Annotated in this window: 53 protein-coding genes (1 of these 53 running past the window's edge); 34 read left to right on the top strand and 19 right to left on the bottom strand. The window is 59.7% G+C overall.

Annotated elements, in window-relative coordinates; genetic code table 11:
- The 18 genes from yidC to glmS form a co-directional block, all read left to right on the top strand.
- Positions 1–158: the end of a membrane protein insertase YidC gene (gene yidC / locus ACCD00_RS06465; RefSeq protein ID WP_413422951.1), read on the top strand. 1,522 nt of this gene lie to the left of the window's left edge; the window shows 158 of its 1,680 coding nt (coding positions 1,523–1,680); its start codon lies off the left edge, out of view; it ends in the stop codon at positions 156–158.
- 79 nt (positions 159–237) lie between these two features.
- On the top strand, positions 238–1,608 hold the full coding sequence (mnmE, locus tag ACCD00_RS06460) for a tRNA uridine-5-carboxymethylaminomethyl(34) synthesis GTPase MnmE (protein ID WP_413422949.1): 1,371 nt from the start codon (positions 238–240) through the stop codon (positions 1,606–1,608).
- A 550-nt stretch (positions 1,609–2,158) separates the two neighbouring features.
- Positions 2,159–4,057, top strand: coding sequence for a tRNA uridine-5-carboxymethylaminomethyl(34) synthesis enzyme MnmG (gene mnmG / locus ACCD00_RS06455; protein ID WP_413422947.1), 1,899 nt, complete (start codon positions 2,159–2,161; stop codon positions 4,055–4,057).
- Positions 4,054–4,698, top strand: a complete 645-nt coding sequence (rsmG, locus tag ACCD00_RS06450) for a 16S rRNA (guanine(527)-N(7))-methyltransferase RsmG (protein WP_413422945.1) — start codon at positions 4,054–4,056, stop codon at positions 4,696–4,698. The genes mnmG and rsmG overlap by 4 nt, the downstream gene beginning before the upstream one ends.
- An 18-nt stretch (positions 4,699–4,716) precedes the next feature.
- Positions 4,717–5,514, top strand: coding sequence for a ParA family protein (locus ACCD00_RS06445; protein WP_007969897.1), 798 nt, complete (start codon positions 4,717–4,719; stop codon positions 5,512–5,514).
- A 9-nt stretch (positions 5,515–5,523) separates the two neighbouring features.
- Entirely contained in the window at positions 5,524–6,396 is an 873-nt protein-coding gene (locus ACCD00_RS06440) for a ParB/RepB/Spo0J family partition protein (RefSeq protein WP_057397318.1), read from the top strand.
- Positions 6,397–6,544: 148 nt separating this feature from the next.
- Positions 6,545–6,952, top strand: a complete 408-nt coding sequence (locus tag ACCD00_RS06435; protein WP_007985054.1) for a F0F1 ATP synthase subunit I — start codon at positions 6,545–6,547, stop codon at positions 6,950–6,952.
- A 16-nt stretch (positions 6,953–6,968) separates the two neighbouring features.
- Complete coding sequence (atpB, locus tag ACCD00_RS06430; protein ID WP_008018368.1) at positions 6,969–7,838, top strand: F0F1 ATP synthase subunit A; 870 nt, start codon at positions 6,969–6,971, stop codon at positions 7,836–7,838.
- 134 nt (positions 7,839–7,972) lie between these two features.
- Positions 7,973–8,230, top strand: coding sequence for a F0F1 ATP synthase subunit C (gene atpE / locus ACCD00_RS06425; protein ID WP_003097235.1), 258 nt, complete (start codon positions 7,973–7,975; stop codon positions 8,228–8,230).
- Positions 8,231–8,288: 58 nt separating this feature from the next.
- The gene (locus ACCD00_RS06420; protein WP_007969903.1) at positions 8,289–8,759 is read left to right on the top strand and encodes a F0F1 ATP synthase subunit B; all 471 of its coding nucleotides are present in this window, start codon (positions 8,289–8,291) and stop codon (positions 8,757–8,759) included.
- A 12-nt stretch (positions 8,760–8,771) separates the two neighbouring features.
- A complete protein-coding gene (locus tag ACCD00_RS06415; protein ID WP_008018367.1) occupies positions 8,772–9,308 on the top strand; it encodes a F0F1 ATP synthase subunit delta in 537 nt (178 codons plus the stop codon).
- Positions 9,309–9,329: 21 nt separating this feature from the next.
- The gene (atpA, locus tag ACCD00_RS06410; RefSeq protein WP_413422942.1) at positions 9,330–10,874 is read left to right on the top strand and encodes a F0F1 ATP synthase subunit alpha; all 1,545 of its coding nucleotides are present in this window, start codon (positions 9,330–9,332) and stop codon (positions 10,872–10,874) included.
- A gap of 50 nt (positions 10,875–10,924) precedes the next feature.
- Positions 10,925–11,785, top strand: a complete 861-nt coding sequence (gene atpG / locus ACCD00_RS06405; RefSeq protein WP_007934344.1) for a F0F1 ATP synthase subunit gamma — start codon at positions 10,925–10,927, stop codon at positions 11,783–11,785.
- 27 nt (positions 11,786–11,812) lie between these two features.
- Complete coding sequence (gene atpD, locus ACCD00_RS06400; protein ID WP_008018365.1) at positions 11,813–13,189, top strand: F0F1 ATP synthase subunit beta; 1,377 nt, start codon at positions 11,813–11,815, stop codon at positions 13,187–13,189.
- A 45-nt stretch (positions 13,190–13,234) separates the two neighbouring features.
- A complete protein-coding gene (locus ACCD00_RS06395; protein WP_007985046.1) occupies positions 13,235–13,660 on the top strand; it encodes a F0F1 ATP synthase subunit epsilon in 426 nt (141 codons plus the stop codon).
- Between the two features lie 113 nt (positions 13,661–13,773).
- Positions 13,774–15,141 carry a bifunctional UDP-N-acetylglucosamine diphosphorylase/glucosamine-1-phosphate N-acetyltransferase GlmU gene (gene glmU, locus ACCD00_RS06390; RefSeq protein WP_413422940.1) on the top strand — a complete coding sequence of 456 codons (1,368 nt, stop codon included), beginning with the start codon at positions 13,774–13,776 and terminating at the stop codon, positions 15,139–15,141.
- A 220-nt stretch (positions 15,142–15,361) separates the two neighbouring features.
- Positions 15,362–16,138, top strand: coding sequence for a DeoR family transcriptional regulator (locus tag ACCD00_RS06385; protein ID WP_413422938.1), 777 nt, complete (start codon positions 15,362–15,364; stop codon positions 16,136–16,138).
- A gap of 1 nt (position 16,139) precedes the next feature.
- A complete protein-coding gene (glmS, locus tag ACCD00_RS06380) occupies positions 16,140–17,972 on the top strand; it encodes a glutamine--fructose-6-phosphate transaminase (isomerizing) (RefSeq protein ID WP_413422936.1) in 1,833 nt (610 codons plus the stop codon).
- 45 nt (positions 17,973–18,017) lie between these two features.
- Here glmS and ACCD00_RS06375 read toward each other — a convergent pair whose 3' ends face one another.
- The 4 genes from ACCD00_RS06375 to ACCD00_RS06360 are packed head-to-tail and all read right to left on the bottom strand — an operon-like array spanning position 18,018 to position 22,797.
- The gene (locus tag ACCD00_RS06375) at positions 18,018–19,043 is read right to left on the bottom strand and encodes a DUF2955 domain-containing protein (protein WP_413422934.1); all 1,026 of its coding nucleotides are present in this window, start codon (positions 19,041–19,043) and stop codon (positions 18,018–18,020) included.
- Complete coding sequence (locus ACCD00_RS06370) at positions 19,033–20,148, bottom strand: HlyD family secretion protein (RefSeq protein ID WP_413422932.1); 1,116 nt, start codon at positions 20,146–20,148, stop codon at positions 19,033–19,035. Before ACCD00_RS06370 ends, ACCD00_RS06375 begins: the two co-directional genes overlap by 11 nt.
- The gene (locus ACCD00_RS06365; RefSeq protein WP_413422930.1) at positions 20,141–21,652 is read right to left on the bottom strand and encodes an efflux transporter outer membrane subunit; all 1,512 of its coding nucleotides are present in this window, start codon (positions 21,650–21,652) and stop codon (positions 20,141–20,143) included. Before ACCD00_RS06365 ends, ACCD00_RS06370 begins: the two co-directional genes overlap by 8 nt.
- Before the next feature lie 14 nt (positions 21,653–21,666).
- Positions 21,667–22,797 (bottom strand): AI-2E family transporter, encoded by a 1,131-nt coding sequence (locus ACCD00_RS06360; protein ID WP_413422928.1) that lies wholly within the window; start codon positions 22,795–22,797, stop codon positions 21,667–21,669.
- A gap of 577 nt (positions 22,798–23,374) precedes the next feature.
- On the opposite strand from ACCD00_RS06360, the gene ACCD00_RS06355 reads away from it, so the two are divergent.
- The 5 genes from ACCD00_RS06355 to ACCD00_RS06335 all read left to right on the top strand — a co-directional run bounded on the left by ACCD00_RS06355 (position 23,375) and on the right by ACCD00_RS06335 (position 30,524).
- Positions 23,375–24,277 carry a LysR family transcriptional regulator gene (locus ACCD00_RS06355; protein WP_413422926.1) on the top strand — a complete coding sequence of 301 codons (903 nt, stop codon included), beginning with the start codon at positions 23,375–23,377 and terminating at the stop codon, positions 24,275–24,277.
- 119 nt (positions 24,278–24,396) lie between these two features.
- Positions 24,397–25,023, top strand: a complete 627-nt coding sequence (locus ACCD00_RS06350; RefSeq protein ID WP_413422924.1) for a glutathione S-transferase family protein — start codon at positions 24,397–24,399, stop codon at positions 25,021–25,023.
- Between the two features lie 63 nt (positions 25,024–25,086).
- Positions 25,087–27,117, top strand: a complete 2,031-nt coding sequence (locus ACCD00_RS06345) for a pyridoxamine 5'-phosphate oxidase family protein (RefSeq protein WP_413422922.1) — start codon at positions 25,087–25,089, stop codon at positions 27,115–27,117.
- A 109-nt stretch (positions 27,118–27,226) separates the two neighbouring features.
- Positions 27,227–28,423: a DUF3142 domain-containing protein gene (locus ACCD00_RS06340; RefSeq protein ID WP_413422920.1), complete on the top strand. Its 1,197-nt coding sequence runs from the start codon at positions 27,227–27,229 to the stop codon at positions 28,421–28,423.
- A complete protein-coding gene (locus tag ACCD00_RS06335; protein WP_413422918.1) occupies positions 28,410–30,524 on the top strand; it encodes a hypothetical protein in 2,115 nt (704 codons plus the stop codon). Before ACCD00_RS06340 ends, ACCD00_RS06335 begins: the two co-directional genes overlap by 14 nt.
- Positions 30,525–30,527: 3 nt before the next feature.
- On the opposite strand, the gene ACCD00_RS06330 is transcribed toward ACCD00_RS06335, so the two are convergent.
- Positions 30,528–31,157 (bottom strand): LysE family translocator, encoded by a 630-nt coding sequence (locus ACCD00_RS06330; RefSeq protein WP_413422916.1) that lies wholly within the window; start codon positions 31,155–31,157, stop codon positions 30,528–30,530.
- Between the two features lie 145 nt (positions 31,158–31,302).
- Between ACCD00_RS06330 and ACCD00_RS06325 the strand changes: the two genes are divergently transcribed.
- A complete protein-coding gene (locus ACCD00_RS06325; protein WP_007969928.1) occupies positions 31,303–31,776 on the top strand; it encodes an Lrp/AsnC family transcriptional regulator in 474 nt (157 codons plus the stop codon).
- A 112-nt stretch (positions 31,777–31,888) separates the two neighbouring features.
- Here the strand turns inward: ACCD00_RS06325 and lpdA are convergent, their stop codons facing one another.
- Positions 31,889–33,289, bottom strand: coding sequence for a dihydrolipoyl dehydrogenase (lpdA, locus tag ACCD00_RS06320; RefSeq protein WP_413422913.1), 1,401 nt, complete (start codon positions 33,287–33,289; stop codon positions 31,889–31,891).
- 214 nt (positions 33,290–33,503) lie between these two features.
- Here lpdA and ACCD00_RS06315 point away from each other — a divergent pair, with 214 nt between their 5' ends.
- The 5 genes from ACCD00_RS06315 to cfaB all read left to right on the top strand — a co-directional run bounded on the left by ACCD00_RS06315 (position 33,504) and on the right by cfaB (position 40,868).
- Positions 33,504–35,462 (top strand): SPFH domain-containing protein, encoded by a 1,959-nt coding sequence (locus ACCD00_RS06315; protein ID WP_413422911.1) that lies wholly within the window; start codon positions 33,504–33,506, stop codon positions 35,460–35,462.
- Positions 35,459–36,502: a protease modulator HflC gene (gene hflC, locus ACCD00_RS06310; protein WP_413422909.1), complete on the top strand. Its 1,044-nt coding sequence runs from the start codon at positions 35,459–35,461 to the stop codon at positions 36,500–36,502. The genes ACCD00_RS06315 and hflC overlap by 4 nt, the downstream gene beginning before the upstream one ends.
- A complete protein-coding gene (gene hflK / locus ACCD00_RS06305) occupies positions 36,499–37,557 on the top strand; it encodes a protease modulator HflK (RefSeq protein WP_413422907.1) in 1,059 nt (352 codons plus the stop codon). The genes hflC and hflK overlap by 4 nt, the downstream gene beginning before the upstream one ends.
- On the top strand, positions 37,554–39,464 hold the full coding sequence (locus ACCD00_RS06300; RefSeq protein ID WP_413422905.1) for a cation-translocating P-type ATPase: 1,911 nt from the start codon (positions 37,554–37,556) through the stop codon (positions 39,462–39,464). The genes hflK and ACCD00_RS06300 overlap by 4 nt, the downstream gene beginning before the upstream one ends.
- Before the next feature lie 219 nt (positions 39,465–39,683).
- Positions 39,684–40,868 (top strand): C17 cyclopropane fatty acid synthase CfaB, encoded by a 1,185-nt coding sequence (gene cfaB, locus ACCD00_RS06295; protein ID WP_413422903.1) that lies wholly within the window; start codon positions 39,684–39,686, stop codon positions 40,866–40,868.
- On the opposite strand, the gene cls is transcribed toward cfaB, so the two are convergent.
- Positions 40,865–42,304 carry a cardiolipin synthase gene (gene cls, locus ACCD00_RS06290; RefSeq protein WP_413422901.1) on the bottom strand — a complete coding sequence of 480 codons (1,440 nt, stop codon included), beginning with the start codon at positions 42,302–42,304 and terminating at the stop codon, positions 40,865–40,867. The genes cfaB and cls overlap by 4 nt on opposite strands.
- A gap of 132 nt (positions 42,305–42,436) precedes the next feature.
- On the opposite strand from cls, the gene ACCD00_RS06285 reads away from it, so the two are divergent.
- Positions 42,437–42,958 (top strand): DUF3617 domain-containing protein, encoded by a 522-nt coding sequence (locus ACCD00_RS06285; RefSeq protein ID WP_413422899.1) that lies wholly within the window; start codon positions 42,437–42,439, stop codon positions 42,956–42,958.
- A gap of 121 nt (positions 42,959–43,079) precedes the next feature.
- Here ACCD00_RS06285 and ACCD00_RS06280 read toward each other — a convergent pair whose 3' ends face one another.
- The 7 genes from ACCD00_RS06280 to ACCD00_RS06250 form a co-directional block, all read right to left on the bottom strand.
- A complete protein-coding gene (locus ACCD00_RS06280) occupies positions 43,080–43,958 on the bottom strand; it encodes a His/Gly/Thr/Pro-type tRNA ligase C-terminal domain-containing protein (RefSeq protein ID WP_413422897.1) in 879 nt (292 codons plus the stop codon).
- A 195-nt stretch (positions 43,959–44,153) separates the two neighbouring features.
- Positions 44,154–44,714, bottom strand: a complete 561-nt coding sequence (locus tag ACCD00_RS06275) for a carbonate dehydratase (RefSeq protein ID WP_008018335.1) — start codon at positions 44,712–44,714, stop codon at positions 44,154–44,156.
- On the bottom strand, positions 44,711–45,586 hold the full coding sequence (locus tag ACCD00_RS06270) for a metal ABC transporter substrate-binding protein (RefSeq protein WP_413422894.1): 876 nt from the start codon (positions 45,584–45,586) through the stop codon (positions 44,711–44,713). Before ACCD00_RS06270 ends, ACCD00_RS06275 begins: the two co-directional genes overlap by 4 nt.
- Positions 45,587–45,597: 11 nt before the next feature.
- Complete coding sequence (locus tag ACCD00_RS06265) at positions 45,598–46,464, bottom strand: metal ABC transporter permease (RefSeq protein ID WP_413422892.1); 867 nt, start codon at positions 46,462–46,464, stop codon at positions 45,598–45,600.
- Positions 46,464–47,132, bottom strand: a complete 669-nt coding sequence (locus ACCD00_RS06260) for a metal ABC transporter ATP-binding protein (RefSeq protein ID WP_413422890.1) — start codon at positions 47,130–47,132, stop codon at positions 46,464–46,466. Before ACCD00_RS06260 ends, ACCD00_RS06265 begins: the two co-directional genes overlap by 1 nt.
- On the bottom strand, positions 47,129–48,025 hold the full coding sequence (folE2, locus tag ACCD00_RS06255) for a GTP cyclohydrolase FolE2 (protein ID WP_413422888.1): 897 nt from the start codon (positions 48,023–48,025) through the stop codon (positions 47,129–47,131). Before folE2 ends, ACCD00_RS06260 begins: the two co-directional genes overlap by 4 nt.
- 202 nt (positions 48,026–48,227) lie before the next feature.
- Positions 48,228–48,605: a glutamine synthetase gene (locus ACCD00_RS06250; RefSeq protein ID WP_413422886.1), complete on the bottom strand. Its 378-nt coding sequence runs from the start codon at positions 48,603–48,605 to the stop codon at positions 48,228–48,230.
- 142 nt (positions 48,606–48,747) lie between these two features.
- Between ACCD00_RS06250 and zigA the strand changes: the two genes are divergently transcribed.
- A complete protein-coding gene (zigA, locus tag ACCD00_RS06245) occupies positions 48,748–49,953 on the top strand; it encodes a zinc metallochaperone GTPase ZigA (RefSeq protein WP_413422884.1) in 1,206 nt (401 codons plus the stop codon).
- Positions 49,954–49,968: 15 nt separating this feature from the next.
- Here zigA and ACCD00_RS06240 read toward each other — a convergent pair whose 3' ends face one another.
- Entirely contained in the window at positions 49,969–50,325 is a 357-nt protein-coding gene (locus ACCD00_RS06240; protein ID WP_413422882.1) for an NADH:ubiquinone oxidoreductase, read from the bottom strand.
- Between the two features lie 27 nt (positions 50,326–50,352).
- Here ACCD00_RS06240 and ACCD00_RS06235 point away from each other — a divergent pair, with 27 nt between their 5' ends.
- Positions 50,353–51,324, top strand: coding sequence for a CobW family GTP-binding protein (locus ACCD00_RS06235; protein ID WP_413422880.1), 972 nt, complete (start codon positions 50,353–50,355; stop codon positions 51,322–51,324).
- Positions 51,325–51,328: 4 nt separating this feature from the next.
- Here ACCD00_RS06235 and ACCD00_RS06230 read toward each other — a convergent pair whose 3' ends face one another.
- The gene (locus ACCD00_RS06230; protein ID WP_085716156.1) at positions 51,329–51,742 is read right to left on the bottom strand and encodes a DUF3301 domain-containing protein; all 414 of its coding nucleotides are present in this window, start codon (positions 51,740–51,742) and stop codon (positions 51,329–51,331) included.
- Positions 51,743–51,861: 119 nt separating this feature from the next.
- On the opposite strand from ACCD00_RS06230, the gene pdxY reads away from it, so the two are divergent.
- Positions 51,862–52,734, top strand: a complete 873-nt coding sequence (gene pdxY, locus ACCD00_RS06225) for a pyridoxal kinase PdxY (RefSeq protein WP_413422878.1) — start codon at positions 51,862–51,864, stop codon at positions 52,732–52,734.
- Positions 52,735–52,858: 124 nt separating this feature from the next.
- On the opposite strand, the gene ACCD00_RS06220 is transcribed toward pdxY, so the two are convergent.
- A complete protein-coding gene (locus ACCD00_RS06220) occupies positions 52,859–53,341 on the bottom strand; it encodes an acyl-CoA thioesterase (RefSeq protein ID WP_007934430.1) in 483 nt (160 codons plus the stop codon).
- 287 nt (positions 53,342–53,628) lie between these two features.
- On the opposite strand from ACCD00_RS06220, the gene ACCD00_RS06215 reads away from it, so the two are divergent.
- A complete protein-coding gene (locus tag ACCD00_RS06215; RefSeq protein ID WP_413422876.1) occupies positions 53,629–55,392 on the top strand; it encodes a cation:proton antiporter in 1,764 nt (587 codons plus the stop codon).
- A 22-nt stretch (positions 55,393–55,414) separates the two neighbouring features.
- On the opposite strand, the gene ACCD00_RS06210 is transcribed toward ACCD00_RS06215, so the two are convergent.
- On the bottom strand, positions 55,415–55,822 hold the full coding sequence (locus ACCD00_RS06210; RefSeq protein ID WP_057396553.1) for an SMI1/KNR4 family protein: 408 nt from the start codon (positions 55,820–55,822) through the stop codon (positions 55,415–55,417).
- 138 nt (positions 55,823–55,960) lie between these two features.
- Positions 55,961–56,618: Tim44 domain-containing protein (locus ACCD00_RS06205; protein ID WP_413422873.1), on the bottom strand; the 658-nt coding region annotated here is incomplete at its 5' end.

Here is a 56,618-nt window from a genome sequence, read left to right as displayed (position 1 = left end):
CCAAGGTCATGAAGCTGATGCCAATCATCTTCACCTTCTTCTTCCTGTGGTTCCCGGCGGGTCTGGTGCTGTACTGGGTAGTGAACAACTGCCTGTCGATCGCCCAACAGTGGTACATCACTCGTAAGATCGAAGCGGCTACCAAAGCAGCTGCCTGATTTACACTGTGGATAACCACTCAAAACGCCCCCTAGTGGGGCGTTTTGCTATCTGTCACTTTTGTCTGGATACCGGTTTATGAGCGTTCCTCGTGAAACCATCGCCGCCGTCGCCACCGCTCAAGGTCGCGGTGGTGTAGGCATCGTGCGTATTTCCGGGCCGTTGGCCAGCGTTGCAGCCAAGGCCTTCAGTGGTCGCGAGCTCAAGCCGCGATTTGCCCACTATGGCCCGTTTCTCAGTGAAAACGACGAGGTGCTGGACCAGGGCATCGCCCTGTATTTTCCAGGGCCAAACTCGTTCACCGGCGAAGATGTGCTGGAACTCCAGGGTCATGGCGGCCCGATCGTTCTGGATATGTTGCTCAAGCGCTGCCTGGAACTGGGTTGCCGTCTCGCCCGACCGGGGGAATTCAGTGAGCGCGCCTTCCTCAATGACAAACTGGACCTTGCTCAGGCCGAGGCGATTGCCGACCTGATTGAAGCCAGTTCCACCCAGGCTGCGCGAAACGCATTGCGCTCCCTGCAGGGGGCTTTTTCATCACGTGTGCATAACCTCACCGAGCAACTGATCGGCCTTCGAATCTATGTCGAAGCGGCCATCGACTTCCCGGAAGAGGAAATCGACTTCCTCGCCGATGGCCACGTCCTGAGCATGCTCGACAAAGTGCGCGACGAGTTATCCACCGTCATGCGCGAAGCCGGGCAGGGCGCCTTGCTGCGAGACGGTATGACCGTGGTCATTGCCGGTCGTCCGAATGCCGGTAAATCCAGCCTGCTCAATGCACTGGCCGGGCGTGAGGCGGCGATCGTGACCGAAATCGCCGGCACCACCCGGGATGTGCTTCGGGAACATATCCACATCGATGGCATGCCGCTGCACGTGGTGGATACCGCCGGTCTGCGCGATACCGATGACCATGTGGAAAAAATCGGCGTCGAGCGAGCCTTGAAAGCCATCGGCGAAGCGGATCGGGTGCTGCTGGTGGTCGACGCCACGGCACCGGAAGCCCTCGATCCGTTCGCACTCTGGCCGGAATTTCTCGAAATCCGTCCAGATCCCGCGAAAGTGACCCTGATCCGCAATAAGGCCGACCTTACGGGCGAAGCCATTGCCCTGGAGGTCAGCGACGATGGCCACGTCACCATCAGCCTGAGCGCCAAGTCCGGTGGTGTCGGCCTGGAGCTGCTGCGCGATCACCTGAAGGCCTGCATGGGCTACGAACAAACGTCCGAAAGCAGTTTCAGTGCTCGCCGGCGACACTTGGAGGCGCTAGGTCATGCCAGTGCCGCTCTCGAACATGGTCGCGCCCAATTGACCCTGGCTGGTGCTGGCGAATTGTTGGCCGAGGATTTGCGCCAGGCTCAGCAATCCCTGGGAGAAATCACCGGCGCCTTCAGCTCTGACGATCTGTTGGGGCGGATTTTCTCCAGCTTCTGCATCGGCAAGTAGCCCTCCAGTTGTTCACAGACAGGCCATTCGCGCCTGTCTGCTCCCTCCTTTTCTGAATAAACCTTCCAGTGCTGGGCGGACTTTGTCTGCCTGAGCGGAATTCCTGCACCTGAATTTCGCGCAAATGGGGCTTTTCTGTGGATTAAGCCCTGTGAATAACCACCGCTAAGGTCAGTTGATAACAGGGCCCGAAAACTGAACATAACCGCCTCTGTGGATAACAGCCCCTTTCATCCACAGGCTTACACCGGTTATCCAAGGGCCTCATTGGCACATGAACACAGGGTTTTGAATCTCTGTACACATTGAAAATAAAGGGCTGTGTTAATCTATCCACAGAAAGGCATGTGCATAGAAATAAACATAAAAACAAAGATTTAATAAATTTCTCTCTTTTTAATTTCTATAACTCCGACTTTTCCACAGCTGGTTAAATTTTGTGCAAAGGGTTCTTTAGGAAGGGCGAAGTCCCTATACTTGTCGACCAGGTCCGAAAACCTGAGCTCAAACTATTCCTGAATTACCTACTTAAGCAGGCACGAGGTGCGTGGTGGATTTCCCTTCCCGTTTTGAAGTGATCGTCATCGGCGGCGGTCATGCCGGTACCGAGGCAGCACTGGCCTCAGCACGTATGGGGGTTAAAACCCTGTTGCTGACGCATAACGTGGAAACCCTCGGTGCCATGAGTTGCAACCCGGCCATTGGCGGGATCGGCAAAAGCCACCTGGTCAAGGAAATCGACGCCCTCGGTGGCGCGATGGCCATCGCTACCGATAAAGGCGGTATCCAGTTTCGCGTGTTGAACAGCCGTAAAGGCCCCGCTGTGCGAGCAACCCGCGCACAGGCAGACCGGGTTCTGTACAAGGCCGCTGTCCGCGAAATCCTGGAAAACCAGCCGAACCTGTGGATATTTCAACAGGCTGCAGACGATCTGATCGTCGAGCAGGAACAAGTCCGTGGTGTTGTCACCCAAATGGGCCTGCGGTTCCTCGCGGATTCGGTGGTGTTGACCACCGGCACGTTCCTCGGTGGACTTATCCACATCGGTTTGCAGAATTTTTCTGGCGGTCGCGCCGGTGATCCACCATCGATAGCTCTGGCTCACCGTCTGCGTGAGCTGCCATTGCGTGTGGGTCGTTTGAAAACCGGTACTCCGCCGCGTATCGACAGCCGGTCTGTGGATTTCTCGGTGATGACCGAACAACCGGGCGATACGCCGATCCCGGTGATGTCGTTCATGGGCAACAAGGAACAGCATCCACAGCAGGTCAGTTGCTGGATTACCCACACGAATGCGCGCACCCACGAAATCATCGCCGCGAACCTCGACCGTTCGCCGATGTATTCCGCTGCCGGTGAGATCGAAGGCATCGGCCCGCGTTACTGCCCGTCAATCGAAGACAAGATCCATCGCTTTGCCGACAAGCAAAGCCACCAGGTCTTCATCGAACCGGAAGGCCTGACGACAAACGAGCTGTATCCGAACGGGATATCCACATCCCTGCCGTTCGACGTGCAACTGCAGATCGTGCAATCGATTCGCGGCATGGAAAACGCACACATCGTGCGACCGGGCTACGCCATCGAGTACGACTACTTCGACCCGCGTGACCTGAAGTACAGTCTGGAAACCAAAGTCATCGGCGGCCTGTTCTTCGCCGGGCAAATCAACGGCACCACCGGTTACGAAGAAGCCGGTGCCCAGGGTCTGCTGGCCGGAACCAACGCTGCACTGCGTGCACAGGGCAAAGAAGCCTGGTGCCCGCGTCGCGACGAGGCCTACATCGGCGTATTGGTCGACGACCTGATTACCCTCGGTACCCAAGAGCCGTACCGGATGTTCACGTCCCGTGCCGAATACCGTCTGATCCTGCGTGAAGACAACGCCGACCTGCGCCTGACCGAAAAAGGCCGCGAACTGGGCCTGGTGGATGACGTGCGCTGGGCGGCTTTCTGCAAAAAACGCGAAAGCATCGAACTGGAAGAGCAGCGTCTGAAAAGCACCTGGGTTCGCCCAGGTACAGAACAAGGCGATGCCATCTCCGAAAAATTCGGCACGCCGCTGACTCACGAATACAACCTGCTCAATCTCTTGAGCCGTCCGGAAATCGACTACGCTGGTCTGATCGAAGTGACCGGTGGCGGGGCAGAAGATCCACAGGTTGCCGAGCAGGTCGAGATCAAGACCAAGTACGCCGGTTACATCGATCGTCAACAGGACGAAATCGCCCGCTTGCGAGCCAGCGAGGACACCAAACTGCCTGTGGATATCGATTACACGAATATTTCCGGTCTCTCCAAAGAGATCCAGAGCAAGCTCGGTGCGACCCGTCCAGAGACTTTGGGCCAGGCCTCGCGTATCCCGGGCGTAACGCCGGCAGCCATTTCGCTGTTGATGATTCATTTGAAAAAACGCGGCGCGGGCCGTCAGTTGGAGCAAAGCGCTTGAGTTCGTTGGTCACTTCGCAACATGCAGAAGAGTTATCCACAGGTGCCCGCCAGCTTGGCGTCACGCTGACAGAAGCCCAGCACGCGCAATTGCTGGGTTATCTGGCCCTGTTGATCAAATGGAACAAGGCTTACAACCTCACCGCCGTGCGTGATCCGGACGAAATGGTGTCCCGTCATCTGCTCGACAGTCTGAGCGTGATGTCATTCATCGAAAACGGACGCTGGCTCGACGTCGGCAGCGGCGGCGGCATGCCTGGCATCCCGCTGGCCATCCTGTTTCCAGATTCCCAGGTGACATGCCTGGATAGCAACGGCAAGAAAACCCGCTTTCTGACTCAGGTCAAACTCGAACTCAAACTGGATAACCTGCAAGTTATCCACAGTCGCGTCGAAGCGTTCCAGCCTGCCCAGCCATTCAACGGGATCATTTCCCGTGCGTTCAGCAGCATGGAAAACTTCAGCAACTGGACTCGCCACCTCGGCGATAACGAAACACGCTGGCTGGCAATGAAGGGCGTTCATCCGGCCGATGAGCTGGTAGCATTGCCGGCAGACTACCACCTCGATAGCGAACACGCCCTGGCCGTACCTGGTTGCCAAGGCCAACGCCATCTGCTGATACTGCGCCGCACGGCATGATTGGGAACACAAGCAAGAATGGCTAAGGTATTCGCGATAGCGAACCAAAAGGGTGGCGTGGGTAAAACCACCACCTGCATCAACCTCGCAGCATCCCTGGTCGCGACCAAGCGCCGGGTGCTGTTGATCGACCTTGATCCACAGGGCAACGCCACCATGGGTAGCGGTGTGGATAAACATGGCCTGGAAAACTCGGTCTACGACCTGCTGATCGGCGAATGTGATCTGGCCCAGGCCATGCACTTCTCTGAACACGGTGGTTACCAGTTGTTGCCGGCCAACCGCGACCTCACCGCGGCCGAAGTGGTGCTGCTGGAAATGCAGATGAAGGAAAGCCGTCTGCGCAGCGCGCTGGCGCCGATCCGGGAAAACTACGATTACATCCTGATCGACTGCCCGCCGTCGCTGTCGATGCTGACCCTCAATGCACTGGTTGCCGCCGACGGGGTAATTATCCCCATGCAGTGCGAGTACTTCGCACTCGAAGGCTTGAGCGACCTTGTGGATAACATCAAGCGTATCGCTGAACTGCTGAACCCGAACCTCAAGGTCGAAGGCCTGTTGCGTACGATGTACGACCCGCGCCTGAGCCTGATGAACGATGTCTCGGCGCAGCTCAAGGAACACTTCGGCGAGCAGCTCTACGACACCGTCATTCCGCGCAACATCCGTCTGGCCGAAGCACCAAGCTACGGCATGCCGGCGCTGGCGTACGACAAAGCATCGCGAGGCGCCGTTGCCTATCTGGCATTGGCGGGCGAAATGGTTCGTCGTCAACGAAAAAACTCACGCATCGCCGCAGCTCAGGCAACTTAAGGAATCCCCATGGCCGTCAAGAAACGAGGTCTCGGACGTGGACTGGATGCTCTGTTGAGTGGTCCGACTGTCAGCTCGCTGGAAGAACAAGCGGCGCAAGCCGATCAGCGTGAGCTGCAACACCTTCCCCTGGATCTGCTCCAGCGCGGCAAATACCAGCCGCGACGTGACATGGACCCACAGGCGCTCGAGGAGCTGGCGCAGTCGATCAAGGCCCAGGGCGTCATGCAGCCCATCGTGGTTCGCCCGATCGGCAGCGGCCGTTTTGAAATCATTGCCGGTGAACGCCGCTGGCGCGCCAGCCAGCAAGCCGGGAAGGAAACCATCCCGGCGATGGTGCGCGACGTACCCGATGAAACCGCGATCGCCATCGCCCTGATCGAGAACATCCAGCGCGAAGACCTGAATCCGATTGAAGAAGCGGTAGCCCTGCAGCGCTTGCAGCAGGAATTCCAGCTGACCCAGCAACAGGTTGCAGAAGCCGTGGGCAAGTCCCGGGTGACCGTGGCCAACCTGCTGCGCCTGATTTCCTTGCCGGAAGTCATCAAGACCATGTTGTCCCACGGCGACCTGGAAATGGGTCATGCCCGTGCTTTGCTCGGTTTGCCGGACAATCAACAGGTTGAAGGGGCGCGACATGTTGTCGCACGCGGGCTGACCGTGCGCCAAACCGAGGCACTCGTCCGCCAGTGGTTGAGTGGCAAACCGGAGCCTGTCGAACCGGCAAAACCAGACCCGGATATCGCCCGTCTCGAACAGCGCCTGGCCGAGCGCCTAGGCTCTGCGGTGCAGATTCGCCACGGTAAGAAGGGTAAAGGGCAGTTAGTGATTGGATATAACTCCCTGGATGAACTACAAGGTGTACTCGCACATATTCGCTGAAACATTTCCTCATGTAGCGCGCAATCGGAAATCACTACCTGACAGTTGAATAGGGGCCGAACCGCCCCTATACTCTGCGCGCATTTTGTCGGCACAAATTATGCCAAGTTATTGAATTTCGGCAGCCGGCCATTGGAGAGTAAAAGTGATGGAAACCCGCACGCCAAACCGCTTGCCATTCCATCGCCTGGCAGTTTTTCCGGTGTTAATGGCTCAATTTGTCGTTCTGCTCATTGCCGCTTTGGCGCTCTGGCAACGGTATGGAGTCGTTGCCGGGTACTCGGGACTTTGCGGAGGCCTGATAGCCTTGCTTCCCAATGTTTATTTCGCTCACAGGGCATTTCGGTTTTCCGGCGCCCGGGCAGCTCAAGCCATCGTCCGGTCATTTTATGCCGGCGAGGCGGGCAAACTGATTTTGACGGCGGTGCTTTTTGCATTGACGTTCGCAGGTGTGAAGCCATTGGCGCCGCTAGCTGTATTCGGCGTCTTCGTGCTGACCCAACTGGTCAGCTGGTTCGCTCCCCTGCTGATGAGAACAAGACTTTCGAGACCTTAGGGCGTTTGAGGCAACCATGGCAGAAACAACCGCTTCGGGCTATATCCAGCACCACTTGCAGAACCTGACCTTCGGTCAGCACCCTACCGGCGGCTGGGGCTTTGCCCACACCGCAGCAGAAGCCAAGGAAATGGGCTTCTGGGCTTTCCACGTCGATACTCTCGGCTGGTCGATCGCATTGGGTCTGATCTTCGTTCTTCTTTTCCGCATGGCGGCCAAGAAAGCGACTTCCGGTCAGCCAGGTGCTTTGCAGAACTTCGTTGAAGTTTTGGTCGAATTCGTCGATGGCAGCGTGAAAGACAGCTTCCATGGCCGTAGCCCGGTGATTGCACCGCTGGCACTGACCATCTTCGTCTGGGTGTTCCTGATGAACGCCGTCGACCTGGTACCGGTCGACTGGATTCCTCAGCTGGCCATCCTGATCTCCGGCGACCACCACATCCCGTTCCGCGCCGTGTCGACCACCGACCCGAACGCTACCCTGGCCATGGCCTTCACGGTGTTCGCGCTGATCATTTTCTACAGCATCAAGATCAAGGGCCTCGGCGGCTTCATCGGCGAGCTGACCCTGCACCCGTTCGGCAGCAAGAACATCTTCGTTCAAGCCCTGCTGATCCCGGTGAACTTCCTGCTGGAATTCGTGACCCTGATCGCCAAGCCGATCTCCCTGGCTCTGCGTCTGTTCGGCAACATGTATGCCGGTGAGCTGGTCTTCATTCTGATTGCTGTGATGTTCGGCAGCGGTCTGCTCTGGCTCAGCGGCCTGGGCGTTGTTCTGCAGTGGGCGTGGGCTGTGTTCCACATCCTGATCATCACCCTGCAGGCGTTCATCTTCATGATGCTGACCATCGTCTACCTGTCGATGGCACACGAAGAAAACCATTAAGACCAGTTTCGACTAGTCTGATGTCCCTCCCCGTTAAACGGGAGGGGGCTCTTAACGGGGCCTCTGAAACGATTTGTTTTACCGCTTTAAATTAAAAAAACCTAAACCATACGACGTAAAAGTCGGGAGGAAAGATGGAAACTGTAGTTGGTCTAACCGCTATCGCTGTTGCACTGTTGATCGGCCTGGGCGCACTGGGTACCGCAATTGGTTTCGGCCTGCTGGGCGGCAAGTTCCTGGAAGGCGCAGCGCGTCAGCCAGAAATGGTTCCAATGCTGCAAGTTAAAATGTTCATCGTTGCCGGTCTGCTCGACGCCGTAACCATGATCGGTGTTGGTATCGCTCTGTTCTTCACCTTTGCGAACCCGTTCGTTGGTCAAATCGCTGGCTAATTACTCGGATCTTCCGGGTAATTTGGTGTGATGGACAACGTAACTGCGAGGTGTTGGCGTGAACATTAATGCGACCCTGATTGGCCAGTCCGTTGCGTTCCTGATTTTTGTACTGTTCTGCATGAAGTTCGTATGGCCTCCGGTCATCACGGCACTGCACGAACGTCAAAAGAAGATCGCTGATGGTCTGGACGCTGCCAGCCGAGCAGCTCGCGACCTGGAGTTGGCCCAAGAGAAAGCGGGTCAGCAACTGCGCGAAGCGAAAGCTCAGGCAGCTGAAATCATCGAGCAAGCCAAGAAACGCGGTACCCAGATTGTCGACGAAGCCCGTGAACAGGCTCGCGTCGAAGCTGACCGTGTGAAGGCTCAGGCTCAGGCCGAGATCGAACAGGAACTGAACAGCGTCAAAGACGCGCTGCGCGCCCAAGTGGGTAGCCTGGCCGTTGGCGGTGCTTCGAAGATCCTGGGCAAGGCAATCGATCAAAACGCGCACGCAGAGCTGGTTAACCAACTGGCTGCTGAAATCTAAGCGAGGGCGATCATGGCAGAACTGACCACGTTGGCCCGACCTTACGCTAAGGCGGCCTTCGAGCACGCTCAGGCCCACCAGCAACTGGCCAATTGGTCAGCCATGCTCGGCCTGGCTGCAGCGGTGTCGGAAGACGACACCATGCAGAGCGTGCTCAAGGCCCCGCGACTGACGAGCGCAGAAAAGGCCGCCACGTTCATTGACGTGTGCGGCGACAAGTTCGATGCCAAGGCACAGAATTTCATCCACGTTGTTGCCGAAAACGAGCGCCTCCTGCTTCTGCCGGAGATCGCCGCTCTGTTCGACCTGTACAAGGCCGAGCAAGAGAAATCGGTAGACGTAGAAGTGACCAGTGCTTTCGCATTGAACCAAGAACAGCAAGACAAACTCGCCAAGGTTCTCAGTGCACGACTCAACCGGGAAGTGCGCCTGCAAGTCGAGGAAGATTCATCCCTTATTGGGGGTGTTGTCATCCGCGCCGGCGACCTGGTTATCGATGGCTCGATTCGCGGCAAAATCGCGAAACTTGCCGAAGCATTGAAATCTTGAGTTTGAAGGGGCAGCAGAGCAATGCAGCAACTCAATCCTTCCGAAATAAGTGAAATTATCAAGGGCCGCATCGACAATCTCGATGTGACCTCCCAAGCCCGTAACGAAGGCACTGTCGTCAGCGTATCTGACGGCATCGTGCGGATTCACGGTCTGGCCGACGTTATGTCCGGCGAGATGATCGAGTTTCCGGGCGGCGTCTACGGTATGGCCCTCAACCTGGAGCAAGACTCCGTAGGTGCCGTTATTTTGGGCGCATACCAGTCTCTGGCTGAAGGCATGAGCGCCAAGTGCACCGGCCGTATCCTGGAAGTTCCGGTTGGTAAGGAACTGCTGGGTCGCGTAGTCGATGCACTGGGTAACCCGGTTGACGGCAAAGGTCCGCTGAACAACACCCAGACCGACGCGGTCGAGAAAGTTGCTCCAGGCGTGATCTGGCGTAAGTCGGTAGACCAGCCTGTACAGACTGGCTACAAGGCTGTCGATGCCATGATCCCTGTCGGCCGTGGCCAGCGTGAGCTGATCATCGGTGACCGTCAGATCGGTAAAACCGCTCTGGCGATCGACGCGATCATCAACCAGAAAGACAGCGGCATTTTCTGCGTCTACGTAGCCATCGGTCAGAAGCAATCGACCATCGCCAACGTGGTTCGCAAGCTGGAAGAAAACGGCGCACTGAAAAACACGATCATCGTGGCTGCCAGTGCTTCGGAATCTCCTGCGCTGCAATACCTGGCACCGTACGCCGGTTGCACCATGGGTGAATTCTTCCGCGACCGCGGTGAAGACGCGCTGATCGTTTATGACGATCTGTCCAAGCAGGCAGTGGCTTACCGCCAGATCTCCCTGCTGCTGCGCCGTCCACCAGGCCGTGAAGCTTACCCAGGCGACGTGTTCTATCTCCACTCCCGCCTGCTGGAGCGCGCATCCCGCGTTTCGGAAGAGTACGTAGAGAAGTTCACCAACGGCGCAGTGACCGGCAAAACCGGTTCCCTGACCGCACTGCCGATCATCGAAACCCAGGCTGGCGACGTTTCCGCGTTCGTTCCGACCAACGTGATTTCCATCACCGACGGTCAGATCTTCCTGGAATCGGCCATGTTCAACTCGGGCATCCGTCCTGCTGTGAACGCCGGTGTTTCGGTATCCCGTGTGGGTGGTGCCGCTCAGACCAAGATCATCAAGAAGCTGTCCGGTGGTATCCGTACCGCTCTGGCTCAGTACCGTGAACTGGCGGCATTCGCCCAGTTCGCTTCTGACCTGGACGAAGCGACCCGTAAGCAACTTGAGCATGGTCAGCGCGTTACCGAGCTGATGAAGCAGAAGCAATACGCGCCAATGTCGATCGCCGACATGTCGCTGTCGCTGTATGCCGCTGAGCGTGGGTTCCTGACTGACGTTGAAATCACCAAAGTCGGCAGCTTCGAGCAAGCGCTGATTGCTTACTTCAACCGCGATCACGCCGAATTGATGGCGAAGATCAACGTGAAGGGTGACTTCAATGACGAAATCGATGGCGGCCTGAAAGCCGGTATCGAGAAGTTCAAGGCCACCCAAACCTGGTAAGCCGCAGCGGGAGTCGCAAGGCTCCCGCTTGCTAACCTGATAGGTGTTACATGGCAGGCGCAAAAGAGATTCGCAGTAAGATTGCGAGCATCAAAAGCACGCAAAAGATTACCAGCGCCATGGAAAAAGTGGCGGTCAGCAAAATGCGCAAGGCACAAATGCGCATGGCTGCTAGCCGTCCTTATGCGGAGCGCATCCGCCAGGTTATTGGCCATCTGGCCAACGCTAACCCGGAATATCGCCACCCGTTCATGATCGACCGTGAAGTAAAGCGCGTCGGTTATGTCGTAGTGAGCAGTGACCGTGGTCTGTGTGGTGGCTTGAACACCAACCTGTTCAAGGCTTTGGTCAAGGACATGGCGGTAAACCGCGAAAACGGCGTCGAGATCGATCTGTGTGTAGTTGGTAGCAAGGGTGCGGCTTTCTTCCGCAACTTCGGCGGTAACGTCGTTGCAGCTATCAGCCACCTGGGTGAAGAGCCGTCGATCAATGATCTGATCGGCAGCGTCAAGGTGATGCTGGATGCCTACCTGGACGGCCGTATTGACCGCCTGTCCGTGGTGTCCAACAAGTTCATCAACACCATGACACAACAGCCTACCGTGGAGCAGTTGATTCCACTGGTGGCAACCCCGGATCAAGAACTCAAGCACCACTGGGACTATCTCTACGAACCGGATGCCAAGGAGCTGCTCGACGGCTTGATGGTCCGTTACGTGGAGTCGCAGGTCTACCAGGCGGTGGTCGAGAACAACGCGGCTGAGCAAGCTGCGCGGATGATCGCGATGAAGAACGCTACCGACAACGCCGGTGATTTGATCAGCGATTTGCAGCTGGTCTACAACAAGGCGCGTCAGGCTGCGATCACCCAAGAGATCTCGGAAATCGTCGGCGGCGCTGCCGCGGTTTAACGGTTCAAATATTCAGAGGATCCAGCTATGAGTAGCGGACGTATCGTTCAAATCATCGGCGCCGTTATCGACGTGGAATTTCCACGCGACAGCGTACCGAGCATCTACAACGCGCTGAAAGTACAAGGCGCGGACACTACCCTGGAAGTTCAGCAACAGCTGGGCGACGGCGTAGTTCGTACCATTGCGATGGGTTCCACCGAAGGCTTGAAGCGCGGTCTGGACGTTGTCGACTCTGGCGCTGCCATCTCCGTACCGGTCGGTAAAGCGACCCTGGGCCGGATCATGGACGTACTGGGCAACCCGATTGACGAAGCTGGTCCAATCGACACCGAAGAGCGCTGGGGCATTCACCGTCCTGCGCCATCCTTCGCTGAACAAGCGGGCGGCAACGACCTGCTGGAAACCGGCATCAAGGTTATCGACCTGGTTTGCCCGTTCGCCAAGGGCGGTAAAGTCGGTCTGTTCGGTGGTGCCGGTGTAGGCAAAACCGTAAACATGATGGAACTGATCCGTAACATCGCCATCGAGCACAGCGGTTATTCCGTGTTCGCCGGTGTGGGTGAGCGTACTCGTGAGGGTAACGACTTCTACCACGAGATGAAGGACTCCAACGTTCTGGACAAAGTGGCACTGGTTTACGGTCAGATGAACGAGCCGCCGGGAAACCGTCTGCGCGTAGCCCTGACTGGCCTGACCATGGCCGAGAAGTTCCGTGACGAAGGTAACGACGTTCTGCTGTTCGTCGACAACATCTATCGTTACACCCTGGCGGGTACCGAAGTATCCGCACTGCTGGGCCGTATGCCTTCGGCAGTAGGTTACCAGCCGACCCTGGCTGAAGAGATGGGCGTGCTGCAAGAGCGCATCACTTCGACCAAGCAAGGTTCGATTACTTCGATCCAGGCCGTATACGTACCAGCGGACGACTTGACTGACCCGTCGCCAGCGACCACGTTTGCTCACTTGGACGCCACCGTCGTTCTGTCCCGTGACATCGCTTCCCTGGGTATCTACCCGGCGGTAGACCCACTGGACTCGACTTCGCGTCAGCTGGACCCGAACGTGATCGGCAACGACCACTACGAAACCGCTCGCGGTGTTCAGTACGTGCTGCAGCGTTACAAAGAACTGAAGGACATCATTGCGATCCTGGGTATGGACGAGCTGTCGGAAGCCGACAAGCAGTTGGTAAACCGTGCTCGTAAGATCCAGCGTTTCTTGTCGCAGCCGTTCTTCGTGGCTGAAGTCTTCACCGGTGCATCGGGTAAATACGTTTCCCTGAAAGACACCATTGCTGGCTTCAAAGGCATCCTCAACGGTGACTACGACCACCTGCCAGAACAAGCGTTCTACATGGTTGGCGGCATCGAAGAAGCGATCGAGAAAGCCAAGAAACTGTAATCCCGGCGCCCGGCAACGGGCGCTAATTTAGGTTGAGGCAATCAGATGGCTATGACAGTCCATTGCGATATCGTCAGCGCGGAAGGAGAAATCTTTTCCGGTCTGGTCGAGATGGTGATTGCGCACGGTGCACTGGGTGATCTTGGTATCGCCCTGGGTCACGCGCCGCTGATCACTAATCTGAAGCCAGGTCCGATCCGCCTGGTCAAGCAGGGCGGGGAAGAGGAGGTGTATTACATCTCCGGTGGTTTCCTCGAGGTTCAGCCGAACATGGTCAAGGTTCTTGCCGACACCGTGCAACGTGCTGCCGACCTGGACGAAGCCGCAGCTTTGGAAGCCGTTAAGGCTGCCGAGAAAGCCCTGCATGAGCGAGGCGCGGAATTCGATTACGGTTCTGCTGCCGCACGTCTGGCCGAGGCTGCAGCTCAGCTGCGCACCGTCCAGCAGATCCGCAAAAAGTTCGGCCACTAAGGCCGCTCTTGTTGTGTGATTGATTAAAAAGGGTAGCCTCGGCTACCCTTTTTTCTTTTCCGATTTTTACAACCCGGTCGCAGCCGCTGACCACCCAGGATTGGTAGCCAGTCATGTCTCTCGAAATCGTTATTCTCGCTGCTGGCCAAGGCACGCGTATGCGTTCTGCTTTGCCGAAAGTTTTGCACCCGATTGCCGGCAACTCCATGCTCGGTCATGTTATCCACAGCGCCCGGCAACTTGATCCACAGCGCATTCATGTGGTGATCGGCCATGGCGCCGATGCCGTACGCGAACGCCTGGCGGCGGATGACCTGAACTTCGTCCTGCAGGATAAACAGCTGGGCACCGGTCACGCCGTTGCTCAGGCAGTGCCGTTCATTCAGTCCGACACCGTGCTGGTGCTCTACGGCGATGTGCCGTTGATCGAAGTCGAAACCCTGCAGCGCCTGCTCAAGCAGGTGGGGCCGCAGCAGTTGGGCTTGCTGACCGTCGAACTGGATGACCCGACCGGTTACGGCCGTATTGTTCGTGATGCCGCTGGCAAGGTTGCGGCCATCGTCGAACAGAAAGATGCCAATGACGCCGAACGCCAGATCACCGAAGGCAATACCGGCATTCTGGCGCTGCCTTTTGCCCGCCTTGGCGACTGGATGAGCCGTCTCTCCAACAACAACGCCCAGGGTGAGTACTACCTGACTGACATCATTGCTATGGCAGTGAGCGATGGTCTGGTGGTGGCCACCGAGCAACCGCACGACGCCATGGAAGTGCAGGGCGCCAACGACCGCAAGCAGCTTTCCGAACTGGAGCGGCATTATCAATTGCGCGCCGGTCGCCGTTTGATGGCTCAAGGTGTGACGCTGCGCGATCCGGCTCGTTTTGACATTCGTGGTGAAGTCACGGTCGGGCGCGACGTACTCATCGACATCAACGTGATTCTCGAAGGCAAGGTCGTCATTGAGGATGACGTGGTAATCGGCCCGAACTGCGTGATCAAGGACAGTACCCTGCGCAAAGGCGTGGTCATCAAGGCCAACAGCCATATCGAAGGTGCCATTCTGGGTGAAGCCAGCGATGCCGGTCCGTTCGCTCGTCTGCGTCCAGGTACAGTGCTCGAAGCCCGCGCGCATGTGGGTAACTTCGTCGAGCTGAAAAACGCCCACCTCGGCGAAGGCGCCAAGGCCGGTCACCTGACTTACCTGGGCGATGCCGAAGTGGGCGCGCGCACCAACATCGGTGCCGGCACCATCACCTGCAACTACGACGGCGCCAACAAGTGGAAAACCGTGTTGGGCGAGGATGTGTTCATTGGTTCCAACAACTCGTTGGTAGCGCCTGTGGATATCCAGTCCGGTGCTACCACAGCGGCCGGTTCGACCATTACCTCGACTGTGGATAAGTCCCAGTTGGCGATTGGGCGCGCTCGCCAGAAGAACATCGATGGCTGGAAGCGGCCGGAGAAGATCAAGAAGGGCTGAGTTATCCACAACTCCCTTGTGTAGGAGCGAGCTTGCTCGCGATGGACGTCAACGATGACGAGGTCAGTCTGAACAAAAGCAGCGTCCTTAAGTCCATCGCGAGCAAGCTCGCTCCTACAAAGGGTTATCCACAGCTCTTTTTATCGCATTGCGCTTGACGAAGTTTCGCTGATAGGTTTTGATTGCTTCCGCTATCTTTCGAATCGAAACTTACCAGCTCATGTCGAAGCGCAACACACCTCAACGTCGTCACAACATCCTCGCCTTGCTCAATCAGCAGGGCGAAGTCAGTGTGGATGAGTTGGCCAAGCGCTTCGAAACGTCGGAAGTTACGATCCGCAAGGATCTGGCGGCACTTGAAAGCAATGGTCTGTTGCTGCGTCGTTACGGCGGGGCGATCACCATGCCTCAGGAACTGGTGGCCGACCTCGGTCAGCCGGTTTCCAAGTACAAACAAGCCATCGCCCGTGCCGCCGTCGCGCGGATTCGCGAGCATGCGCGCATCATTATCGACAGTGGCAGCACCACCGCCTCCATGATCCCGGAACTCGGGCAGCAACCCGGTCTGGTGGTGATGACCAACTCGCTGCACGTCGCCAATGCCCTGAGCGAACTTGAGCACGAACCGGTGCTGTTGATGACCGGTGGCACCTGGGACCCGCATTCCGAGTCCTTTCAGGGGCAGGTCGCCGAGCAGGTACTACGCTCCTACGATTTCGACCAGCTGTTTATCGGCGCCGATGGCATCGATCTGCTTCGCGGTACAACCACCTTCAACGAACTGCTCGGACTGAGCCGGGTCATGGCCGAAGTCGCCCGCGAAGTGGTCGTGATGGTGGAGGCCGACAAGATCGGCCGCAAGATTCCCAACCTGGAACTGCCCTGGAGCAGCGTCCATACCCTTATTACCGATGAACGCCTGCCACTTGAGGCTCGCGATCAGATTCAGGCCCGCGGCATCACTTTGATTTGCGCGGCTGTCAGTCAGGAGAAATAGCATGTGTGGAATTGTCGGCGCAGTCGCAGAACGTAACATCACCGCCATCCTCGTCGAAGGCCTGAAACGCCTCGAATACCGTGGGTATGACAGCGCTGGCGTGGCGGTCTACACCAACGATGAAAAACTCGAGCGCCTGCGTCGCCCGGGCAAGGTCAGTGAGCTGGAGCAGGCATTGACCACCGAGCCGCTGGTCGGTCGTCTGGGCATCGCCCACACGCGCTGGGCCACCCACGGTGCACCGTGCGAACGCAATGCACACCCGCATTTCTCCGGTGACCTGTCAGTGGTGCACAACGGCATCATCGAAAACCACGAAGCCCTGCGTGAACAACTCAAGGCCCTGGGTTACGTGTTCACCTCGGACACCGACACCGAAGTCATTGCGCACCTGCTGAACCACAAACTCAAGGATCTGCGCGACCTGACCGTGGCCCTCAAGGCGACCGTCAAAGAGTTGCACGGTGCTTACGGCCTGGCAGTGATCAGCGCGCAGCAACCGGATCGCCTGGTTGCAGCCCGCAGCGGCAGCCCGCTGGTGATCGGCCTGGGTATGGGGGAAAACTTCCTGGCGTCCGACCAGTTGGCCCTGCGTCAAGTCACCGACCGTTTCATGTACCTGGAAGAAGGCGATATCGCTGAAATCCGCCGCGACAGCGTGCAGATCTGGGACGTTGACGGCAAGGCCGTCGAGCGCGAAGCCGTGCAATATCGCGACGGCGCCGAAGCCGCTGAAAAGGGCGAGTTCCGCCACTTCATGCTCAAGGAAATCCACGAGCAACCGTCCGTGGTGCAGCGCACCCTGGAAGGTCGCCTGAGCCAGAACCAAGTGCTGGTACAGGCATTCGGCCCACAGGCGGCCGAGCTGTTCGCCAAAGTGCGTAACGTACAGATCGTTGCGTGTGGCACCAGCTACCACGCAGGCATGGTCGCGCGTTACTGGCTTGAAGAGCTGGCCGGCATTCCGTGCCAGGTCGAAGTCGCCAGCGAATTCCGCTACCGCAAGGTGGTGGTGCAGCCAGACACCTTGTTCGTGACCATTTCCCAGTCCGGTGAAACCGCCGACACCCTGGCCGCGCTGCGCAACGCCAAGGAGCTGGGTTACCTCGCCAGCCTGGCGATCTGCAACGTCGGCATCAGCTCGCTGGTGCGTGAATCGGATCTGACCCTGTTGACCCAGGCCGGTCGCGAAATCGGTGTGGCATCTACCAAAGCTTTCACCACGCAATTGGTTGGCCTGTTGTTGCTGACGCTTTCCCTGGGCCAGGTTCGTGGCACCCTGGACAAAGGCGTCGAAGCGACGCTGGTCGAAGAACTGCGTCGTTTGCCAACCCGTCTGGGCGAGGCGCTGGCCATGGACAGCACCGTGGAAAAAATCTCCGAACTGTTCGCCGAGAAACACCACACGCTGTTCCTCGGCCGTGGCGCGCAGTTCCCGGTAGCGATGGAAGGGGCACTCAAGCTCAAGGAAATCTCCTACATCCACGCTGAAGCCTATCCGGCCGGCGAGCTGAAACACGGCCCGTTGGCGCTTGTGGATAACGACATGCCAGTGGTGACCGTGGCGCCGAACAACGAACTGCTGGAGAAGTTGAAGTCCAACCTCCAGGAAGTCCGCGCCCGCGGTGGCCAGTTGATCGTCTTCGCTGACGAGAAAGCCGGCATGACCAACGGTGAAGGCACCCACGTGGTGCACATGCCGCACATCCACGACATCCTGTCGCCGATTCTCTACACCATCCCGCTGCAGCTGCTGTCGTACTACGTTGCCGTACTCAAAGGCACCGACGTTGACCAGCCGCGTAACCTGGCGAAGTCGGTCACCGTGGAATAAGTTATCCACAATGAAAAACCCCCTTTTCAGGGGGTTTTTCTTTTTCTAGGCGGAAATAATGCGCCGTTGCCGCCGCGTGTCGAGCAAATGCACCATGGCGCAGGCGTACAAGGTCACCAGAATGAACAGGCCCATGCGGATGGCGAAGGCGGTGTAGACATCCTTGCCCGCCGCACTGTCCTGTACCGATTGGCCGAGCAGGATGATCAGGGTCGCCAGACTGTTGAGCCAGAACCCAGGCGGCTGCCGGGTCCGGGCCAGGCCGTAGAGTTTTCTGGCCACCAGCAGGCCGAACAGCAACATCCACAGAAAAAACATCCACAGGTTGACGAACAGGCTCAGCGCGCACCAGAAAACAATCGCCATCAGGCCACCGAGCAGGGTCGAGCCGAGCAATTCCTGGCCAGCGGTGCGGGCACTGGTCGCGCAGCTTTGTTGGCCGAGGCTGACGGCTTTCATGATGATCGGCAGGTAGCTGGCCGGGTCGACCATGGCCAGCAGGAAAGTCGGCAGCACCACTAGCGTGGCACGCAGCGCCAGCCAACCGCTTTCGGCAGGAGTAAGGCTTGGGCCGGGTTTGGCCGCTGGGGCGCTGGCGGGGTCGGGAAACAGCCAATGGCTGACGGTCAGCGTCGAGACTGCCAGGAACAGGCCTTTGACCAGGGCCACGATCACCTCAAGCGCCAGGGCGAATTCAGCGGTTCCGGCCGCACTGATCAATGTCAGGCCCACCACCAGGAAAGTCGCCACCAGCGGGTTGCCGCCGCGCAGGCCATAACCGAATGCCAGGAACAGACACAGTCCGACCAGCAGCACGCCACTGAACGGGTAGTAACGCAGCAGGGGAATGAGCAGCAGGCCGCTCCCGGTGGTCAGCAACAGGATCAGGATCAGACCCAGGCTGGCCTTGAACGGCAACGGTCGGTTCATCGCTGCCAGCATCATCAACGCCAGCATCGGCGCGAGGAACGGGATAGGCAAGGCCAGGCCGAAGCTCGCCGCCAGGCACAGCGCCGTGCCGAAGCCAAGGCGCAGGGCGCGCTGAACAAGGGCCGGGCGCTCAATACGCATAGGACATCCAGCTCATCAGGCGCAGGAACAGGCGACCCAGGAGGTTCAGCGGGTTACCTTCACTCGGGAACGCCATGACTTCGGCCTGGCCGCCGGCACGGATGCCCTGTGGACTGGTCAGCTCACCCGGTTCGAACTCGATGATGACCGGAAAGCGCTGGGCAGGACGCAGCCAATCGCGGCTGTTCTCCACTTTCGGCAGGCTGCCCGGCTGGGTGCTCTGACCGACTTCGACGCCATAGCCGACGCTGCGTACATGGCCTTTGAATATTCTCCCCGGCAGGGCGTCGAGGACGATGGACACAGGAGTTCCGGGCTGGACACTTCCCAGGTTGTTTTCAGTCATGTCGGCGCTGATCCACACATCGTGGATGGCGATCAGGGTCATCACCGGTGCACCGGCGGAGGCGAACTGGCCGACATCGGTGCGCAAATCGGTGATCAGGCCGGCCGAACGCGCGTGAACCTTTGTATTGCTCAAGTCCAGCTCGGCTTTTTCAAGGTTGCTGGCGGCGCTGAGCAACTGGGCGTTCTCTGCTTCGTTGCCACCCTGTTGTTCGCGTGCACGTTGCACTTCGGCCTTGGCCGCGGCGACCTGGCTGATGGACTCTTCCAGGGTGGCGCGGGATATTTCCAGGCGTCGCAGCGAGATGGTGCCCGGATCTTCGCGGTACAGGCGTTCGAGCCGCTGGATGTCCTGGCGTGCCTTGAGCTCATTGGCCTGGGACGCGCGCAGTGACGCTTGCTTGGACTCGACACCGGCAGTGTTGGCGCCTACCTGGCGACGGGTCGATTCGAGGTCGGCGCGGGCGCGATCGACGGCAATCCGGTACTGCTCCGGATTGACTTCAAACAGCAATTCGCCGGCCTTGACGTCCTGGTTGTTGCGCACGTGCACCTGGGTCACCCGGCCGGAAACCTCAGCCGCCACCGGCACAATGAAGGCCTGTACCCGTGCCTGTTGCGTGTAGGGCGTGTAACGGTCGGCCATCAGGTACCAGACCAGGCTCAGGATGATCAGCAGCACGACCCAGTTGATCGCTTTTCTGGCCGGGTCAGCGGCAGGTACCGAGGCGTTCTCGACCGGTTGTTGGCTGTCATTCATGGGCACTTTCCTTCGGTTCGTCGAGCAGATCGCCCCAATCGGTCCGTTGTTGCATCTGTTTGCGGGTGGCCGGGTCGAGCATCGGCTGGTCGCTGTACCAACCGCCGCCCAGGGCCTTGTACAGGGCGATCAAGCTGTTGACGGCGGTGCCACGGTTGACCAGGTAGATATCCTGTTGGGCAAACAGGGCACGCTGGGCATCCAGCACACGCTGGAAGTCCGAATAGCCTTCGCGGTATTGGGCATTGGCCAGGGTCACCGACCGTTCGGCGGCCACCGATGCATCGCTGAGGATCCGGTCGCGTTCCAGTGCCTTGATCAGGCCGGTCGCTGCATCGTCAGCCTCGCGTGCTGCCTGGCGCACGCTGTCCTGGTAGATAACGATCAACTGCTGCAAGCGCGCATCCTGCACGCGGACGTTGTTGGTGATCCGGCCATGGTCGAAGATGTCCCAGCGCAGGCTGGGGCCAGCCACCAGGTCGAGGGTATTGGACGCACCGTTGAGCGAGCTGGCGGACCAGACGATGCTGCCCAGCAGGCTGATGGATGGGTACAGGTCGGTTTCGGCCACACCGATCAACGCCGATTGCGCCGCCACTTGCAGTTCGGCAGCGCGAACATCGGGGCGCCGCACCAGCAGGTTGGCCGGCACATCCTGCAGGACCGCGGTATCGAGCAGCGGTACCACGCCGGTGTTGCGGTCCAGGTCAGGGATCGAACCGGGTGGCTGGCCGATCAGGGTGGACAACGCGTTGCGCAAGCTCGCCACCTGACTCTCGAAATCCGGGATGGTGCTCAGGGTGCCCAGGTACTGGGTCTTGGCCTGTTGCAGATCGAGTTCGGCTTCGGCCCCGCTTTTAAACAGGCGCTCGGTGATCTCGTAGCTGCGTTTTTGCAAGGTGGCGTTACTGCGGGCGATCTGCAGGCGCGCCTCGGCGGTGCGCAGTGCGTAGTAGGTTTGCGCCAGTTGCGCGTGCAACAGCACCAGGACATTTTCGTAGTTGGCCTGGGCGGCAAACCAGGACGCGTCGGCTGACTCGATGGCACGGCTGAAGCGCCCCCAGAAATCCAGCTCCCAACCGATATCGAAGCCGGCGCTGTATTGCCAGAAATGCGTGTCCTGAGGGTTGGCACCGCCCGATTGCCGACGGTTCACGTACAGGCTGTCGGCGCTGGCCTGCTGCAATTGCGGGTAGCGTCCACTCAGGGCAATGCCCAATTGCGCGCGGGACTCCATGACCCGCAGGCCAGCGACCTGCAGGTCGGCGTTGTGGGCATCGGCTTCGGCGATCAAGTGGTCCAGGACCGGGTCGTCGAACACATGCCACCATTGGCGGCTATCCGGTTGTGGGCGCTTTTGCCCGGCGATTTCCAGGGCCGGGCTGTTCCAGTGTTCGACCCAGGGCTGGGCCGGTGACTGGAAATCCGGACCCAGTTGCACGCAGCCCCCCAGGACGACGGTCCCGCAGATCAGCAGCCGGCTGATGCGAGCAGGGCGTGGCATCAGGCGCAAACTCCTCAGAGGGGACGCTGATCGTCGATTGCCTCGATTTGCGGTGTCTCGTTCTGTACCTCGGCAGACGGTTGGTCCTGGACCCATTGCCAGAACAGTTGGTAGCCCACCGCCAGCGCAACCGGCCCGATGAACAAACCGATGAAGCCGCCGCTCACCATGCCGCCCAGGGCACCGATCAGAATCACCGGCATCGGGACATCGACGCCACGACCGAGCATCAATGGCTTGAGGACGTTGTCGGCCATCCCGGCAATCAGGCTGTAGATGCAAAACACGATGGTGGCCAGGCTGGTCCCTTCGGTGGCGAAGACATAGGCGATCACCGGAAGGGTCACCAGCAGTACTGGCAATTGCATGATCCCCATCAACAGCGCAACCATCGCCAGCAGGCCGGCACCGGGGACGCCCATGAGCACGAAGCCCACGCCCACCAGCAGCATCTGGATAAACGCGATGCCCACCACGCCTTGGGCGACCGCGCGGATGGTTGCCGTGCACAGCTCGGTGATGCGTGGGCCGCGCTCAGGTCCGGAAAGGCGCGAGGTGATGGCCAGTGCGCTTCTTTCGCCGTTTTCGCCATAGGCCATGAGCACACCGGCAATGATCAGCGCACCGATGAACAACAGGAAGCCCACGCCAACGTCGGCCATTTTGCCCAACAAGGTCAGGCCGACGGACTTGATGTACGGCATCAGTTTCATCAGCACGCTGCCCATATCGGTGGCGGCTTGCATCCAGTAGCCATAGAGCGGCTTGCCAATGAGCGGCAGGGAAGCGATTTTTTCGCTGGGGAGCGGCACCTGCAGCGTATCGGACTTGAGGATCGCCAAAGTACCTTGTACCGACTCACTGATCGAAGTGCCCAGCAGGTAGATCGGCACCATCAGCAAGGCCAGGGCGACCACCACGATCAGGGTGGCGGCATGCCCGTCCTTGTTGACCAGCTTGCGCTTGATGAGTGCATGCAGCGGATACAGGGTGATGGCCAGTATCATCGCCCAGAGCATGAGGTTGAGGAATGGGTGGAAGATCTGGAAGCAAAACAGCACCAGCACAGTAATCAGCCCGGCGCGTATCAGTACATCGAGCAAACCACCGGACAGTGCTCTTGCGGAAATGTTTGTGCGCAACATTTTCGAACTCCCTGCGTTGTCACCAGGTTAGCCAGCTAGTTGAAGTTCACTCTTCCCTACTCGGCGAATCTTGAAAGCAGAATCGATGGGCCGCTGTCCAGGCGTTATCAACTAACGCCGTATTTCACGTAGGGAAAATTCAACGAGGTACCTACTAAGACTCAATAGGTAACAGGGTGGCTTGTAGTATAGGAGCAGTCGTATATTCCGCCTGTTTGCACAGGCTGGAATTGCGCTGCAGTGGATGGAGTCCGCTGACGAGCCCTTGCCTGGAAACGCGTGGGGAGCCGAGCCAATGGCGCTTTTTCCCTGTCAGGCATTAGTCGTTGCAGCGGGCTGGGCCGGATAATTGCGAACTGTCGCTGCCGTCGCAAGAAAATAATCCTCAATAATTATCAATAATCCCCAGGCCGCTCTTTGAGGTTTGTGACACGCTTCGTTTTTACAGTGGAGGCGCTAGAGTGCAGTAGCCCATTGATTTACTTGATGGTCGGGTGCCCAACTAAATGGTTGAACGCCTGCGCTTAACATTCCGGCCTTCGATTGCGATTTATCTATCTGAAATGAGGACATGCCCATGGACCGCTTCCAGGAAATGCAGGTCTTCGCTGCCGTCGCCCAGGAACAGGGTTTTTCGGCGGCGGCGCGGCGTTTGGGTCTGTCGGCGGCCAGTGTCACCCGAGCGGTGGCGGCGCTGGAGAAGCGCATTGGCACCCAACTGCTTACGCGCACGACGCGCAGCGTGTATTTGAGTGAGGCTGGTCAGCGATATCTGGAGGACTGTCGGAGAATTCTCGCCGAGGTGCAGGAAGCCGAGGACTCGGCTGCAGGCAGCCACATCCATCCACGTGGGCAACTGACCATTACCGCCCCGGTTTTGTTTGGCGAACTGTTTGTCACGCCGCTGATGGTGAGTTACCTGACGCAATTCCCCGAAGTCTGCATCAACGCGCTGCTGGTGGACCGGATCGTGAGCGTGGTCGAGGAGGGCGTCGATGTGGCCATCCGCATTGGCGAACTTCCTGACAGCAATCAGCATGCGATCCGTGTGGGGGACGTGCGGCGGGTGATCTGCGCCTCGCCACAGTTTCTCGCCAGTCATGGTCGGCCCAGACATCCGCAGGAACTGGCCCAGGCGCCGATCATCGCGACATCGGCCATAGGCCAGTTGCGGAGTTGGCCATTCATGGAGGACGGCGAAACCTTGAGCGTGCGGGCTGAACCGCGGCTGGTGGTGACGGCGAATCAGGCAGCCATCACGGCAGCCAGCCTGGGGTTGGGCTTCACGCGGGTGCTGTCTTATCAAGTCGCGAGCAAAGTGGCTGCCGGAGAGCTGGAAATCATTCTGGCGGACTTCGAACTGCCGCCGTTACCCATCCATGTGGTCTATCAGGGCGGACGTAAAGCACCGGCCCGGGTGCGCAGTTTTGTTGACTTTGCGGTGAACACGCTGCGCGAGCATCCGGCGCTCAAGCGTTGAGTTATTTCACCCGGTGAAATAATGGATTGCGTTTGCTGGTGATTCTGTTGTTTTGGTTGAGGGTAGAAGATACGACCCATCTTTCCCCTGAACAGCACCACTCACCCGAGGTGTCGACCATGCAAGCGATCAAACTCTACAACTTCCCACGTTCCGGCCACGCTCATCGTGTCGAGCTGATGCTGTCCCTGCTGAAATTGCCGACCGAGTTGATCTTCGTTGACCTCGCCAAGGGCGAACACAAGCAATCGGCGTTCCTGGCGCTCAACGCTTTCGGCCAGGTTCCGGTGATTGATGACCAGGGCGTGGTGCTGGCCGACTCGAACGCGATCCTGGTTTATCTGGCGCAAAAGTACGGCAACGGTCGCTGGCTGCCGACTGATCCGGTGGGCGCCGCCAAGGTCCAGCGCTGGTTGTCGGTGGCTGCCGGTCCGATTGCCTTCGGTCCTGCCCGGGCAAGACTGATCACGGTGTTTGGCGCGCCTTACAACGCTGAAGAAGTGATTGCCTACGCCCACACCGTGCTCAAAGTGATCGATCACGAACTGGCCGATACGCCGTATCTGGCTGGCAGCGAGCCGACGGTGGCCGACGTCGCGGCCTACAGCTACATCGCCCATGCGCCGGAGGGCAATGTGTCGCTGGACGAGTACGCCAACATTCGCGCCTGGCTGGCCCGCATCGAAGCCCTGCCAGGTTTTGTCGGCATGCCGCGCACCATCGCCGGTTTGCAAAAAACTGCCTGATGCCCGCGGCCCGTAATTGCCGGGCCGCCCCGTTCTGCGCCAGTGGCGCAGGGGAGAAGCCGTATGGACCGTTCACCCTGGCATGCCGGCGAGAAACAATTGCAGGCCCATGTGGGCGTTGCCGAGCGAATGGAGGCGTTCGGTCGCAAGGTGATTCGCAGCGAGATGCCGGATCAGCACCGCACGTTCTATCAGCAATTGCCGTTCATGCTGTACGGAGCGGTGGATGCCGACGGTCATCCGTGGGCCAGTATCCTTGAAGGCCAGCCCGGTTTCGCACAATCACCAGAACCGGGCCTGCTGCAATTTCACAGCCTGCCTGCCCTTGATGATCCTGCGCAGTTGAGCGACGGCTCGGCGATCGGCCTGTTGGGCATCGAGTTGCATACCCGCCGTCGCAACCGCATCAATGGGCATGTTCGTGCCCTGACAACCGATGGTTTCGCGGTGACGGTGGATCAGTCCTTCGGCAATTGCCCGCAGTACATTCAGTTGCGCCAGTTTCACTCGGTGCCACTGGCCGACCCTTCGACGCGTATCGCGCAACATTTCAGTGAACTGGATGACGCGGCCATGGCCACGATCGCCGAAGCGGACACGTTCTTCGTTGCCAGTTATGTGGATGTCGATGGCGAGCGCTCGGTGGATGTATCTCACCGTGGCGGCCAGAGCGGTTTTGTACACGTGGAAGGCAATCGCCTGACCATTCCGGACTTCGCCGGCAACCTGCATTTCAACACCTTGGGCAACCTGCTGCTCAACCCCCGGGCCGGGTTGTTATTCATCGATTTCAATAGCGGTGATTTGCTGCAGCTCAGCGGGCGGACCGAAATCATCCTGGAGGGTCCGCAGGTAGAGGCGTTCCAGGGAGCCGAGCGTCTGTGGACAATCGATGTCGAGCAAGTCGTACGGCGCCCGGCCGCCCTGGCGTTGCGCTGGCGCTTCGACGGTGTGTCACCCACCAGTTTGCTCACTGGTACATGGGAGCAGGCCACCGCGCGTTTGCAGGCCAAGGCCCTGGGCGATCAATGGCGGCCGTTGCGGGTGGTGCGGATTGAAGCGCAAAGCCACAACATTCGCTCGATTTACCTGGAGCCCGCTGACGGAGCCGGGTTGCCACTGTTTCAGGCCGGGCAGCATTTGCCCCTGCGCTTCAACATTGACGGTGACGTGCACATTCGCACGTACAGTTTATCGAGCGCACCGTCCGATGATTTTTTCCGCATCAGCGTGAAGCGTGACGGGCGGGTGTCTACGCATTTGCATGAGCAGATTCGTGTCGGCGACCTGTTGGAGGCGCGGGCGCCGCAAGGGCATTTCACCGTGGCGCCCCATGAGCGTCGGCCATTGGTGTTGCTGGCGGCCGGGGTGGGCATCACACCGCTGTTGTCGATGCTGCGGGAGGTGGTTTACCAGGGATTGCGCACCCGCCGTATCCGCCCGACATGGTTTATCCAGAGTTCGCGCACGCTGGCCGACCAACCGTTTCACCGTGAACTGGATCGCTTGCTCGAAGACGCCGGTGACGCGGTGCGGGTAGTGCGGTTGCTCAGCCAACCGGAAGCCGAGGCGAAGCAAGGAGAGGACTTCGACCTCCGTGGACGGATCGACGTCGAGCTGCTCAAGGAACTGTTGACAATCGAGGACTACGATCAGCCGGATTTTGTCGTCTGTGGCCCCGGAAGTTTTACCCAGGCGCTGTACGACGGCCTGCGCGAACTGGACATTCGCGATTCGCGGATTCACGCCGAAACCTTCGGCCCGTCCACCTTGCGCCGGCGCCCGGACCCCGATGCAGTGGTCATCGAGCAACCGCCAGCCGCTACCACGTCCATACCCGTGGTGTTCCAACGCTCGGCCAAGGAAGCGCGCTGGCAGCCGGAGGGCGGCAGCTTGCTGGAGTTGGCGGAAAGCCGTGGCCTGCGTCCGGAATTCAGTTGTCGCGGCGGCTCATGCGGCACCTGCAAGACGCGCTTGATCAGCGGTCAGGTGCATTACCCACTGCCGCCAGCGGAAGTACCGGATGACGGACAAGTGCTGATTTGCTGTGCGATTCCGGCGCAGGGAACGCAGCCGCTGGTGCTCGATATCTGAAGGAGGATTGCAGGCGAACATTGCCCGTCGGTCGATGGCTGGGTAGGGTAGGGGCAGAACCAACAAGGGCCGCACAGGCCCTTTCTGCATTTCAGGAACAGGCGTTTTAATGGTTTTTTTCACTCGCTCGATCGCCTTGCTGATGGCGCTGGCGCTGACCACCGGTTGCGAAAGACAGGAAGCACCGCCGCTGGATCAGCAACTCTACGTCTGGCAGCGGCAGTGGACGCCGGCCCACGACGCCGCCCTCAGGGACAGCCGTGCAGACTTTTCGACGTTGCGGGTGCTGGCCTTGCAGGCCTTCCCCAAGGCGGGCTGGAGCCGAGCCCGAGTGGATTCGCAGATGCTCAAGCGCGACGGCCGGCCAGTGATTGCGGTGGTTCGCCTGGATGGGCAACTCAAGGCGCTGGATCAGGAAGAAATTACAGCGCAAATCCGCCAGGTGATCAGCGATTGGCAGGGACAAGGGTTGAACCTCGCCGGCGTGGAAATCGACCATGATGCGGGTAATGCCCGGCTACCGGCGTACCGCGAATTTCTTGTGCATTTGCGTGAAGCGTTGCCGACTTCGCTGCCGCTGAGCATCACCGCATTGCCGTCTTGGCTCGACAGTCGCGAACTGCCGGCGTTGTTATCCACAGTCGACAGCAGCGTGTTGCAGGTGCACGCGGTGAGCGATCCGCGTCGCGGTTTGTTTGATGCCGATCAGGCCCGGCATTGGGCGAAGGCCTGGAGCCGCGTTACGACAAAACCTTTCTATCTGGCGCTGCCGGCCTATGGCGTGGCGTTGCTGCCGTCGGCGGGTGGCGCGCCTGTTGTGGAAAGCGAAGTGAGCGTGGAACGCGAAGGCCTGCGCCGGGAATTACTGGCCGATCCGCAGTCATTGCGCACCCTCGGCAGCGAACTGCGGGTCGATCCTCCGAAGCATCTGGCGGGCCTGATCTGGTTTCGCCTGCCATTGGCCAACGACCGCCGGGCCTGGAGTCTGACCACCTTGCGCGCCGTGGCTCGCGGTGATGTCCTCGACAGTCGATTGACGCTGAAACTCTCCGCCGACAATGGCCTCTATGACATCGGCATCAGCAACCAGGGCAATCTTGACAGCGCCTGGCCCGAACGCCTGACACTGGCCGTCAGTGCTTGTGAGGGGGCTGATGCCCTGGCCGGTTACGCGTTGCAACAGCGTCCGGATCTGCTTACCTTCACCCGCTTGCGCGACGGTCGAATACCGGCCGGCGGACAGCGTGCCATTGGTTGGGCTCGCTGCGCACACATTGATCAAGGAGGTTCGAATGTTCACCCGTAACTGGCCGCGTCATTTGCTTTGCCTGAGCCTCAGCCTGCCGCTGGGTTCGGCGCTGGCGTGCGGCCCGGACTTTCCCATGCGTCTGCTGGACAACCGAGGTCAGTCGCTGACGGAACTGCCGGAAGGCAACTTCGGCTTCGAAATCAACCGCCTCGGCCACGCCATCAAAGGATTGAAGAACGTCACCGCTGGCGCCCACTACAGCGATGAACCTGACCTTGCAGCGCAGCGGGATCAGGCCGAGCAGGCGGGACTTTCCGCTGAGCAACAAGTGTTGGTGAAACACCTGCGCAGCCTGACCGATGCCCGTCAGGTTGAAACCGAAGGGGCGCAACTGCCGCCCGAGCTCAGGTTGTACCTGGCGGGCGCCGTGGCATTTGGCGCGGGTGATACGGCCCTGGCCGCCGGGTATTTCAAGCAAGTGCTGGCCTTGCCCGCAGAACAACGGGCTTCGCGCAGCACCTGGGCGGCTTACTCGCTGGGGCGCGCGTTGTTCGCCATGAGCGCCGAAGCCAATGCAGGTCCGGATCTGCTCGAACAATCCCGCAAGGCCTTTGAGCAAACCCGGCAACTGAGCATCGACGGCTTCAGCGATCCACTGGAACTGGGTGTCGCCAGCCTTGGCGAAGAAGCCCGGGTGGTGCGCACCGCCGGCGACTGGAGCCGCGCCATCGAGCTGTACGCCACGCAAAATCTGCAAGGCTCCACGGTGGGCTACGACTCGCTGAAGCTGTTGATGACGGACTTGATGACGCTGCCGGATGATCAAGTGGCCGAGTTGCTCAAGGGCCAGCCCGTGCAGCAATTGGTGACCGCATCGCTGATCAGCCGGTTGGGCTGGTCGTTCGGTGAGCAACCCGCCAATGAACAGAAGATGATCAAGCTGCTGCAAAACAGCACCCGTGGCAGTCTCGAAAACGCCGACCGCCTGGCGGCGATGAATTATCAACAGGGCGATTACGCCAGTGCCAAGGCTTTCCTCGAACATGCCGGCGATGGCGGTTTGGCCTGGTGGCTGCGGGCAAAACTGGCGGTGCGCGAGGGCGATAAAACCGCGGCCGCCGCAGCCTATGCCAAAGCGGCCCAGGCCTTTCCGCAGAATGAGTCCTGGGGCGAGCGACGGACCCCGGACTTCGATTACGAAACACTGCAGCCCAAATGCCGTGTCGAGGGTGAAAGTGCGATCCTGGCCTTGCAACGCGGGGATTACCTGCAGGCCTTCGATCAGTTGTATCGCAGCCAAAGCATTTACTGGTTCGACGCCGCCACCGTGGCCGAGCGCGTGTTGACCCTCGAAGAACTCAAGCACTACGTCGACACCCAAGTGCCGGCTCCGCCGCCGCTCAGCCAGCAGGACCGCGACAACTACGTGCCCTTGCCGGTGGCGGCGAGCCTGCGCAATTTGTTGGGGCGGCGTTTGTTGCGCGAAGGGCATTACGAGCAAGCGCTGGCTTACTTCGACAATGACGGCTTGCGGCACAAGGCCAAGCTGTATGGCGAGCAGCGTCTGGCGGCTGATTCGGCCTGGTGGCCGACCCGTCGCGCCGCAGCGCTGTTCAATGCAGCCTGGACGGCGCGCGAGTGGGGCATGGACATTCTGGGCTATGAAATGGCGCCGGATTACGCCACGTTCGGCGGTAACTACGTTCTCGAAAACGCCGAACTCAAGGTCGGTCCTTTGGTGGCCGATGACGAAGTGAAGCGTCAGCAGGCCAGCGCTGCCCGGCCTGATCAGCGTTACCACTATCGCTTCGTGGCCACGGCGTTGGCGAGCAAGGCGGCGGATAACTTGCCTCACACCAGCCAGGCGTTTGCGGCGGTGCTGTGCGAGGCGTCGGGGTGGAACAGCAGCCTCGAGGAGCAAAGTGCGATTTATCAGCGCTATGTCAAAGAAGGGCCTTACGTGGAATGGGCCGCCGATTTCGGCCACCAGTGTCCGTATCCCGACTTCGAGAACGCCGACAAGCGCTACGTGACCCAAGTCACCGACGCTACGCGTTCGGCCTTGCGCCCGTACAAGACGCCGTTACAGGTCGGTGGCGTACTGGTGGTCGCGGCAGCCGCGCTGTTGTTGTTCAATCGCCGCCGCAAGGCGCAGTGAGGTTCAAGCCTGTTGCACAAAGGTCAGCCGGACGGCGAAACCAATCAACAGGCTGCCGAACAACCATTGTTGCAGGCGCTGGGCTGAGGGGCTGCGTTGCAGCCAACGGCCGAGCGCTGCACCAACCAGGGCGTAGGCGCTGTCGAACAGAAAACCGACACCGACCAGCACCACGCCCAACGTCGCAAATTGCCCGAGCACCGGCCCGGCCTGTGGGTTGATGAATTGCGGTAGCAGTACCGAACAGAACAACAGTGCCTTGGGGTTGAGCAGGTTGGTCAGCAGTCCGCGTCGAATGGCTGCGCCCCAGCGCGGTTTTTCGCCGGTTGTGTCGGCGCTGGTCAAGCTCGGCAGCATCGTGGTTCGCAGGCATTGAATGCCGATCCACAGCAAGTACGCGGCGCCTGCCAGGCGCACCACATCGAAGGTCCAGGGCGCAGCCTTGAACAGTGCCGCCAGCCCCAGCGCCGCCAATGCCACATGGCAACCCCGGGCGATGCCCAACCCCACGGCCGTCGCCAGCGCGGCGCCTTTGCCTTGGCGGGCACCGGTCTGCAACAGCAGGATCATGTCAGGCCCCGGCAACAGATAGACCACCGCCAGCGCCATGAAAAACAGCCAGAGCCCCTGCATGTTGCACCCCATTCGTTGTCGATTCGGTCGTGCCAGTCTAGGGCTGGAGGGCGGGGCAGGTGCTTGCGTTGTTAGCTTCTTTCGGTTTCTGTATTGGCATAATCTGCCATGTATTCACACTTGAACCATCAGGATCTGCCAAACCATGAAACTCGATGCCTACGACCGCAAGATTCTCGCCGCGCTGCAACGGGATGGCCGCCTGAGCAATGTGCAACTGGCAGACGAGATCGGCCTGTCTGCATCGCCTTGCCTGCGCCGGGTGCGGATGCTTGAAGAGGCGGGGGTTATTCGCGGCTACCAGGCCAATCTGGATCGCGATGAGGTGGGGTTGGGGCTGACGGTGTTTGTCGGGGTCAAGGTCGAGCGTCATAACGACGAACAAGCCGAAGCCTTTCGCCTGGCGGTGACGGCATTGCCCGAGGTCATTTCGGCGTTTCTGGTGTCAGGGGAGTCGGATTTTCTGCTGCAGGTGGTGGTGCCGGACTTGCGTGCCTATGACCGGTTTCTCACCGGGCGCTTGTTGAAGCTGCCGGGTGTGAGCGACATCCGCAGCAACTTTGCGATTCACACGGTGAAGGCGCCGGGGGCGTTGCCGTTGGAGCATTTGCCGCTTTAGACCGAGTTGCCTTCCTTCGCGAGCAAGCCTGCTCCCACAAGGTTTACGCTGTACCTGTGGGAGCGGGCTTGCTCGCGAAGGCGATAAATCAGTCACTGCAACTCTTCAAGTCTTACATCTGTGTCGCCATCCCCTCCACATTCATCGCCGCCTGACGCAAGGCCTCGGAGCGGGTCGGGTGTGGGTGGCAGGTCAGGGCGATGTCCTCGGCCGAGGCACTGAACTCCATGGCCACGCAATACTCACCAATCATTTCACTGACGCTCGGGCCGACCAGATGCACACCGAGGACTTCGTCGGTGCGCTCATCGGCCAGCACTTTGGCGAAGCCTTCGGTTTCGTGGTTGATCTTCGCCCGACTGTTGGCGGTAAAGGGAAACTTGCCGACCTTGTACGCCCGGCCTTCAGCCTTGAGTTGCTCTTCGGTCTTGCCGACGCTGGCCAGCTCCGGTTTGGTGTAAACCACACTGGGGATCAGGTTGTAATTGACCTCGCCAGCCTTGCCGACCATCTGCTCGACGCAGGCCATGGCTTCGTCCTCGGCCTTGTGGGCGAGCATGGGGCCGGAGGTCACGTCACCAATCACCCAGACCCCGACGGCTTCGGTGCGATGCCCCTTGTTGGCGAGCATGCCGCGCTTGTCCGTGGCGAGGCCGACGTTCTCCAGGCCCAGGCCTTTTGTATAAGGTCGGCGCCCGATGGCCACCAGCACGTAATCGGCTTCAAGCAATTCGGCGGCACCGCCCGCGGCAGGCTCGATGCTGAGCTGCACGCCGGTGGCGGAGGTGGTGGCGCTGGTCACTTTTGAACTCAGTTTGAAACTCAAGCCTTGTTTGCTCAGGGAGCGCTGCAGGGTTTTACCGGCTTCGATATCCACACCGGGGCAGATCCGGTCGAGAAACTCGACCACCGTTACCTGCGCCCCAAGGCGCCGCCATACCGAACCCAGCTCCAGGCCGATCACGCCGGCGCCGATCACCACCAGATGCTTGGGCACCTCGGTCAGCGCGAGGGCACCGGTGGAGTCGAGGATGCGTTTGTTATCGATGTCCACGCCAGGCAGGGGAGTGGGCTCGGAACCGGTGGCGATGATGATGTCCCTGGCGCTCAGTTCGGTCTTGCCGCCGGCACTATCGGTCACCGTGACTTTGCCCGGTCCGTCGATGTGGCCCCAGCCTCTGATCCAGTCGACTTTGTTTTTGCGGAAAAGAAACTCGATGCCCTTGGTCAGCCCGGTAACGCTTTCATCCTTTTGCTTCATCATCTGGGCGAGGTTGAGCACGGGTTTGACCTCGATCCCCAGATTGGCGAATTCTGCGCCCATGGCCGCGTCGTACAGTTCGGAGGCATGCAGCAACGCCTTGGATGGCATGCAGCCGACGTTCAGGCAGGTGCCGCCGAGTGTGGCGCGTCCTTCCACGCAGGCAGCTTTCAGACCCAGTTGTCCGGCGCGGATCGCCGCGTTGTAACCGCCGGGGCCACCGCCGAGTATCACGACGTCATAAGTGCTCATGGATGTACTCCTGGATCGAAAGGGAAAGAGATCGGTAAAAGTAGTTCCTGAATAAAATTACGAACGTAATATGTGCGTTCTGCAGCATTTCGGTCAAGGCTTCAGGTAAGCGACAGGTTGGGCAATTTTAGATAGCGCGCTTGAATACGGAAATTTCACCATTTTCGTTATATCGTAACGAATTGCCATGTAAACGAAGACACTCTGGGGTGGTATGCAAGTCGATCTCGATGTTGATGAAACGCCGTTAGCCGGGTTGCCGCGCTTTCAGCAGGCGTTCATTCAAGGGCGGCGTTTGCGCCAGTTCGCCATCGGTGCGGGCGTACTCGCGACGGTGGGTGTGCTGCTGGCGCTTTTTGCCGGGCTGTTTACGTCGCAAACATTGTGGCCAGCGTTGCTGCTGAACCTGAGCATGGCGTTTGTCGTGTTGATGGCGGGTGCGCAATCGGCCTGGTGGGTGGCCCAGTGGCGTGCCCGCGCCATGAATCCCGTGGTGCCGGTGGTCGTTGTCGACGAACCTGCCGCCCCTGCCGGGTGGTATGAACGCTTGCTGGACCGGATCGGCCAGCAATCCCGGCACTTGCTCGGGCAAATCGGCGCGCCGACGCTGTGGCTTGGCGGTTGGGCATTGTTGGCGGTATTGGGCGTCGAACAGGCCTGGAACCTTGCGTTACCCCCGGCAGCACTGGGCCTGGCGGCCACCGTCGGTGCCGCGTGCTCCTTGCTGTTGGCCTTCGGCCTGTTGGTGATGGAGCGTCATCTGGCGCAGGAAAACACCGCGCAATGGCCTGAAGCCGCCACGTTGGCTCAATTGATTCGTGTGGTGATCATCAGCCTGGTGCTCGGTGCTTTTTGTCTGCTGTTTGCCGATGAAACCTCGGTATGGCCCGTCCGCCTGGCGGTGTTGATCGGCCTGCTACCGGGGCTGGTGGCGGCAGAACTGTTGCTGCGCGCGGTGTTGTCGTTGTTCAGCCCGCGCCGCGAAGGTCTTGAGCCGGAGTTGCTGGCGCGCAGTTTTGTCGCTGACATGCTGCGCTGGCCACCGCAGCCATTGCTGGCGTTGCAGCACGAATTGCATAACCGCTTCGGCATCGATCTGCGGCAGATCTGGGCTTTCACTTATATGCGCCGGGCGTTCCTGCCGGTGCTGGCGGTGGTTGTGCTGGTTGGCTGGTCGCTGACCGGCATTCACGAAATTGCACTGCAAGGACGTGGCATCTACGAGCGATTCGGCAAGCCAGTTGAGGTGTTTGGCCCAGGTTTGCATATGGGTTTGCCGTGGCCATTGGGCCGCGTATTGAACATCGAGAATGGCGTGGTTCACGAATTGGCCACCAGTGTTGGCGAAACCTCGGCCCCCGCTCAGGCTGACCCCGCCGAAGGCCCGGCTCCGGCGATTGCCAACCGCTTGTGGGATGCCAGCCATGTGAATGACAAATCGCAGGTGATCGCCAGCAGCCGAGCCGACAAGCAGAGCTTTCAGATCGTCAACATGGACGTGCGCTTCGTCTATCGCATTGGCCTCAGCGATGAGGCGGCGTTGGCCGCGACCTATAACAGTGCCGATGTGCCGATGTTGATTCGCAGCACCGCCAGCCGAATCCTGGTCCACGACTTCGCCTCCCGCACCCTCGACGGTTTGCTTGGCGAGGACAGGGTAGGGCTGGCCGAAGAAATCGGCCGCGCCGTCCAGGCTGACCTGCAAAAACTCGACAGCGGCGTGGAAATTCTCGCCACGGTGGTCGAGGCGATTCACCCGCCGGCCGGTGCAGCCAATGCCTATCACGGCGTGCAAGCAGCGCAGATTGCTGCGCAAGCCCTGATCGCCCGGGAACGCGGCGCCGCTGCCGAGGCCACCAACCAGGCGCAATTGCAGGCCAGCATCGCCCGGGATCAGGCGACGGCCAGTGCTCGTGAAATCAATGCTGGCGCCCAAGCGGCAGACCTGAAATTCAACGCCGAACAGAAAGCCTACGCCAGCGCTGGTCAGGCCTTTGTGCTGGAGCAGTATTTCAGTCAATTGTCCCAGGGTTTGGCCAACGCCAAGTTGCTGGTTCTTGATCATCGCCTGGGCGGCAGCAGCAATGCGCCAACCATCGACCTCCGTACGTTCACGCTGCCGGTTGACTCTGCGCCGTCGCGTAAAACCGCTCAGCCAGGAGCTGCCAATTGAGCCAGTCCCATACTCACGATCACGATGACCACGCTGGCCACGATCACGGCCATGGCGGGCATCACCACCACGGCCATCACCATCATCACCACGGCGATCCGCAGGAGGCCGGTCCATTCCCGTGGCGTCGCATGGGTTGGGCTGCATTGCTGGTAGCGTTTGCGGTCGCTGCCGCAAGCCTGGTGCAGGTGCGTTCGGGTGAGGCCACGGTGATCACACGCTTCGGCAACCCTTCACGCGTCTTACTGGAACCGGGGCTGGGCTGGCGCTGGCCGGCACCGTTCGAGGCGGCGATCCCGGTGGATCTGCGGTTGCGCACCACGTCCAGCGGTTTGCAGGATGTCGGTACCCGGGACGGTTTGCGCATCATCGTCCAGGCCTACGTGGCGTGGCAGGTACAGGGCGATCCGGACAATGTGCAACGTTTCATGCGCGCGGTGCAGAACCAGCCCGATGAAGCCGCGCGGCAGATTCGTACCTTTGTCGGCTCCGCACTGGAAACCACCGCCAGCAGTTTTGATCTGGCGAATTTGGTGAATACCGATGCCAGCCAGGTGCGCATCGCCGATTTCGAAGCACAACTGCGCAAGCAGATCGATCAGCAACTGCTCACCACTTATGGCGTGCGCGTGTTGCAGGTCGGTATCGAACGGTTGACGCTGCCTTCGGTGACGCTCACCGCGACCGTCGACCGGATGCGCGCCGAGCGTGAAACCATCGCCACTGAACGCACGGCCATCGGCAAGCGTGAAGCCGCGCAAATTCGTTCTGCCGCCGAGCGTGATGCGCGAATTGTGCAGGCAGATGCCACCGTGAAAGCGGCGGATATCGAAGCGCAATCACGGGTCGAAGCGGCGCAAATTTATGGGCGTGCCTATGCTGGATCGCCACAGCTCTACAACCTGCTGCGCTCGCTCGACACCTTGGGCACGGTAGTGACGCCGGGGACCAAGCTGATTCTGCGCACCGACGCCGCACCGTTCCGGGTGTTGGTTGACGGTCCGCCGAGCCTCGACAACAAGTCCGGATCACAGCCATGAGTTTGGTTCCACGTGGAACAAATGAGTTGAGCAGCCCCTGGATTCAGGCCGGGCGATTGGCGTTTATTGCCCTGTACGCGGTGACGGTGTTGGCGGCGTTGGCGTGGGCGTTTTCCAATGTGCGGCAGATCGATCCACAAAATCGCGCCGTGGTTTTGCATTTCGGCGCGCTGGATCGCATTCAGAATGCCGGGCTGTTATTGGCTTGGCCGCAACCGTTCGAACAGGTGATTTTGTTGCCGGCGGCGGATCGGGTGATCGAGCGGCGAGTGGACAGTCTGTTGCGCAGTGGTGCCGCGATGCAGGCAGATCGCGTGGCCAGTTTTGCCACGCCCATCAGCGATGCCCTCGCAGGTTCCGGCTATCTGTTAACCGGTGATGCCGGAGTGGTTCAACTCGATGTGCGGGTTTTTTACAAAGTCACCGAGCCTTATGCGTTCGTGCTTCAGGGCGAACACGTGTTGCCGGCTCTGGATCGTCTGGTGACCCGCAGCGCGCTAGCGCTCACGGCCGCGCGGGATCTGGACACCATTCTGGTCGCTCGTCCGGAATTGATCGGCGCCGATAGCCAGGCGGCGGAACGTCGTGAGCGCTTGCGTGGTGATCTGGTGCAGGGCATCAATCAACGGCTGGCCGAACTCACGACAACAGGACAAGGCTTGGGGATCGAAGTGGCGCGAGAGGATGTGCAATCGAGTTTGCCCAGCCCTGCGGTGAACGCCTTCAACGCGGTACTCACGGCCAGCCAGCAAGCCGATAAAGCCGTCGCCAATGCGCGCACCGAAGCCGAGAAGTTGACGCAGACCGCCAACGAGCAAGCCGACCGTACGCTGCAAGTGGCCCATGCCCAGGCGAGCGAACGACTGGCCAAAGCCTCGGCTGATACCGCCACGGTGTTGAGCCTGGCCAAGGCACAACAGCAGGGGACTGACCCGCAAATGCTGCTGCGCATTTATCGCGAGCGGATGCCGAAAATTCTCGGCCAGGCCGGCTCGGTCACGACTGTCGATCCCAAAGACGATTCCCGCCTGATCATTCAGGGAGCAACACAATGACTGCGCAAACCGCCACCGCGCCGAGCATGTTGTCTTCGGCAGAACAACGTAGCGCCGCGCGCCAGTTGACCCTGGCCATGCTCGCATTGGGCCTGCTTGCACTGGGCCTGATCTGGCGATGGCTGGCGCCGGAGCAATCCGGTGTCAGCCAGCTGCTGCTGGGTTTTGCCTCGTTGCTGGTCGCCGTGCCGGTCATGCGCTCGGCCTGGTACAGCTTGCGTTATCCGAGCCTGCACGGCATCACCGATCAATTGATTGCCCTGGCCATGCTGGGTGCCTGGGCCACCGGTGATCTGCTGACCGCAGCGTTGTTGCCGATCATCATGATTTTCGGCCACGTGCTGGAAGAGCGCAGCGTGATCGGCTCCCAGGAGGCGATTCACGCCCTCGGCAAACTGACCCGCAGCCACGCGCGCAAGGTGCAGGCGGATGGCTCCATCATCGAAGTCGACAACGGCACGCTCAAGGCTGGTGATCTGGTCGAGGTGCGCGCCGGGGACCGGGTGCCGGCGGATGGCCGGGTGCTATCCGGGCAGGCCAGTCTGGACACCGCCTCCATTACCGGCGAATCGGTACCGATGGAGGCGGGCGTCGGCATGTCGGTGTTCGGTGGCGCGATCAACCTCGACGGCCTGCTGCGAATCGAAGTGACCCGCACCGGCCAGGAATCGACCCTCGGCAAAGTCATCGCCCTGATGCAAAACGCCGAGCGCTCGAAGCCGCCGATCACTCGTCTGCTGGAGCGTTACGCCGGCAGCTATATGGTGCTGGTGTTGCTGCTGGCCGCCGTGACCTGGTTCATCACCAACAACGCTCAAGCGATGCTCGCGGTGTTGGTCGCGGCCTGTCCTTGTGCACTGGTGTTGTCGGCACCGGCCACGGCGATTGCCGGGGTGGCAGTGGCGGCACGTCACGGGATTTTGATCCGCAGTTCCGCGTTCCTTGAAGAGTTGGCGGACCTCACCTCCCTGGTGGTCGATAAAACCGGCACGCTGACCTTCGGCACCTTGCGCCTGCAATCCATCGACAGTCCGCTTGAGGATCGCAGCCATGTCCTGAAGCTGGCTGCCAGCCTCGGCTCGGCCAGCAGTCACCCGGTCAGCCGTGCGTTGGCGGGGCTGGTGACCCAGGAGCATTTCCTGCTGCTTTCCGACATTCATGAGCGCCAAGGCCTGGGCGTGGTGGCGATGACCGGGCAGGGCGAAGCGGCACTCGGCCGGCCAGAGTTGTTCGCGCAACTGGGCATCAGCACAACAACGGTTCCCGATCATGACGGCCCGATTGCTGGGCTGGCACTCAACGGTGAGTTCCTCGCGTGGCTGTTGCTGGCAGACAGCGTTAAACCCGAGGCGCAGTTTGCCTTGAGCGAGTTGCGTGACCTGGGGTTGGGCCGTCAGTTGTTGCTCACCGGTGACCGACACAGCGTCGCGCAAACGCTCGCCCGGGATGTCGGGATCAGTGACGTCGAAGCGCAGGCGCTGCCCGAAGACAAACTCAACCGCGTGCTCAAGGAGATCGATAGCGGCTTTCGGCCAATGGTGGTCGGCGATGGCATCAACGACTCACTGGCCCTCAAGGCCGGTGTGGTCGGTGTGGCCATGGGCGCCGGTGGCGCAGACATCGCCCTGGCATCGGCGGACATCGTGCTGATTGGCAGTGACTTGCGCCGCCTCGGCACCTGTGTGCGTCTGAGTCGTCAGTGCCGTCAGACGTTGCAGGTGAATGTAATCATCGGACTGGGCTGGACCCTGGCGATCGTGGCCTTCGCCGCGTTCGGCTGGCTTGGCGCTGCCGGGGCGATGATTGCGGCGTTGCTGCATAACCTCAGCACCCTGTTGGTGTTGGGCAATGCCGGTCGTTTGCTGCGGTTCCAGGAGCCACTGCTCAAACTCAAGGACGAAGCCTGAAGGCGATTGCTCTAAACCGGGTAGTCGCGAGGACTTCAATTTTTTAGAACTGTGCGCGCGGTTCGTAGTCATTGAAGATGAGGGCACATCATTTTGTGCGTTCGCGGCGGCAGGTGTAGGCGTCGCGAATCATTGAAAACGGCTATTAATTAGATAGCCAGCTATTTTTCAAAGATGGTCTACCCTCTGTTTAGACGTCTGAAACAAGGGGGATTCTCCATGCTCGCGCATCTTCCACCGGCCTTACAGAATCTGCAATTACCGCTTCGCCTGAGACTCTGGGATGGCCATGAATTCAATCTGGGGCCGACGCCCAGTGTCACGATTGTGGTCAAGGACCCACAAATGGTCACCCAGTTTACCCATCCAAGCCTGGACGCCCTTGGCGCTGCATTTGTCGAAGGCAAACTTGAGCTTGAAGGCTCTATCAGCGATGTGATCCGCGTCTGCGATGAATGGAGCCAGGCGTTGCTGGATGAAGGCGACGACAATCAGCCGGTTCGTAGCGCCCACGACAAAGAGATGGATGCCAAGGCGATTTCCTACCACTACGACCTTTCCAACGCGTTCTATCAGCTGTGGCTCGACAGCGACATGGCGTATTCCTGCGCTTACTTCGAGACTGGCAGCGAAAGCCTCGAGCAGGCCCAGCAGGCCAAATTCCGTCATTTGTGCCGCAAACTGCGCCTGCAGCCCGGCGAATATCTGCTGGATGTGGGTTGCGGTTGGGGCGGATTGGCTCGTTACGCGGCGCGAGAATTTGGCGCGAAAGTGTTCGGTATCACCCTCAGCAAGGAGCAGTTGGCCCTGGCCCGGGAACGCGTAAAAGCGGAAGGCCTGGAGGACCTGGTCGAACTGCAACTGCTCGACTATCGCGATCTGCCGCAGGATGGCCGTTTCGATAAAGTGGTCAGCGTCGGCATGTTCGAACACGTCGGCCACGCCAATCTTGCCGAGTACTGCAAGACCCTGTTCGGCGCGGTGAAAGACGGCGGCCTGGTGATGAACCACGGGATCACCGCCAAATACACCGATGGCCGTCCGGTCGGACGCGGTGCCGGTGACTTCATTGGAAAATATGTGTTCCCCAATGGCGAGCTGCCACACCTGTCGATGATCTCTGCCGAGATCAGTGAGGCCGGGCTGGAAATCGTTGACGTCGAGAGCTTGCGCCTGCACTACGCGCGCACGCTCGATCACTGGAGCGAACGCCTGGAAGACAACCTCGAAGCGGCCTCCAGACTCGTACCGGAACAAGTCCTGCGCATCTGGCGGCTCTACCTGGCCGGTTGCGCTTACGCGTTCGCCCGCGGCTGGATCAACCTGCACCAGATTCTCGCCGTGAAGGCCCACGCCGATGGCAGTCATGAACTGCCATGGACCCGGGACGATATCTACCTCTAGAGAATCGGTGAAATAAGCCGGGCGACCCGCATGCCGAGCTGTTGGACGCGGTGGGTCTCCCGGCTTTCTTCTTTGGCGATTTCGTGGGCGTTGGCAAAGTCATCGTTGAGCATCTGTTCCACCTCGGCGGCGAACGCGCTGTCGACGGTCAGCAACATCACTTCGAAATTCAGCCGGAACGAACGGTTGTCCATGTTGGCGCTGCCGATGGCGCTGATTTCGCTGTCGATCAACACCACTTTCTGGTGCAGGAACCCGGGTTCGTAACGGAATACCCGCACACCGGCGCGCACTGCTTCGAAGGCGTAGAGGCTGGAGGCAGCGTAGACGATTCGGTGGTCGGGCCGGGACGGTAACAGCAGGCGCACATCCACTCCGCGCAGTACCGCCAGGCGCAACGCCGCGAACACGGCTTCGTCGGGGATGAAATACGGGCTGGTAATCCAGACCCGCTCGGTCGCCGCGTGGATGGCCTCGACAAAGAACAATGAGCAGGTTTCGCAGGCATCGGCCGGGCCGCTGGCGAGTAACTGGCACAGCACGCCGCCTTCCGGATAAACCTCGGGCAGGATCAGCGGCGGCAATGCACGAGCCGCCCAGAACCAGTCTTCGGCGAAAGACTCCTGCATGCACGCCACCACTGGCCCGCGCACTTGTACGTGGGTATCGCGCCAAGGGGCCAGGGGCGGCTTCTCGCCCATGTATTCGTCACCGACGTTGTGCCCGCCGACGAAGCCGAGAATGCCGTCCACCACCACGATCTTGCGGTGGTTGCGAAAGTTCACCTGAAAGCGGTTGAGCCAGCCACTTCGGGTGGCGAAGGCTTTGACCTCGACCCCGCCATCACGCAAGGCCTGCACGTAGCCGTGGGGCAGGGAGTGGCTGCCGATTCGGTCATATAGCAGGTAAATCGCCACGCCTTCGGCGGCTTTCTTCAACAGCAGGGATTGCAGGCGTTGGCCGAGCCGGTCGTCGTGAACGATGAAGAACTGGATCAGCACGGCTTCCTTCGCCCGGCTGATGGCATCGAAAATGGCCTCGAATGTCGACTGACCGTTGATCAACAGGCGCATCTCGTTATTGGCCAGGCAAGGCATGGTTCCGAGCTTGGGCATTGCTCTGAGTGAGGCGTATGCGGCCGAAGCGCGGGCGGTGAGTGCTTCTTCCACCCAGGGGCGCCAGTTGAGTTCGGAGACGGCCTTGCGCATTTCCTCGTTGGCCTGTCGCCGGGCCTTGATGTAACCATCAAAGGTGCTGCGGCCGAACACCAGGTACGGGATCAGCGTGAAGTAAGGGATGAAAAACAGCGACAGGGCCCAGGCGATCGAGCCTTGGGCGGTACGGACGGTCAACACCGCGTGTATGGCCGCGATCATGCCCAGCGAGTGCAGCAGGGCGATGGTATAACCGAAAATATGCGGTCCGAAATAATCCATGGGGGCTGCCTTGCTCCTGGAGATTCAGTGCTTAACAGACCATGTTCCGTGCAGAATGTCGCTAATTAATTGACCCATGAACCGAAGCGCGTGGCCGACGTCTAACGGCCACAACTGATCAGGAGTTACTCGATGAACGTTCGTCTGCTGGGTTTGGCCATGGCACTGGGTTTGGCACTTCCTGTGGCGGCTCACGCGCAAATGCTGCAACCAGGATTGTGGGAGCTGACCACGAGCAACATGAAGGTCGATGAGCAGAATATGCCGGACCTGCAATTGATCCTGGGTCAGCTTCAGAGCCAGATGACCCCTGAGCAGCGCGCACAGCTGGAAAAGCAGGGCATCACCATGGGGGGCAAAGGGATCCGGGCGTGCCTGACCCCAGAGCAGGTCAGGACCGATAACATTCCGTTGACCGATCCGCAGTCGGGCTGCAAGCAGGAAATCACCGACCGCTCCGGCAATCAGTGGAAATTCCGCTTCAGTTGCCCGAGAGCCCAGGGTGCCGGCGTGGCGACATTCGTCAGTGATCGCGAATTCACCACCAAGGTCAACGGGACGTTCAACGCCACCGGCATTCAGCAGAAAGGTAGCCTCGAATCCCGCGCCGTCTGGTTGGGTCAGGACTGCGGCACGGTGAAGCCAAGAGCCTAAAAGCTTCGTCGGATCGTCTTCGCGAGCAAGCCCACACATTGGTTTTGTGAACACCACAGATCCAGTGTGGGAGCGGGCTTGCTCCGGGCGGCGATCCGACGAAAGCGTCCATCCAGCCTCCCTAGATCCCCGGCCGACTCAACCATTCACACGCCGCCTCGACGGCCATCCGGCCAAAATCCTCCCCCGTACGACTGCGCACACTGACAAACCCCCCGGCCTGTTCTTTTTCGCCAACCACCACCAGGTACGGCACGGTCTGGCTGTGCTGGCGAATCTTGTAGCGGACTTTTTCGTTACGCAGGTCGGCCTTGGCACGCACACCCCGTTGGCGCAAGGATTCGGTCACCGCTTGTGCATAAGTCGCCTGGCGGTCATCCATGCTCACGACGACCACGTGGGGTGGAACGCGCCAGTGCTGCAGTTCCTGGTGGCTGGACCAGCATGTGCCGTAGATCCGTTGTTGCAACGTTCCGCTGATGTGATCGAGGGCAAACGCCTGCAAGACTTTGGTGGTGGGGACATGCGGTCCATGGCTCTGGTATTCGGTGTCCCCCAGGCGGTATAGCGGCACCTCTTCGCGCGGCGGCCGACGGCGGATCGAGTGATTGGTCGCTGCCAGTGACTGCATGCGCGCTTCGATGAGGGGCAGGTCTGCCGGGGTCAGCGGTCGCTCGACTGAAAACTCGTAAAAGAAACCGTCGCCCAATTCCTTTCCCGCGCGCATTTGCGCATGGGGGTGGAGTTGCTTGACCGCCATGGCCAGCATCAATGCACAGGAGCGCCGCAGGATCTCCAGGCCGTCCGGCTCCCGGGGGGTGACAATGCTGACCCGGGCATCCGCCTCGATCATGTATTCGCAGTCCACCAGTACACCATCGACTCGGCCCGCTACGGCTGCGCTGGCCAGTTCGGGGCCGATGCTGGCGGCCACCTCGTGCACGGACAGCGGCTGGTCGTACTCACGCAATGAACCATCGGGCAGGGTGATCTGGATCATGGTCGGCGTACTCTGGTGCTTCTAACGAGCGTTATCGCATAAACCGTAGGGGTTCTGTCATTAAGACGTTTGTCGTGCCAGGCAATTTGTACTGACACGATGGCTGGTTTTGGCCTCCAGTGTGGTGATCGGCAAAATCTGTTCCGCGACCAGTTCCAGCAACGCGGGCATTGCGAATCAGTACGCTGTTCATGGTCAGAACTCGTTTTGCAGGGCTTTGTAGCCCCGCACCAGATCGACGTTTGTGCGCGCCACGTCTTCGGAAAACTCCGAGGCACTGACGCTCACCGGCGGATATTGCGAGAGGTCGGTGTTGGGACCGATCCGCGTGGTGGAAGGCACGTAGAAGGCCGCAGGCAGGTCACGCCCGTCGACCACCGAGTTGTGCCGTACCACGCAACCGTCACCGACCACGCAGTTGAACAGCACGCTGTTGAAGCCTATGAACACTCGATTGCCGACGGTGCAGGGGCCATGCACGATCGAGCGGTGGGCGATGGAACTGAATTCGCCAATGGTCACCGCCGCACCGGATTTTGAATGGATCACCACGCCGTCCTGGATGTTCGAATTGGCGCCGATGGTGATCGGCTGCATGTCGCCCGAGTCATCGACTTCGTCAGCGCGTATCACCGCGTAGGGGCCGACGAACACGTTCTCGCCGATCACCACTTTGCCGCAGATGATTGCCGTTTTGTCGACGTAGGCAGACTCGGCAATCAGCGGTAAATCGCCGGAAGGGTTCTTGCGGATCATGGCTTGCTCAACGCGTTGTACAGGGTGTTGAGGTTGTACTCGAACAACCCGGTGAAGGTGCTGGCCGGGCCGCTCGCCGCAAGGGCATCGGAGTACAGCGTGCCGCCGATCTGCGCACCGCTTTCATCGGCGATCTGCTTGAGCAGGCGGGCGTCCTTGATGTTTTCCATGAACACCGCCTTGACCTTGGCCTGACGAATCTGGGTGATCAGTGCGGCCACCTCGGCGGCCGAAGGTTCGCGCTCGGTGGACAGGCCTTGAGGTGCCATGAACTCGATGCCGTAGGCTTGGCCGAGATAACCGAAGGCGTCATGGGACGTCACGATCTTGCGGTTGCCCGCTGGCAATGAACCGAGTTTGGCCTTGGCTTCGGCGAGCAGGGCGTAGACCTGTTTCAGATACGCCTGGCTGTTGCGTTCATAGTCGGCGGTGTTCGCCGGGTCAGCGGCGATCAGCGCCTTGGTGATGTTGGCGATGTACAGTTCGGTGTTTGCCAGGTTATGCCAGGCATGCGGGTCGGGAACGGTTTCACCGTCTTCATCCAGGCTACGCGGAATGACACCGTGGCTCGCGCTGATGACCGGTGCCCGGGTCTCGGTGCTGGTCACCAGACGATCCAGCCAGGGTTCGAAACCCAAGCCGTTCTTGATGATGAGCCTGGCTTTGAGCAGCGCTTTGGCGTCGTCCGGTGTCGGCTCGTACGTGTGGGCATCCGCGTCCGGGCCGACCATGTTGGTGATCTGAATGTGATCCTTGCCGATCTGACGGGTCATGTCGGCAAGGATGCTGAAGCTGGTGACCACCTGAAGTTTTTCAGCAGCAGACAGCGACATCGACACCATCAAACTGAGCAGCACGAGTAAAGCGCGCATCGGATAACACCTCATTGGGATGTGAGCAAAGGCGGGCGGCGCAGCAAGCCGTGCACCGGTCCGAATACCACGGACAACAGATACCCAGCGCCTGCGACCAACACGATTGCCGGGCCACTGGGCAGCGAGTAGTAGAACGAGATCAACAGGCCGAGCCACACCGAGAGGCTGCCGAGCAAAGCGGCGACGACGATCAGTACCGGCAAACGGCGACTCCAGAAACGCGCTGCAGCGGCAGGCAACATCATCAAGCCGACCACCATCAATGCGCCGATCGCCTGAAAACCAATGACCAGATTCAACACCACCAGTGTCAGGAACACGCCGTGGGCCAGTGGGCCAAGTCGGCTGACGGTTTGCAGAAAAAGTGGGTCGAGGGTGTCGAGCAGCAGCGGTCTGTAGATCAATGCCATGGCCATCAGACTCAGGCCCGAGACCCAAAGCATGCCGGTCAAAGTGGGGCCATCGACCGCCAGCGCCGAGCCAAACAGCAGGTGCAACAGGTCCAGGCGTTTGCCGGCAATGCCGAGAATCAACACGCCACTGGCCAGGGAAATCGGGTAAGTCGCCGCGAGGCTGGCATCCTCTCGCAGGCCGGTGCGTCGGGTAATCCAGGCAGCGAGGCCCGCCATACTCAGGCCGGCACCGAGGCCACCGATGGTCAACGCCGGGAGGCTCAATCCGGCAAACCAGAAGCCCAGTGCCGCACCGGGAAGGATGCCGTGGGCGACGGCATCGCCGATCAGGCTCATGCGTCTGAGGATCAGAAACACGCCCAAGGGCGCCGTGCTGCACGCCAGGAGCAAACCACCGAGCAACGCCCGACGCATGAAGACGAACTCGTGGAACGGTTGCCAGAGATGCGTTGCAGCGATCATCAGGCCACCTGCGATTGAGGTTGTTGGCGGATCAGTTCGGAGCTCGGGCCGAATACACAACCTCTGCCTTTGATCAGCAATGTGTGTGGGATGTGCTCGCGGACAGCGGCGAGGTCGTGGCACACAACCACCAGCGTCCGGCCTTCGAAGTGCCACTGATGTATGTGCTTCCAGAGCAATGCCTGGCCGCGTTCATCGAGGGCCGCGTGGGGTTCGTCGAGCAACAGCAAGGGCGCTTCGGTCAGGCTCAATCGGGCGAGCAGGGCGCGTTGCAACTCACCGCCGGAAAGGGCCATCAGGGGGCGATCTTCGAGGCCGTTCAGGCACCAGTTTTCGAGGGCGGCTTTCAGTCGTTGGCTGCGGATTTCCGCTGATTGTCTGTTGCCCCAGAAACCGGCAGCGACCAATGCCTGAAGGCTGATCGGGAATTGTCTGTCCAGGTGTTGTTGCTGAGGCAGGAACGACACACCGCCCCTGCGTGGAACACCCAGCCGTACTTTTCCAGCCAAGGGTTTCTGCAGGCCGGCGATGACCTTCAACAGGCTGCTTTTACCGGACCCGTTCGCACCGATGATGGCGGTCAGGCTGCCCTTCGGCAGTTCGAAGTCCAGCGCCGGCGTGAGTGGCTGTCCCGGTGCGCCCCAACGCAAGGATTGGCAACCAATCATGCTGCCTCCCAGTTGAATCGGCTTTCCGCTACGGCGTCATGGGCGTGCAGGCTTTCGGCGTGGATCACGCGAATGTGGAAGGCGTTAATGCCCGTGGAACGCTTCAGGGCCAGATTCAAACGGCGTGCGGCGTCTTCGCAGAACATCAGGTTCTGACCGTTGGCCAGGGCGAAGGCCTGTTCGTCGGCGCGTTTTACCGCTGTTTGAACGGCTGTGCCGAGTGCGGCTTCGGCGTCGTTGATGACGGCGATCAGAGGCAACTCATCCAGAAAATCAGCCAGCCGTACGCGTAACTTTGCGCTGCTGCGTTGGCTGTGAGGTGTGGCGACGATGCCGTTGGTGGAGCCGAGCCACGCCAAAACGTCAGCGTGTTGCAGCGGTTTGTTGGCGAAATCATCGACGAATTGCTGCTGAATCAGCTGTCGAGAAAGGGCCGCAGAACACGGACAGGTTGAGGAATAAAGCAGGTCGATTTTTAGTTCCACGTGGAACATCGCATTTTTCAAACGCGCTTCGATGCTCACCGGATAACTTTTCCAGCCCGCCAGTGGGCTGATCAGCGCCGGTCTTTTCAGCAGCACATCGGCGTGAATGGTTAAGTGAGCGCTGCTGGACAGCCCTTCATGACTCTCAAGAAAGCGCTGCAAAACCCGGCGCAATAAGGCCGGTGAAAGGCTTTCCTGCTCCAACAGTTCAAGTGCCAGATAGAGCCGTGACATGTGAATGCCGCGCGCATTGCCGTCGTCGAGACTCACGCCGGCATCGGCCTTTGCATTCAATCGTTGGCCATCAAACAAAACAGGAAGAGCAATGCCGCACATGCCCACCCACTCCAGTGGCAGGGCTTGGCGTGAGGCCTGCGTGGCGATATCCGGCAGAGTCAGCGCATTCATGAGCAGGTCCATCGTGGGAGTTGATTTGACATGTTATAGTATAACAATTAAATCGACGATGCCTTTTTCATGAACAGGTCTTCATCGACCACCGTGGCACCAGCCTCAGCGGTGATCTCAGTCGTTGGCCCAGGGCAGTACCGTACTTGGCAGCCTGGCGGGTATCACCACGTTGCATCAGAGGCGCGTGGAGCAGGCTGGCCTAACACCCAGCGATCCGGCTGCAGGTGAACTTGGCGCTGCTGCCGCCGGAGCTGGAAAACCGGTTGATCGTGGTCCAGCCGACGCGCTGGTTGTAGCCAACCCACGCCTCGCCATCGGAAGCGATACCGGTGAAGAACGTGAACTGGCCGTAGCGGCTGTTGGTCTGCACCCAATAGCGTTTGCCGGCCGTTTCGAACCCACGCAGATAGATCGTGCTTCCCGCGGTGTTGACGCTGTAGGCGTTGCCATCCGCATCCACGCAGGCCAACAGGTTGGCGCTACGAGTGCACCTGGCCAGGCTCGGGACCTGGGCCATCGCGTCGGCAGCCACCAGCAGGGACAGCGTTATCAATGCGGGTTTAAGGGCGTTGCGCATGAGCTTTCTCACGAGGGGAGCGGCGTTCAGCATCCTGTCCTTTGCCCTACTGAGCAAGAGGGGATGGTCTATTTGAATTGTTACAGTATAACATTATGTAGGCCCGGCACAGCGACCGGGCATCCCTGTGAGGAATATGCAGATGCCCAATCGACTCCCCGTGACCGTTCTCTCCGGCTTTCTTGGTGCCGGAAAAAGTACACTTCTTAATTACATACTACGTAATCGCGATGGTTTGCGGGTTGCAGTCATCGTCAACGATATGAGCGAAATCAACGTCGATGGCACCGAAGTCCAGCGTGATGTCAGTCTTAATCGGGCTGAAGAACGGTTGGTGGAAATGAGTAACGGGTGTATTTGCTGTACGTTACGTGAAGATTTGCTGGAGGAAGTGAGTCAGCTCGCCAGGGAAGGTCGCTTCGACTATCTGCTGATCGAGTCCACCGGTATTTCCGAACCGCTGCCGGTGGCGGAAACCTTCACCTTCCGCGATGAAAGCGGCCAGAGCCTCAACGACATCGCACGTCTGGACACCATGGTCACGGTGGTCGATGGCATGAACTTCCTGCTCGATTACCAGGCTGCCGAAAGCCTGGCTTCCCGAGGCGAAACACTTGGGGAAGAAGACGAGCGTTCGATCACCGATCTGTTGATTGAGCAGGTCGAGTTCGCCGATGTGATTTTGCTCAGCAAGGTCGACTTGATCAGCAGCCACGAACGCGAGGAACTGATCGCCATACTTCAACGGCTCAACGCCCAAGCGGAAATCATTCCGATGGCAATGGGCGAAATCCCTTTGAATAAGATTCTAAACACTGGTCGTTTTGACTTCGAAAAGGCGGCCCAGGCACCGGGATGGTTGCAGGAACTGCGCGGCGAACACGTGCCGGAAACCGAAGAATACGGCATTGCTTCCAGCGCTTACCGGGCTCGCCGGCCGTTCCACCCGCAGCGTTTCTTCAACTTCATCGACGGGTCTTGGGACAACGGCAAGCTGCTGCGCTCCAAGGGCTTCTTCTGGCTGGCGAGCAAGCACATGGACGCCGGCAGTTGGTCCCAGGCCGGTGGTTTGATGCGCTATGGTTTTGCCGGGCGCTGGTGGCGTTTCGTACCGAAAAACCAATGGCCGCAGGACGCGGAAAGTACCGCCGGGATCATGAAAAACTGGTCCGCCGACAGCGGGGACTGTCGCCAGGAGCTGGTATTCATCGGCCAGAACATCGACTTTACGCAGCTCACGGCCGAACTGGACGCATGCCTGCTGACCGATGAAGAAATGGCGTTGGGCGAAGAGGGCTGGCGTTTGCTGCCTGATCCATTCGGCCCCTGGTACGAAGAGGTTGCCTGATCCTCTATGGGTGCTTCAAGGCTTGAGCCAGGTGCCTTGGCTGCGAGTCTCGCAGTACGGCTGTAAATACGCCGTGTCAGTGGCAACGCCGTAATAGTGAATATCCTGTCGGTAGGGCATATTGGCGACTCGGGCGTTGCTGCAGATACCAAATGCGCCGCCGGGGCACTGATCGACATACCGGACCTCGACTTTCTGCCCCGCCAGGTTCGGCTGGCAGAAGCCATCGGCGAAGAGTTTTGGCGGGATGTTGCGGTTCTGCTGGCAAACCTGGACATCAAGCCGCTCGGCCTGGCTGTGAACCACGCAAGCCTGGGCCTGTGCCTCGCCTGAAACGAGTGCCAGGAGCAATGACAAGCCAATCAACCGCATCCATCACCTCCTCAGAAATCATCGACCATGCTGCAGAATATCCCCACTCATGTCATTGCCGGCCCGTTGGGCGCCGGCAAGACCAGCCTGATCAAACACCTGCTGGCCCAGCGCCCGGCTGGCGAGCGCTGGGCGGTGTTGATCAACGAGTTCGGCCAGATCGGTCTCGATGCTGCGCTCCTGACCCGGGATGCAGATGGTATCGCACTGGGCGAAGTGGCCGGAGGCTGCTTGTGTTGCGTCAACGGCGCACCGTTCCAGATTGGTCTTGGGCGTTTGTTGCGCAAGGCACAGCCGGATCGGCTGTTCATCGAGCCCTCAGGGCTGGGGCATCCGGCACAGTTGCTCAGGCAATTGAGCGAAGCGCCGTGGCAAGGTGTGTTGGCTGTTCAGCCTTGTGTACTGGTGTTGGACGCCCAGGCGCTTGCTGCAGGTAAACCGCTGCCGCAGGCGCAACAGCAAGCGCTGAGCCATGCGGGATTGTTACTGCTGAACAAATCTGAAGGTCTCGAAGAAGAAAGTCGCCAGCGAATCGCCAGGCAATTGCCGCCGACTCCTCTGCACTGGACGCAACAGGCGGTTTTACCCTTGAGCGAGTTGCCGGGGCTGAAAGCCAAGGCGCTGGAGGGTGTGGACAACTTCGTTGTGCCCAAGGGATTGGCGCAGATGCCGGCTGTCTGGACTGATCCCGCGTTGCCCATCTGCTTGAGTCAGGAACAGGGCGGTGGCTGGAGCATCGGTTGGCGCTGGCATTCGAGCCAGGTGTTTGATGCCGCCCTGGTCTGCCGCTGGCTGGAAAGCCATGGCTGGCAGCGGGCGAAGCTGGTTATCCACAGTGTGCAAGGGTGGGTCTCGGTGAATGCGGTGGATAACTCGGTGCTGGACTGGCGGCCCAGTGAATGGCGGCAGGATTCGCGTATCGAGCTGATTTTCAGTGAGCCGCAGAATGCAGAACGACTGCAGAGTGAGCTTGCAGCGTGTCGATCCGAACCGGGTTAATGGCTCAAGGTCGCCACTTGGTATGTTCCTGACGCCACTGGCTCAGCTCGATCACTTCTGCGCGAGGCTTCACCACCTCGACCGGAGGTTCGGTTTCGTCGAATGGAACCGGGTAGGGCGCCAGTTCAATCTGTGCGCTGTGAGCGCCGAACTGGGTGATGGTGCCGTTGTGGCGGGTTTCGCCGGTCACGGTGAATTCGAAGTTGTACACGCGGGCCAGGCGCCGCCGACCACTGGCATCCCGGATGAACGCTATTCTTTTCAAGGCCACGTTGCCGTCCAGCAATTCGATCCCGAGTTTGCTGCAGTGCTGTTTGACCCGCTCCAGCGCGCGTTCGCGCAAGCCGTGATTGTGCCAAAGCCATGCGCCGGCAGTGGCGAAAAGCATCAGCACGAATATATTTCCAAGGGTCAGCATCAACAGGGTGCTCCAACAAGATAGTGTCAGCTTAACTGCGTCGCTGGTCTGTCGTACAGGCTGCGTTTAGTCGCATACTGCGCGGCTAGAATTTCAATCGTTTTACGGAAATCCACCGCATGAAACGTACTCCGCATTTGCTCGCTATCCAGTCCCACGTGGTATTCGGTCACGCCGGCAACAGTGCCGCGGTTTTCCCGATGCAACGGGTCGGGGTGAATGTCTGGCCGCTCAACACCGTGCAATTCTCCAACCACACCCAGTACGGTCAGTGGGCCGGTGAAGTGCTGGCACCGCAGCAGATACCGGACCTGGTCGAAGGCATCGCGGCGATTGGCGAATTGGGCAACTGCGATGCGGTGCTCTCCGGTTACCTCGGCAGTGCGGCCCAGGGCCGGGCGATCCTGACGGGAGTGGCGCGGATCAAGTCGATGAACCCCAAGGCGCTTTACCTGTGTGACCCGGTCATGGGGCATCCGGAGAAGGGCTGCAGTGTTCCGGCGGAAGTCGGTGATTTTCTGTTGGAAGAGGCCGCCGCCGTGGCGGACTTCATGTGCCCGAACCAGCTGGAGCTGGACAGCTTCTCCGGACGCAAGCCGCAATCGCTGTTCGATTGCCTGGCCATGGCGCGCGTTTTGTTGGCGCGCGGCCCAAAAGCGGTCCTGGTCAAGCATCTGGACTACCCCGGTAAACCGGCAGAGGTCTTCGAGATGCTGCTGGTGACGACCGAAGGCAGCTGGCATTTGCAGCGCCCGTTGCTGGCGTTTCCGCGTCAGCCGGTGGGTGTGGGCGATCTGACGTCCGGGTTGTTCCTGGCGCGTGTGCTGCTGGGAGACAGTCTGGTAGCCGCGTTCGAGTTCGCGGCATCGGCGGTGCATGAAGTGCTGCTGGAAACCCAGGCGTGTGCCAGCTACGAGTTGGAACTGGTTCGGGCTCAGGACCGGATTGCCCATCCGCGGGTGCGGTTCGAAGCGAGCTCGATCAGCCTCTGATTCAGCGTTGCCACCATTCGTCGGATCGCCGCCCGGAGCAAGCCCGCTCCCACACAGGACAACTGTGGGAGCGGGCTTGCTCGCGAAGGCTATCTAAAGAACACCATCAGCCCGCCAGGCACACTCAGGCGTCGCCCTTGATTTCCTGATAGCGCTTTTCCAGCTCCTGACGAATCTGCCGACGCTGCTGGGCCTGCATATAGCGGCGCTTGTCTTCGCTGTTCTGCGGTTGCAGCGGCGGTACCGATGCAGGTTTACGCTGGTCATCCACCGCAACCATGGTGAAGAAGCAACTGTTGGTGTGACGCACCGAGCGCTCGCGGATGTTCTCGGTCACCACTTTGATACCCACCTCCATGGAGGTGTTGCCGGTGTAGTTGACCGAGGCGAGAAAGGTCACCAGTTCGCCGACATGGATCGGCTCACGGAAAATGACCTGGTCCACCGACAGGGTCACCACATAGCGGCCGGCATAACGGCTGGCGCAGGCGTAGGCCACTTCGTCGAGGTATTTGAGCAGGGTGCCGCCGTGAACATTGCCAGAGAAGTTGGCCATGTCTGGGGTCATCAATACCGTCATCGACAGCTGGGCGTTTCCGGGTTCCATAGCATTCTCACGGGTCAAGACCAGGTTTGAGGGATGCACCTCTGCGGGTGCCTCAGCGGTTTTTTCAAACCAACAGTTATCGGGACGCCGGGTGCGGAGTCGCCGTCACGCCGGATCGATCTGTTTCCATATATTGCACCGCCTTTCTGCCAGAAGTCGCGGTGTTACCCTGCAAAAAAGCTCTGCTTCAAGGGCATTTCCTACACGCAATCCAGATTTTTGTTCTGTTCGATCAGACTTTTCCTGCGTCCGGGGATCGAGCAATGCCATCCAGGGAGTCTCACACCATGCATGCCATCAGTTTCATTCAGGATCTGGCAGTGATCATGTTGATCGCAGGTGTGGTCACCGTGGTTTTCCACCGCCTGAAACAACCGGTGGTGCTGGGATATATCGTCGCCGGCTTCATCATTGGCCCGCACACCCCGCCATTCGGCCTGATCCATGACGAACAAACCATCAAGACCCTGGCCGAACTCGGCGTGATATTCCTGATGTTCTGCCTGGGCCTGGAGTTCAGCCTGCGCAAGTTGTTCAAGGTCGGCGCCACGGCATTCATCGCGGCGTTCCTGGAAATCGTGTTGATGATCTGGATCGGCTACGAGATTGGTCGCTGGTTCGACTGGAACACCATGGATTCACTGTTCCTCGGTGCGATCCTGGCGATTTCCTCGACCACCATCATCGTCAAGGCACTCAACGATCTGAAGTTGAAGAACGAGCGATTTGCACAGCTGATATTCGGGGTGCTGATCGTCGAAGACATTCTGGGTATCGGCATTATCGCATTGCTGTCCAGCATCGCCGTCAGCGGTACGGTCAGCTCCGGCGAAGTGTTTTCTACCGTCGGCAAACTGTCGCTGTTCATGATCGTCGCATTGGTCATCGGCATTCTGATGGTGCCGCGGTTGCTGGCCTACGTGGCCAGATTCGAGAGCAACGAAATGCTGCTGATTACCGTGCTGGGCCTGTGTTTTGGCTTTTGCCTGCTGGTGGTCAAGCTTGAATACAGCATGGTCCTCGGGGCGTTCCTGATCGGCGCGATCATGGCTGAATCCCGACAACTGCTGAAAATCGAGCGCTTGATTGAACCGGTTCGCGATCTTTTCAGTGCGATTTTCTTTGTAGCCATCGGGCTGATGCTCGATCCGGCGATCCTGCTTCAGTACGCCTGGCCGATCGCCGTAATCACCGTAGCCGTGGTGCTCGGCAAGATGTTGTCCTGTGGCCTTGGTGCGTTTATCGCCGGTAATGACGGACGCACCTCGCTGCGAGTCGGGATGGGTCTTTCACAGATTGGCGAGTTCTCTTTCATCATTGCGGCACTCGGCATGACGTTGCAGGTCACCAGTAACTTTCTATACCCCGTGGCTGTGGCGGTTTCGGTGATCACGACCTTACTGACGCCTTATCTGATCCGCGCGGCTGATCCATTGTCTATCAAGCTCGCCGGCGCCATGCCGGAACGCCTGGGACGGGTGTTGGGGATGTACGGCGAATGGCTGCGCAGCATCCAGCCTCAGGGTGAGGGCGCGTTACTGGCATCCATGATTCGGAGGATTTTGCTGCAGGTGGGAGTCAATCTGGCGCTGGTAATCGCGATCTTCTTATCAGGTGCGTTCTTCGCCGAGCGTATGTCGGCTTACCTGCAAGGCTGGATCAGCGACCCGAGCTGGCAGAAGGCATTGATCTGGGGCGGGGCGCTGTTGTTGTCGCTGCCTTTTTTGATTGCGGCGTACCGCAAGCTCAAAGCACTGTCGATGTTGCTGGCGGAAATGGGCGTTAAGCCAGAGATGGCCGGGCGCCACACGCAGCGAGTGCGCCGGGTGATCTCCGAAGTGATCCCGATCCTGTCGCTGCTGGTGATCTTTTTGCTGCTGGCAGCCTTGTCGGCCAGTATTCTGCCGACCAACAAGTTGCTGGTACTGATCGCCGTGGTCGCGGCCGCCGTGGCGGCGCTGCTGTGGCGCTGGTTCATTCGTGTGCACACGCGGATGCAGGTGGCGTTGCTGGAAACCCTCGACAATCACAAGGAGTCGTCCAGGCATTGACCACCTTGCGGCGTTGGTGGGATCAGCTTTCCAGCCAGACGTCCCGCGCCCAGTGCCACACGGACTCCCAGGTTTCTTCGGCGATCAGCTCTTCTTCGGCCTGCCAAAGCACCACGGTGCCGTCCTCTTCGACCAGGTAGTAGTCATCACCGACTTGGCAGATAGGAATCATGCTGCGATCAACGCCAGCGTCCCAGGCGTTGGCGGCAACGTCGGGCAGGTAGGTGTGGGATTGCGGGTCGGTCACGGTGACCGGTTCCAGGCTACCGTAGACCACGTCGCTGACGGTCAGCAGAAACTCTCTGAAGACGAACGGAATGTCGATGAACAGTTGTTCTTCGATTTCGACCAGCAGGTCTTCGTCGGGCAGTTCCAAGGGGACCGGTACCGGTTCGTTGGCTTCACGCAGTTGTTCGATGATTTCTTCCACGTCCGGGATCCTCTTGCTTGTATGGCGCGGTTTATATGGGGCGGTTTATACAGTAGCTCGCTATAGATGCAACCGTGAAATAGAAAACCCCGGCCGAAGCCGGGGTTTTGTTTACAGCAGCTGAAGTTCTGCGCGGGATCAGCCGTTCTGGCGGATACCGGCCACCAGCCAAGGCTGGTTTTCGCCTTGGGCGCGTTCCATGTTCCAGCTTTCGCTGAAGACTTCGCCCTGGTCGAAACGCGAGGTTTTCGACACGCCAGTGAAGGTCAGGGTGGCGATGGTCTTGTCGGCGCGATCGTCCACACCGTCCAGTTGTACATTGAGGTTATCAATGTAGGTGGACTGGAAACCGTCGCCCAGGTCGGCACGTTCGCGCTTGAGGAATTCCAGCATTTGCGGAGTGACAAATTCGGCGATCTTGTCCATTTCGTTGGCGTCCCAGTGCTGTTGCAGGGACTGGAAGTGATTGCGTGCCGCTTCGACGAAGTTCCTTTCGTTGAACCAGGCTGGAGCATTGATCACTGGACGGGCGGCAACAGGCGCTGCCGAACCACCGAAGATGGAACCGCCGGCCGGCTTTTGTTCGAACGCTTTACGCTGCATCGGCGCATGGCCGGCCGGAGCGTAATGCTCCTGCTGCTTGCGACGACGGGCGGCGATAAAGCGGAAGACCAGGAACGCGATGACGGCCATGATCAGGATGTCGAAGATCTGCATGCCCTGGAAGCCGCCACCCATGAACATGGATGCCAGCAGGCCACCGGCGGCGATACCGGCCAGAGGGCCGAGCCAGCGC

The sequence above is a fragment of the Pseudomonas sp. Pseusp3 genome, assembly GCF_047304225.1.
Lineage (GTDB): Bacteria > Pseudomonadota > Gammaproteobacteria > Pseudomonadales > Pseudomonadaceae > Aquipseudomonas > Aquipseudomonas fluorescens_CD.
This window is presented reverse-complemented; position numbering and strand designations above follow the sequence as displayed.

What these genes read in the sequence shown, in the direction of transcription:
- ACCD00_RS06345 (WP_413422922.1), top strand. Translation starts at nt 25,087, where the DNA reads ATGGACCGTTCACCCTGGCATGCCGGCGAGAAACAATTGCAGGCCCAT.
- ACCD00_RS06260 (WP_413422890.1), bottom strand. Translation starts at nt 47,132, where the DNA reads ATGATTGGTTGCCAATCCTTGCGTTGGGGCGCACCGGGACAGCCACTC.
- mnmE (WP_413422949.1), top strand. Translation starts at nt 238, where the DNA reads ATGAGCGTTCCTCGTGAAACCATCGCCGCCGTCGCCACCGCTCAAGGT.
- atpA (WP_413422942.1), top strand. Translation starts at nt 9,330, where the DNA reads ATGCAGCAACTCAATCCTTCCGAAATAAGTGAAATTATCAAGGGCCGC.
- hflK (WP_413422907.1), top strand. Translation starts at nt 36,499, where the DNA reads ATGAGTTTGGTTCCACGTGGAACAAATGAGTTGAGCAGCCCCTGGATT.
- glmU (WP_413422940.1), top strand. Translation starts at nt 13,774, where the DNA reads ATGTCTCTCGAAATCGTTATTCTCGCTGCTGGCCAAGGCACGCGTATG.
- ACCD00_RS06395 (WP_007985046.1), top strand. Translation starts at nt 13,235, where the DNA reads ATGGCTATGACAGTCCATTGCGATATCGTCAGCGCGGAAGGAGAAATC.
- cfaB (WP_413422903.1), top strand. Translation starts at nt 39,684, where the DNA reads ATGCTCGCGCATCTTCCACCGGCCTTACAGAATCTGCAATTACCGCTT.
- ACCD00_RS06230 (WP_085716156.1), bottom strand. Translation starts at nt 51,742, where the DNA reads ATGCTGACCCTTGGAAATATATTCGTGCTGATGCTTTTCGCCACTGCC.
- ACCD00_RS06370 (WP_413422932.1), bottom strand. Translation starts at nt 20,148, where the DNA reads ATGAATGACAGCCAACAACCGGTCGAGAACGCCTCGGTACCTGCCGCT.
- ACCD00_RS06240 (WP_413422882.1), bottom strand. Translation starts at nt 50,325, where the DNA reads ATGCGGTTGATTGGCTTGTCATTGCTCCTGGCACTCGTTTCAGGCGAG.
- ACCD00_RS06415 (WP_008018367.1), top strand. Translation starts at nt 8,772, where the DNA reads ATGGCAGAACTGACCACGTTGGCCCGACCTTACGCTAAGGCGGCCTTC.
- ACCD00_RS06360 (WP_413422928.1), bottom strand. Translation starts at nt 22,797, where the DNA reads ATGTTGCGCACAAACATTTCCGCAAGAGCACTGTCCGGTGGTTTGCTC.
- ACCD00_RS06315 (WP_413422911.1), top strand. Translation starts at nt 33,504, where the DNA reads ATGCAAGTCGATCTCGATGTTGATGAAACGCCGTTAGCCGGGTTGCCG.
- ACCD00_RS06280 (WP_413422897.1), bottom strand. Translation starts at nt 43,958, where the DNA reads ATGATCCAGATCACCCTGCCCGATGGTTCATTGCGTGAGTACGACCAG.
- glmS (WP_413422936.1), top strand. Translation starts at nt 16,140, where the DNA reads ATGTGTGGAATTGTCGGCGCAGTCGCAGAACGTAACATCACCGCCATC.
- ACCD00_RS06445 (WP_007969897.1), top strand. Translation starts at nt 4,717, where the DNA reads ATGGCTAAGGTATTCGCGATAGCGAACCAAAAGGGTGGCGTGGGTAAA.
- ACCD00_RS06365 (WP_413422930.1), bottom strand. Translation starts at nt 21,652, where the DNA reads ATGCCACGCCCTGCTCGCATCAGCCGGCTGCTGATCTGCGGGACCGTC.
- cls (WP_413422901.1), bottom strand. Translation starts at nt 42,304, where the DNA reads ATGGATTATTTCGGACCGCATATTTTCGGTTATACCATCGCCCTGCTG.
- ACCD00_RS06375 (WP_413422934.1), bottom strand. Translation starts at nt 19,043, where the DNA reads ATGCGTATTGAGCGCCCGGCCCTTGTTCAGCGCGCCCTGCGCCTTGGC.
- ACCD00_RS06265 (WP_413422892.1), bottom strand. Translation starts at nt 46,464, where the DNA reads ATGATCGCTGCAACGCATCTCTGGCAACCGTTCCACGAGTTCGTCTTC.
- ACCD00_RS06250 (WP_413422886.1), bottom strand. Translation starts at nt 48,605, where the DNA reads ATGCGCAACGCCCTTAAACCCGCATTGATAACGCTGTCCCTGCTGGTG.
- ACCD00_RS06215 (WP_413422876.1), top strand. Translation starts at nt 53,629, where the DNA reads ATGCATGCCATCAGTTTCATTCAGGATCTGGCAGTGATCATGTTGATC.
- ACCD00_RS06300 (WP_413422905.1), top strand. Translation starts at nt 37,554, where the DNA reads ATGACTGCGCAAACCGCCACCGCGCCGAGCATGTTGTCTTCGGCAGAA.
- ACCD00_RS06330 (WP_413422916.1), bottom strand. Translation starts at nt 31,157, where the DNA reads ATGCAGGGGCTCTGGCTGTTTTTCATGGCGCTGGCGGTGGTCTATCTG.
- atpB (WP_008018368.1), top strand. Translation starts at nt 6,969, where the DNA reads ATGGCAGAAACAACCGCTTCGGGCTATATCCAGCACCACTTGCAGAAC.
- ACCD00_RS06220 (WP_007934430.1), bottom strand. Translation starts at nt 53,341, where the DNA reads ATGGAACCCGGAAACGCCCAGCTGTCGATGACGGTATTGATGACCCCA.
- atpD (WP_008018365.1), top strand. Translation starts at nt 11,813, where the DNA reads ATGAGTAGCGGACGTATCGTTCAAATCATCGGCGCCGTTATCGACGTG.
- ACCD00_RS06350 (WP_413422924.1), top strand. Translation starts at nt 24,397, where the DNA reads ATGCAAGCGATCAAACTCTACAACTTCCCACGTTCCGGCCACGCTCAT.
- ACCD00_RS06440 (WP_057397318.1), top strand. Translation starts at nt 5,524, where the DNA reads ATGGCCGTCAAGAAACGAGGTCTCGGACGTGGACTGGATGCTCTGTTG.
- ACCD00_RS06270 (WP_413422894.1), bottom strand. Translation starts at nt 45,586, where the DNA reads ATGCGCGCTTTACTCGTGCTGCTCAGTTTGATGGTGTCGATGTCGCTG.
- ACCD00_RS06435 (WP_007985054.1), top strand. Translation starts at nt 6,545, where the DNA reads ATGGAAACCCGCACGCCAAACCGCTTGCCATTCCATCGCCTGGCAGTT.
- pdxY (WP_413422878.1), top strand. Translation starts at nt 51,862, where the DNA reads ATGAAACGTACTCCGCATTTGCTCGCTATCCAGTCCCACGTGGTATTC.
- ACCD00_RS06275 (WP_008018335.1), bottom strand. Translation starts at nt 44,714, where the DNA reads ATGATCCGCAAGAACCCTTCCGGCGATTTACCGCTGATTGCCGAGTCT.
- ACCD00_RS06340 (WP_413422920.1), top strand. Translation starts at nt 27,227, where the DNA reads ATGGTTTTTTTCACTCGCTCGATCGCCTTGCTGATGGCGCTGGCGCTG.
- folE2 (WP_413422888.1), bottom strand. Translation starts at nt 48,025, where the DNA reads ATGAATGCGCTGACTCTGCCGGATATCGCCACGCAGGCCTCACGCCAA.
- zigA (WP_413422884.1), top strand. Translation starts at nt 48,748, where the DNA reads ATGCCCAATCGACTCCCCGTGACCGTTCTCTCCGGCTTTCTTGGTGCC.
- ACCD00_RS06355 (WP_413422926.1), top strand. Translation starts at nt 23,375, where the DNA reads ATGGACCGCTTCCAGGAAATGCAGGTCTTCGCTGCCGTCGCCCAGGAA.
- ACCD00_RS06235 (WP_413422880.1), top strand. Translation starts at nt 50,353, where the DNA reads ATGCTGCAGAATATCCCCACTCATGTCATTGCCGGCCCGTTGGGCGCC.
- ACCD00_RS06285 (WP_413422899.1), top strand. Translation starts at nt 42,437, where the DNA reads ATGAACGTTCGTCTGCTGGGTTTGGCCATGGCACTGGGTTTGGCACTT.
- ACCD00_RS06325 (WP_007969928.1), top strand. Translation starts at nt 31,303, where the DNA reads ATGAAACTCGATGCCTACGACCGCAAGATTCTCGCCGCGCTGCAACGG.
- atpE (WP_003097235.1), top strand. Translation starts at nt 7,973, where the DNA reads ATGGAAACTGTAGTTGGTCTAACCGCTATCGCTGTTGCACTGTTGATC.
- atpG (WP_007934344.1), top strand. Translation starts at nt 10,925, where the DNA reads ATGGCAGGCGCAAAAGAGATTCGCAGTAAGATTGCGAGCATCAAAAGC.
- ACCD00_RS06335 (WP_413422918.1), top strand. Translation starts at nt 28,410, where the DNA reads ATGTTCACCCGTAACTGGCCGCGTCATTTGCTTTGCCTGAGCCTCAGC.
- ACCD00_RS06385 (WP_413422938.1), top strand. Translation starts at nt 15,362, where the DNA reads ATGTCGAAGCGCAACACACCTCAACGTCGTCACAACATCCTCGCCTTG.
- lpdA (WP_413422913.1), bottom strand. Translation starts at nt 33,289, where the DNA reads ATGAGCACTTATGACGTCGTGATACTCGGCGGTGGCCCCGGCGGTTAC.